The 40,701-nt window shown below is 55.2% G+C and carries 33 protein-coding genes and 2 pseudogenes; 20 read left to right on the forward strand and 15 right to left on the reverse strand.

All coding sequences use genetic code 11. From position 1 onward, the window contains the following. Positions 1–225: pseudogene (locus VKV29_RS04795) on the reverse strand (hypothetical protein); the annotation flags it as partial. 200 nt (positions 226–425) lie between these two features. Between VKV29_RS04795 and VKV29_RS04800 the strand changes: the two are divergent. From VKV29_RS04800 to VKV29_RS04825, 6 genes are all read left to right on the forward strand, one after another. Further along, positions 426–629, forward strand: coding sequence for a hypothetical protein (locus VKV29_RS04800; RefSeq protein WP_324200162.1), 204 nt, complete (start codon positions 426–428; stop codon positions 627–629). 85 nt (positions 630–714) lie between these two features. Beyond that, positions 715–2,463, forward strand: a complete 1,749-nt coding sequence (locus tag VKV29_RS04805) for a CTP synthase (RefSeq protein ID WP_324200163.1) — start codon at positions 715–717, stop codon at positions 2,461–2,463. A gap of 6 nt (positions 2,464–2,469) precedes the next feature. After that, positions 2,470–2,763 carry a hypothetical protein gene (locus VKV29_RS04810; protein WP_324200164.1) on the forward strand — a complete coding sequence of 98 codons (294 nt, stop codon included), beginning with the start codon at positions 2,470–2,472 and terminating at the stop codon, positions 2,761–2,763. 30 nt (positions 2,764–2,793) lie between these two features. After that, positions 2,794–5,325, forward strand: coding sequence for a M1 family aminopeptidase (locus tag VKV29_RS04815; RefSeq protein WP_324200165.1), 2,532 nt, complete (start codon positions 2,794–2,796; stop codon positions 5,323–5,325). A 109-nt stretch (positions 5,326–5,434) separates the two neighbouring features. After that, a complete protein-coding gene (locus VKV29_RS04820) occupies positions 5,435–5,839 on the forward strand; it encodes an NUDIX hydrolase (RefSeq protein ID WP_324200166.1) in 405 nt (134 codons plus the stop codon). 207 nt (positions 5,840–6,046) lie between these two features. Beyond that, positions 6,047–6,628: a TlpA disulfide reductase family protein gene (locus VKV29_RS04825; protein WP_324200167.1), complete on the forward strand. Its 582-nt coding sequence runs from the start codon at positions 6,047–6,049 to the stop codon at positions 6,626–6,628. A 56-nt stretch (positions 6,629–6,684) separates the two neighbouring features. On the opposite strand, the gene VKV29_RS04830 is transcribed toward VKV29_RS04825, so the two are convergent. Together VKV29_RS04830 and ftcD are read right to left on the reverse strand one after the other, a co-directional pair. Further along, entirely contained in the window at positions 6,685–7,284 is a 600-nt protein-coding gene (locus VKV29_RS04830; protein ID WP_324200168.1) for a carbohydrate binding domain-containing protein, read from the reverse strand. Positions 7,285–7,381: 97 nt separating this feature from the next. Next, complete coding sequence (gene ftcD / locus VKV29_RS04835) at positions 7,382–8,287, reverse strand: glutamate formimidoyltransferase (protein ID WP_324200169.1); 906 nt, start codon at positions 8,285–8,287, stop codon at positions 7,382–7,384. A 723-nt stretch (positions 8,288–9,010) separates the two neighbouring features. Between ftcD and VKV29_RS04840 the strand changes: the two genes are divergently transcribed. From VKV29_RS04840 to VKV29_RS04850, 3 genes are all read left to right on the forward strand, one after another. After that, the gene (locus VKV29_RS04840) at positions 9,011–10,405 is read left to right on the forward strand and encodes a deoxyribodipyrimidine photo-lyase (protein ID WP_324200170.1); all 1,395 of its coding nucleotides are present in this window, start codon (positions 9,011–9,013) and stop codon (positions 10,403–10,405) included. Positions 10,406–10,664: 259 nt separating this feature from the next. Then, on the forward strand, positions 10,665–11,573 hold the full coding sequence (locus VKV29_RS04845) for a prepilin-type N-terminal cleavage/methylation domain-containing protein (protein WP_324200171.1): 909 nt from the start codon (positions 10,665–10,667) through the stop codon (positions 11,571–11,573). Positions 11,574–11,575: 2 nt separating this feature from the next. After that, entirely contained in the window at positions 11,576–11,776 is a 201-nt protein-coding gene (locus VKV29_RS04850) for a hypothetical protein (protein WP_324200172.1), read from the forward strand. 58 nt (positions 11,777–11,834) lie between these two features. On the opposite strand, the gene VKV29_RS04855 is transcribed toward VKV29_RS04850, so the two are convergent. The 10 genes from VKV29_RS04855 to VKV29_RS04900 form a co-directional block, all read right to left on the reverse strand. Next, on the reverse strand, positions 11,835–15,146 hold the full coding sequence (locus VKV29_RS04855) for an efflux RND transporter permease subunit (RefSeq protein WP_324200173.1): 3,312 nt from the start codon (positions 15,144–15,146) through the stop codon (positions 11,835–11,837). Then, positions 15,143–15,445 (reverse strand): hypothetical protein, encoded by a 303-nt coding sequence (locus VKV29_RS04860; protein WP_324200174.1) that lies wholly within the window; start codon positions 15,443–15,445, stop codon positions 15,143–15,145. Before VKV29_RS04860 ends, VKV29_RS04855 begins: the two co-directional genes overlap by 4 nt. Before the next feature lie 9 nt (positions 15,446–15,454). Then, positions 15,455–17,110 carry an efflux RND transporter periplasmic adaptor subunit gene (locus VKV29_RS04865; RefSeq protein WP_324200175.1) on the reverse strand — a complete coding sequence of 552 codons (1,656 nt, stop codon included), beginning with the start codon at positions 17,108–17,110 and terminating at the stop codon, positions 15,455–15,457. Between the two features lie 108 nt (positions 17,111–17,218). After that, the gene (locus tag VKV29_RS04870) at positions 17,219–17,686 is read right to left on the reverse strand and encodes a hypothetical protein (RefSeq protein ID WP_324200176.1); all 468 of its coding nucleotides are present in this window, start codon (positions 17,684–17,686) and stop codon (positions 17,219–17,221) included. Positions 17,687–17,877: 191 nt separating this feature from the next. Then, positions 17,878–20,511: a HelD family protein gene (locus VKV29_RS04875; protein ID WP_324200177.1), complete on the reverse strand. Its 2,634-nt coding sequence runs from the start codon at positions 20,509–20,511 to the stop codon at positions 17,878–17,880. Positions 20,512–20,940: 429 nt separating this feature from the next. Then, positions 20,941–21,408: a YkgJ family cysteine cluster protein gene (locus VKV29_RS04880; RefSeq protein ID WP_324200178.1), complete on the reverse strand. Its 468-nt coding sequence runs from the start codon at positions 21,406–21,408 to the stop codon at positions 20,941–20,943. Continuing rightward, positions 21,399–24,101 (reverse strand): tetratricopeptide repeat protein, encoded by a 2,703-nt coding sequence (locus VKV29_RS04885; RefSeq protein WP_324200179.1) that lies wholly within the window; start codon positions 24,099–24,101, stop codon positions 21,399–21,401. Before VKV29_RS04885 ends, VKV29_RS04880 begins: the two co-directional genes overlap by 10 nt. Positions 24,102–24,104: 3 nt before the next feature. Further along, complete coding sequence (locus VKV29_RS04890; RefSeq protein WP_324200180.1) at positions 24,105–25,556, reverse strand: SpoVR family protein; 1,452 nt, start codon at positions 25,554–25,556, stop codon at positions 24,105–24,107. Between the two features lie 137 nt (positions 25,557–25,693). Further along, positions 25,694–27,469, reverse strand: coding sequence for a GAF domain-containing protein (locus VKV29_RS04895; RefSeq protein ID WP_324200181.1), 1,776 nt, complete (start codon positions 27,467–27,469; stop codon positions 25,694–25,696). Positions 27,470–27,523: 54 nt separating this feature from the next. Then, positions 27,524–28,105 (reverse strand): ANTAR domain-containing response regulator, encoded by a 582-nt coding sequence (locus VKV29_RS04900; RefSeq protein WP_324200182.1) that lies wholly within the window; start codon positions 28,103–28,105, stop codon positions 27,524–27,526. Positions 28,106–28,580: 475 nt separating this feature from the next. Here VKV29_RS04900 and VKV29_RS04905 point away from each other — a divergent pair, with 475 nt between their 5' ends. From VKV29_RS04905 to VKV29_RS04955, 11 genes are all read left to right on the forward strand, one after another. Continuing rightward, the gene (locus VKV29_RS04905) at positions 28,581–29,549 is read left to right on the forward strand and encodes a tyrosine-type recombinase/integrase (protein WP_324200183.1); all 969 of its coding nucleotides are present in this window, start codon (positions 28,581–28,583) and stop codon (positions 29,547–29,549) included. 219 nt (positions 29,550–29,768) lie between these two features. Then, complete coding sequence (locus VKV29_RS04910) at positions 29,769–30,002, forward strand: hypothetical protein (protein WP_324200184.1); 234 nt, start codon at positions 29,769–29,771, stop codon at positions 30,000–30,002. Beyond that, entirely contained in the window at positions 29,999–30,214 is a 216-nt protein-coding gene (locus VKV29_RS04915) for a helix-turn-helix transcriptional regulator (protein WP_324200185.1), read from the forward strand. The genes VKV29_RS04910 and VKV29_RS04915 overlap by 4 nt, the downstream gene beginning before the upstream one ends. Positions 30,215–30,310: 96 nt before the next feature. After that, positions 30,311–33,319, forward strand: coding sequence for a DUF3987 domain-containing protein (locus VKV29_RS04920; RefSeq protein WP_324200186.1), 3,009 nt, complete (start codon positions 30,311–30,313; stop codon positions 33,317–33,319). Next, positions 33,312–33,755 (forward strand): hypothetical protein, encoded by a 444-nt coding sequence (locus VKV29_RS04925; RefSeq protein ID WP_324200187.1) that lies wholly within the window; start codon positions 33,312–33,314, stop codon positions 33,753–33,755. The genes VKV29_RS04920 and VKV29_RS04925 overlap by 8 nt, the downstream gene beginning before the upstream one ends. After that, complete coding sequence (locus VKV29_RS04930) at positions 33,740–34,168, forward strand: hypothetical protein (protein WP_324200188.1); 429 nt, start codon at positions 33,740–33,742, stop codon at positions 34,166–34,168. Before VKV29_RS04925 ends, VKV29_RS04930 begins: the two co-directional genes overlap by 16 nt. 389 nt (positions 34,169–34,557) lie before the next feature. Beyond that, positions 34,558–34,710 (forward strand): hypothetical protein, encoded by a 153-nt coding sequence (locus VKV29_RS04935; RefSeq protein WP_324200189.1) that lies wholly within the window; start codon positions 34,558–34,560, stop codon positions 34,708–34,710. Between the two features lie 78 nt (positions 34,711–34,788). Beyond that, entirely contained in the window at positions 34,789–35,565 is a 777-nt protein-coding gene (locus tag VKV29_RS04940) for a hypothetical protein (protein WP_324200190.1), read from the forward strand. A gap of 1,174 nt (positions 35,566–36,739) precedes the next feature. Then, entirely contained in the window at positions 36,740–37,723 is a 984-nt protein-coding gene (locus tag VKV29_RS04945) for a hypothetical protein (RefSeq protein ID WP_324200191.1), read from the forward strand. A 53-nt stretch (positions 37,724–37,776) separates the two neighbouring features. After that, positions 37,777–38,589 carry a PhzF family phenazine biosynthesis protein gene (locus tag VKV29_RS04950; protein WP_324200192.1) on the forward strand — a complete coding sequence of 271 codons (813 nt, stop codon included), beginning with the start codon at positions 37,777–37,779 and terminating at the stop codon, positions 38,587–38,589. A gap of 2 nt (positions 38,590–38,591) precedes the next feature. Next, positions 38,592–39,386 (forward strand): sugar phosphate isomerase/epimerase family protein, encoded by a 795-nt coding sequence (locus VKV29_RS04955; protein WP_324200193.1) that lies wholly within the window; start codon positions 38,592–38,594, stop codon positions 39,384–39,386. A gap of 54 nt (positions 39,387–39,440) precedes the next feature. Here VKV29_RS04955 and VKV29_RS04960 read toward each other — a convergent pair whose 3' ends face one another. Both VKV29_RS04960 and VKV29_RS04965 read right to left on the reverse strand, forming a co-directional pair. After that, on the reverse strand, positions 39,441–40,283 hold the full coding sequence (locus VKV29_RS04960) for a DUF1559 domain-containing protein (RefSeq protein ID WP_324200194.1): 843 nt from the start codon (positions 40,281–40,283) through the stop codon (positions 39,441–39,443). Positions 40,284–40,298: 15 nt separating this feature from the next. Continuing rightward, positions 40,299–40,701, reverse strand: a pseudogene (locus VKV29_RS04965) (hypothetical protein); the annotation flags it as partial.

Below are 40,701 nucleotides of genomic sequence, written 5' to 3' on the forward strand. Positions count from 1 at the left end.
AGGCTCTACTTTCCCCTCAAGTAAAGCAGTATAGTCCAGCCCCAAAAAACGAGATAAGAGTAGCGCCCCCTGCTGAAAGCCGGCCGGAGTATTGGCGATCCGGCTGTTCCACCATGCGGGCAGCACCTTTCTATAAAGGTAAGACTTATCAAACCCATTCGCTGCTAGACGGCGGATCAGCTCTTGCCAAGTAACCCTTTTAGTCTCGACACTCGATTTAACCATCGGTTCGTCCTTCGCCCTCTTAGGCGTATCTAAAATAAGTATACAATATCCGCATCTACTCCTTACTACAACAGAAGTTACTTCTTTTGCTGTTTAGAGCCATCCCTCCTCTTGCAGTTTTTTCCATTTCGTGCGTATAATGATAACGGGCGCAACGGAGACCCCGTTGCGCCTTTGCTTATAAAAGTGAGGGCGCTACAATGCCACAATTTGAACAGCTCAAAAAAGGAATGACGCGCGTGCGCGTTCCCGCTAAAGACTCACTCAGAGCCTACCTGCTTCTCATGCAGCGCACCGGCGGCAAAATGCAGGTGCTGCCTAACGATGTTTATGTGCTTGATGAAAGCCAGATTCAGATATTGAAGGAGAACCAGATTCCCTACGAGGTCATAGCCGATAAATAGTATAAAGAACTCGGGAATAAAGGAGGCCTCTGCCTCTCAAAGAGGCCTCAAGAGCCGTCAAGGCTTGGAAGGAAAGGAGAGAGGGTTGAGCGCAGAGACGAAATATATTTTCGTTACCGGTGGAGTTGTGAGTGGCCTAGGTAAAGGCATCACCACTGCCAGCTTAGGGCGCCTCTTGCGCAATCGGGGATTCCGCATCACCTTTCAGAAGTTAGACCCCTACATCAATGTGGATGCCGACACCATGAACCCCTATCAGCATGGAGAGGCGTTTGTTACCGACGATGGGGCCGTTACCGATCTCGACCTCGGCCACTACGAGCGTTTCGTAGACATCTCCCTTACCCGTCGTGCCAGCGTTACCACGGGCAGCGTCTATAGCACGGTCATCGAGAAGGAGCGACGCGGTGACTACCTCGGCGCCACCGTACAGATGATCCCCCACATCACCAATGAGATCAAAGAGCGCATTCGAAGCGCCGCCAAGGGCGCGGCCGGCGAACCGGATGCCGACATCGTGATCGCCGAGGTGGGTGGCACGGTGGGCGATATCGAGGGGCTGCCCTTCCTCGAGGCCATTCGCCAGTTCCGCAAGGACGTAGGCCCCCAAAACGTTATGTACATTCATGTAACACTCATTCCGAGCGTAGGCCCCTGGGGTGAGGTAAAAACCAAACCCACCCAGCACAGCGTTATGAAGCTGCGTGAGATCGGTTTGCAGCCGGATGTGCTTATTTGTCGTACCCGCCTGCCCCTCTCTCAGGAGATGAAAAACAAAATCTCCCTTTTCTGCGATGTGGAGCCTGCCGCCGTGGTGGATGCGATAGATGTTGACACCATTTATGAGGTTCCGCTTCTTTTTGAAGAGGCCGGGCTGGCCGATCTCGTCGTGAAGCGCCTTGGCCTGCCCGAAACCACCCCCGATCTTGCCGAATGGCGCGAAATAGTCTCTCGCATTAAACAGCCGCGCTACGAGGTGAACGTGGCCGTGGTAGGCAAATATGTGGAGAACGGCGACGCCTACATCTCCATTGCAGAAGCGTTGAAGCACGCCGGCATCGCCAACGATGCTCGGGTAAATATCCATTGGATTGATAGCGAAAAGTTGGAACGCCAGTCAATAGAGCAGGTTATGGAGGGCATAGATGCCGTGCTTGTCGCCCCTGGATTCGGTGCACGAGGCGTAGAGGGCAAGGTGATGGCCGCCCACTACGCACGTACCAAACCGCTGCCCTTTCTCGGCGTGTGCTACGGCATGCAGATGGCGGTTGTGGAGTTCGCCCGCAATATGTGTGGCCTTGCCGAAGCCCATAGCGAAGAGGTAAACCCCCGAACCCCGCATCCGGTAATCCACATCTTGCCCGATCAGAAGAACGTGCCGAATATGGGAAACTCCATGCGCCTTGGCAGTCATCGGTGCCTGTTGGTGTCCGGCTCTATGGCCGAGCGGCTTTACGGCGAATCGGTTATCTATGAGCGCCATCGCCACCGCTACGAACTGAATAACGACTACCGTGAACTGCTAACGAAACATGGCATGATCTGCTCTGGCCTCTCACCGGACTATCGCCTTGTGGAGATGGTGGAGATTCCCTCGCATCCCTACTTTATCGCCACTCAGTTTCATCCCGAATTTCAATCAAGGCCTAACCGCGCTCACCCGCTCTTTCGAGGGCTTATCGCTGCCGCCCTCGAACACAACGGCTTCCGAGCTTTTCGTGAAGCCTCAACCAAAGCAATGGAGCGTCCAATGACAAGCCGCGCAGAACTGACCCTAGACAACGAGGAGAATAACGTCGGCCTCGTAGAGAACGCACAAACGCTGGAACTTTAAAAGAGAATGGCACCTAAGAAACCGGTAACTCCTACCGTCGTCGCTGCCCGACGGAGAACCTTGTATGTTATGTGCTTTGTGAGCATCCTCTTCGGGGCTCTCTCCTTACTAGCTGGAGGTTACCTGCTTTCACTCGCCGTGCCATCTCATCCGCGCTCAAAAGAAGACCTTTTCACCCTTGTCATCGGACTAGGAATGCTCCTGTTTGGCCTATGGCGCCTGGGGCTAGCGCTTTACTACTTGCGCATTCTACGGAAAACACGCCCCTTGCCTCCCTCTTCTTCTCAACAACAAACGTGACGAACCATCGCTTGCAAGGAGAATTTACTCGTGTTGCCACCTCGCATGAAAGCCTTCCTATGCCTTCTGTCTGGTCTGCTGCTCATTGGGCTGTTACGGGTTACCGCCTACGCCCAATTTCAACGTTTCGGCGGTAACCCTTTCGAGCCTCCTGCCGCCATCCTCCACTACGCCCGCAATCGCGATTACCATGTGGAACATCTCCAACTCGTATTCGTTGTCCATCCCGATACTCACTCAGCCGAAGGCACCGTCACCCACACTCTAGCCCCTTTGCGAAGTGGGTTATCTACCATTGTGCTCGATGCCGGAGCCAATCTCCAGATTAAAGATTGCACCCTAGATGGAGCTTCCGTTACGTTTGAACATAACGGCGATAAATTGATCCTTCATGCTCCCTCCCCTCTGCAGCGAGGGAAGTACGTAAAGGTAAGCGTGCACTACATCATGCCCGGCGGCACGGTAGGAGGCGGTGCAAACGGAGTGGGTGGGTTCAAATGGATCGATCCGACTCCCTCCGACCCGAATCGCGCACCGGAGTTTTGGACCCAAGGGGAAACCGACACCAACCGGAACTGGGTGCCCTGTTATGACTATCCCAACGACAAGTGCACCAGCGAAACCATAGTTACCGTGCCGGATACGTGGACGGTTATCGGTAACGGCCAGGAAGGCCCTGTCACCGAAGATAGGGCGCACCATACCAAAACCTTTCACTGGATCATGAACCAGCCTCACTCCACTTACCTGCTGTCGCTTGTGGGAGGTGAATTGGATGTTTATCGCACGCATTGGGAAAACGTTCCTCTGCTCTACGTCACTCCAAAAGGTCAAGGCGAACTCGCCCCCTACAGCTTCTCCGACACACCCGACATGCTCTCTTTCTACAGCCAACTGCTGGACTTCAAATACCCTTGGCCGAAGTACGCCGAGGATGCTGTCTACGACTTCCCCGGCGGCATGGAGAATGTGAGCGCCACTACTCTGGGCAACATCGCCCTCACCGACCCCCGTGCAGGCCTGGCGCGTACCGATAGCCTCACCGCACATGAGCTGGCTCATCAGTGGTTTGGAGACACGGTAACCTGTAAGGACTGGGGCAATATCTGGTTAAACGAGGGGTTTGCCACCTTTATGCAGATGCTCTATACGCGCCATCGCTTTGGAGAAGAGGAGTGGCAAGCCGACAAGGAGGGTGCACTACAAAGCTACCTAAGAGAGGCCCATCGCTATCTGCGCCCACTCTCCACCAAGCTCTACTCTAACCCAGACGTGCTTTTCGACTCCACCACCTACTCCAAGGGCGCCCTCGTGCTGGAGATGTTGCGCGACCAGCTCGGCCAAGACAACCTCTTCCGCGGCCTGCACCACTACCTCGAAGTCTATAAGTTTCGACCGGTAGACAGCCACGACCTTATGGAGGCCATTACCGACGAGACCGGCATCAATGTAGAGCCTTTCTTCGACCAATGGGTCTACAAACCGGGGCACCCCGTCCTCCAGATGAGCTGGCGCTACGACCCGCAAAGCGCTACCGTGCAGATAACGGTAAAGCAACTACAAGACACCTCGCACGGCGTGCCCATCTTCCATATGCCCATCACTTTTGGGCTTATCTACCCCAATCGGGCCTCTAGCGACCGCCTGCAGAGGGTAACAGAAAACTGCGATCAGGCCGAACAAGAGTTCTCCATTCCCGAAACGTCGGCGCCGGCAGCCGTGCTACTCGATCCCGATCATGAGCTGATCAAGCAGATGGAGACGCCGAAATGGTCGGAGGCTGAAGCCAGGGCCATCCTCCTCTGTGCTCCTGACTATGTTGATCGTTTAGAGGCAGCTCGGCAGATCGTGGCACAGCCCGGCGGGCTTACGGCAGAAAGGGAGCAACTGTTTATCCAAGCCCTGAAATCGGAGCCGGCCTGGCGCGTTGCGAGCTTTTTGCTGCAGCAGTTGGGCAACCTCAAAGACCCTGCTTTGCGCTCCCTCTTCCTTCAACAAACCGAAAGCAAGCAGCCCGAGCGCGTGGCAGCCGCTCTTGAAGCGCTGGCTCAACTGCCTGCCGACGCCGCCACGTTAACCCTTATCCATCGCGACGCCATCAGCGATACGGCCCCCTATCCTGTCGTTGAAGGCGCCCTAAATGCGCTCGCGAAGCTGGCGCCCTCTCAAAACCTCGATGTCTTCCGTCATCAGATCGAGGCCAAAACGCCCCGCGACCAACTGGCCTACATGTCGGTCAATGCGCTCGCCGAGGCCCATGTGGATGCAGCAGGCCCCCTGCTTTTGGAAGCCGCAAGCCCTGCTCACTTCTACTTCACACGGCTTGCGGCCATCCGCGCCCTCGGCCATCTCGACCGCGGCGATTCGACCGTCAGCAAAGGGCTGGCCAACTTGCTTTCGGATTCTAACCCCCAGATTCAGCGCAGCGTTATCGAGGCCTTGCAAGAGCGCGGCGACAAAAGCGTTGCCCCCATCCTGCAGGCCTTTGAAACCCAAACGTCCGATCCACAGCTGAAACAGGCTGCAGAGGACGCCATAGCCAATCTAAAACGAGGGGATTAAGCCTATCACCTTCAAAGCGCCTTCTGGGTTTCCTACCGTCTCCTGGCAGGGAACCCAGGTTACCTTTATCCCGCAAACGCAGCCACCTCCTCCGCTGCCCATCCATGCCGTGCTCGCCTTTGTTTTTGCAAACGGGCAGGCCCTCCTTGCCCGTATTCGGGGCAGAGGTTGGTGCGTGCCCAGCGGCCATGTAGAACCCGGTGAAACACCAGAAAAGGCCATTCGACGTGAAATCCGTGAGGAGATCGGAGCCAACGTAGGCGATCTGCATTTACTAGGCCACTATCTGCTATCACCACCGGACGCTTCGCCCTACCTTGCAGCGGTCTACTACACCTCGCTTCTCTCTCAAGAGGCTATTCCAGAGGGCAGCGAATCGCAGGAGGCACGCCTGTTTCCGTTAGAGGCGTTTCCTACAAACTACTATTTTTGGGATGCGCTTCTGGAAGCCGTCTGCCGGTACGCCTTTGAACAGGCAACCGCTCAAGACTCTTCCACACCATCGAGCGCCTAAGGGCAACAGCCACCCACACTCCATTAGAACAAGGACACCGAAAATCGTAAAGCACTGGCTAGGGCTAGCTCAAGGCGCCTTAGGGGAAAATAACCTGCTTCGGCACGCGTTCCGCTGGAGCCGCTGTTGCAACTTCTTGTAGAGGAACACATGGCTTAGAAGCAGGAGTATTATAGGAGGGATGGGAACGGTACGTTGAGGAGCATCATGTTACGTCGAAACCTTACCATAGCGCTTTTAGTTGTCTTGATAATTACTCTTTTCTTCTACCTGATGGGCATGCATACGCCCTTAGCCATGGGGCCGAGCGACGGGCCGGCGCCCATCGCCAAACGTTTCGCCCTCACGAACGCCAAACTGCCGCTGCTGCCCCCGAATAAGCCGATACATCTTGCCGACCTGAAGGGGAAGGTGGTGATTCTAGATTTTTGGGCAACCTGGTGCGGCCCCTGTCGAGCAACCATGCCGGAACTGCAGAAGCTCTATACAAAATATGCGAACAAGGGCGTTGAGGTGGTCGGCATCTCGGAAGATACCTATCTCGGGCGTTCGCATCCAGAGCTTGTGCAGGCCGTACAGGGCGTTGCCAAACAGTTCGGGGTTACCTATCCCCTCGCCCTAGCCGTAGACAACCCACAACTTGAAGACCTGTTTCCCCACACCGCCATTCCGGCACTTTTCGTGCTCGACAAGCAGGGCAGAGCGGCCTATATGGAAAACGGCTTTGACCCGATAAATAAACTCCAAGGCGTGGATCAGGCGGTGAGCAAGCTGCTTCAAGAGAGATAGGCGTCTCCACGACGCCTATCTTGGCTAGCTGGTAGACCGGAGCTATGTGCCCGTTGTTAGCATCCGTTGCTTGTAGCTGCCCTCTTCGTTCGTGCTTTCGCCCTGCGCAGCCCCCATACACCTCCCAGAACCAGCAAACTCCCGAAGCCGGTGAGGCTACCGACCTCCGGCGTGGCCGAAGAGGTACCTAGGCGCACATCGTCCAGGTAGATATATCCACTGTTGTCTTGAAAGGCAAACTGCAGCACGGGGTTTGCGTGGATGGGGGTAACCAGATACTGATAGATTTGATAGCCGGGGCCTAGATTCGTAAAAGAATCAACTGTATTTCCATCGAAGCTCACTTGCAGGCTATTGGGAACGCTTTCGTCGGTTGATAACCAAAAGCTCAGATAGTAGGGTTGGTTGGGCGTTACGTTCAACGTTTGAGAGAGATAGCCGATTCCGCTGTTCGTTCCAAGGCCGGCGGCGTAGTTACCGGTATGAGGGTTGGAGTTATTAACAGTCACTGCGGTGGTATCTCCCGACAAAGTCCAATCGGTGAAATCCCCTGTCTCAAACCCGCCGTTCTGCACAAGGTTCTGGGCATGCACGGTTTGCAGGCTTATAAAGCCTAGCGCCACAGCAAGAATACCTATTCTCAGGTACTTGTTCATCTACTCTTTTCCTTCTCATGGTATGGATTTTATGCTACATCGCCAAACAGCCGGTTCCATTTTAGCAAAGGGTGCCACTAAAAGGCAACGGTAAAAACTACGGGATTTGTGCTCCCAACCACCACTCTAACAGCTTTTCCGGCCGATAGGCACGCCACAAAATGTCCTCAGGTTTCGCCCCACCCAAAGCGCTCATAGGCATGAGGCCTATAATCTCGCTTTCAAGAGGTGCGGCCCCCCACGCTAGTGCTGTCTGTCTTACCCATTCAAGCACTCCAGGCAGTGGCGTTTTTTCCGGTCGAGTGAGGTTCATGGAAAGCTGGGCAAGGCCACGGCTCGGCAAATACAACCCCATAGCTCGCACACCCTCTAGTGCAGCGATCTGCTCGCGCTGACGTCGAATTTGCCGCGCCAACTCGTGCGCAATGGTCACGTTGGCCGTATTCAGCAGAATGTTGTAGGCAATGAGCGGCCCTCGTGCTCCCACAATGGCCACACCCGCCGTAGGATGGGCACGATGAGGGCCGACATCGGGGTCTAGCTCGCCCTGAGCAAATCGCTCCCAGCCCCCACGTCGCAACTTAGGCAGCTCGGTCTCGCGCCCCGGGCGAGCCGCCCATTCATAAAAAAACACGGGGAGACTAAAACTATGGGCCAACCGTTCCCCCAGCCGATGCGCCAAGGCCACGGCCTCTTCCTTGGTCGCGTTGCGCAGGGGCACTACCGGCAACACGTCCAAGGCGCCGGTACGCGGATGCAGGCCATGGTGTTGGCGCATATCTATCCGCTCTATAGCCACCTCGGCGGCAGCTATAGCACCCGCCTCGATCTGTTTGGCATCCCCTAGCAATGTCACCACGCTACGATTGTGATCGGGGTCAAGGCTCCAATCGGCCACAACGGCACCGGCATTTTGCGCGGCCTCCGCAATGGCCTCCACCACCTCTTTACGTCGCCCCTCGCTGAAATTGGGCACGCATTGAAACACAGAGCCAGTAAGCATCGCCTTCCTAACTGCCTAACCAGAACCTCAGACCTTAACAGAATACCCGCAATTTCAATTGAAGATCCTCTACTATAGGGGGATAGAGTTGATAGAACCTGGCTTTCTTCAAGGCTGACCCGCCGTTTCCTTTGAATGACCTTCCCTTTGGAAACTAAGCACAACCGCCCCCTTTCTCCCTAGCAGGGGTAAAGGACGGGATAGGGGGCGAGCAAGACAAGCTTGCTTTGCAAAACTGCCTCTAGAACCGCGAGATTGACAGTCGCAACAGCCCCACCCCTACCCCTCAAAGCTGGTGGGAATGGAAACTCAAGATTTCTCGCCTTCGGCTCGAAATGACAGGTGCCTTCGGCTCGCAATGACAGTTGTTCATCGCGTCTTTGGCTCGAAATGACAGGCGTCTATCTCACCGGCTCTTTAAGGCCGACGGTGCTGCGCACTGCGCCTTTTCCCTCAAGGGTACCGCCTACAGCCCCACCTCCAATTTGGGAGAGGGGCACCTCGCAGTGGACTCCTCAACGGCCTGTTTTATTCTCTTAATCGTCCATCTCGCTGGCCGCTGCATTGCTGTCCGCGAGGACGAAAGGATGGGATAGAAGGCGAGCAAGGGAGGCTTGTTTTAGGAATTGGCTCTAGAGCTGCAAACTTAACACTTTCCTGTCCAACGAAGAGATACCCAGCCTTAAAGCGTATTACTGATAAATGATGTGATGGGGTTTTTCGATGCGTACCACTCCGCCTCGTACAGGATTAGTCTGGTTTCGTACCGGTCTTCGCCTTCACGATAACACCTGTCTGTTTGCAGCCCTCCAGGAAAACGAGCAGGTCTATGCGCTCTACATACTCGACGATACTTACCTGCGCGGGCCCGACATCGGTGCTGCCCGCGTGGCCTTTCTCTTCGATGCCCTCCACAAACTGCAGGCCGACATCGAATCATACGGCGGGCAGCTGATCGTGCGCCGCGTAAAAGAGGCACCGCAAATAGAGGTCATCGCCGTGGCGAAAGAGGTAGGGGCGCGTGCCATCTATCTGAATCGAGACTATCTGCCTTATCCGTTACAACGCGACCGACACGCAAAAGCTTTGGCCGAGGCCGAGGGCATCGCCTTCAAAACCTACCCCGACATTCTTCTCGTCGAGCCAGATCGTGTGAAGACGGAAACCGGCCAGCCCTATCAGGTGTTCACGCCCTTTAAGCGTCGGTGGGAAAACCTCGTGAACGTGCCGGAGCGCTACCCGGTCGAGCCGCTTTTAGGCCGTCTGCGCGTGACCCATCGTGCCCACAGCGCGCCGATTCCCACGTTGGCAGAGTATGGCCTTACCCTTCGCCAGCAGATTGAGCCGGCCGGAGAGCGACGTGCCCTGCAGCGCCTCGAAGCGTTTGCCCGTAATGGGTTGCCTTACTATCATCAAAGACGTGATTTCGCTGCCGATCCCGACTCCACCTCGCGTCTCTCGATGCATATCAAGTGGGGAACCATCTCCATTCGTGAGTGCTATCGCACAGCCCGAAAGGTGGGCGGACCGGGGGCACAGAAGTGGATAGATGAGCTGGCCTGGCGCGAGTTTTATCATGCGGTGCTCTACTACTTCCCTCATGCCCTCACAGGCCCCATGCACCCGGAATACGATAGGTTGCCCTGGAGCGAAAACGAAGCGCATTTTGAGGCCTGGAAAGCGGGGATGACCGGCTACCCCTTTGTGGATGCCGGCATGCGCCAGCTGAACCAAACCGGCTGGATGCACAACCGGTTACGGCAGGTGGTGGCATCCTATCTTTGCAAAGACCTGCTCATCCACTGGCAAAAAGGCGAGCGTTACTTTATGCAGATGCTTGTGGATGGCGATTGGCCGGCCAACAATGGCGGATGGCAATGGGTTGCCGGCACAGGCACCGATCCTAGGCGCGCCACTCGCATCTTCAATCCGGTGCTGCAGCAGGAGCGCTACGACCCACAGATGGACTATATTCGACAATGGGTTCCGGAGTTCGGCAGCGCTCGCTATCCCACAAAACCCATCGTTCCTCATGAAGAGGGGCGCCAAAGGTTTCTCAACGCTTTTAAGGCGATGACGGGTAAGGTGCAGGACGACGATATGGGCAAGCTTTTTTGAAAGAACGCAACCCGCCTAAAAACGTTACATACCAGAACAGAAAACAGACGAACTTCTACTCAAAAAGAACACTTTTCGGAAAGTGTGCTATACTATAAGTAGGGAGGTTTAGTAAGCCTAAACCCTAAGGTTTTCGTATTGCCTAAGCAGGTTTTAAAATGCACATTGGGTAAAAGGTTGCGGAGCTAAGACACCGTTTCCTGGTGCAGAAAAGCCTATTCCTAAAAAACAATCTCGTACAGGAGGCCAAGAACCTAGAATGCAACAACATAAAAACTCTCATCATCGAGCGTTTACGCTCATCGAGCTTCTTGTAGTCATCGCCATAATTGCGATTTTGGCGGCAATTCTCTTTCCTGTTTTCGCACAGGCGCGGGCGCAGGCTAGGAAGGTTACATGCCTGTCCAACGCCAAAGAGCTTGGTCTTGCTATATCCATGTATGTGCAAGACTACGATGAAACGTTTCCACTTATCTTCACGCCGGTCTACACATCCGATCCCTCTACCTTCGCTTGGAGTGGGTCGGCCACTACGGTAAGCACGGCGGCCTGGCAAAATCTGGTGCAACCCTATATCAAAAACTGGGGCATAATGATATGCCCAGAGGATTTTCTCAACCATGCCGACCCAGTGAATTATGTTGACCCCTTCCTGAACTATGGTATTCCCCCGCTATCGCAAATAGATGGCAATCCCAATTGGGGCGATACTTACTACGGCGACACAACCGATTTCAATGTCCATGTGGCATGGCAGGGGCTAGCAGGAGCTTTTCCAGACAACGGTTGGTCCCCCTCAAGTATTACACCCACACCCAGCTCAAAGCTCGCTGCGATATCCTCCGCGGCAGATATGACCCTCGTCAGCGACGCCTCGGCTGCGGATTGGTGGGGAGCGACCTTCGGGCCTGGCCCATGGGATTCAGACTTCTTCCACTACTGTGTTACCTGGTTCCCCGCCTATCAAACCCAGCGCTTTGGCCCAATTGGAAGACATCTTCAAAGAAACAAAACGTCTTGTGGTTACATACGGGTGAGTGGCGGCCAGATCGTTGTCACTTTCGTTGACGGCCATTCCAAAAGCCTGCCTATCATGAACTATTTTACGAAGGTGAAAACCAGCTCAGGACAGCTCGTTTATAAGTATCTCTGGCCAACAGGAATGTAACTATGACCTCCATTAACGGCAAACGAAAAGGCATCGTTGCAGCAAGCCTTCTTCTCGTTATTCTAGCGGGATGTAATGGGCAGTCAAAGCCCTCTCCAGACAACCCAAACGCCAAAATGAACGCCATGCGAACGCGCCCAAGCGTAAATGGAGGGCCTTCAACAACCTCCTCACAAGGTTCTGCCGTTAATCCCTCCAAGTAGCGCCAAAGATGTGCCCTATCGAGCATCGGAGACTTGCTTGCAGTCCCCGATGCTCTTTTCATCGCTCCTCTGTATGCCACTCCCAATCTCGCCCGAAATAGATGCGATACGTCCAATGCATGAGATCATCCACGAAAGTGTGCATCAGAGGAATGACAAATAGGCTTAGGAACGTCCCCGCAAGCAGCCCGCCAACGATCGTGGTTCCCAAAGGCTGATAGGCATCCAGGCCGGTTTTTGGCGCCAGCGCCACCGGCAACATTACGGCCAGCTCAATAAGCGCCGTCATGAGAATAGGTCGCAGACGCTCCACCCCTCCGTCAATCACGGCCTGCTCGCGTGGAACCCCCCGATCCCTGTGACGCATTATGCTGTCTATCATCAAAACCGCCGTGGTGATGTCCATCCCACTCAGGACGATAATCCCCAAAATGGAGACCGTGGAGAACGCCTGGTGCGCCAGCCATAAGGCCACAAACACCCCGCTCAGCTCAAGCGGTATTGAGGCGACCATCTGCAAGGGTTGTAGAAAGCCACGAAACTGCGCCACAAGCACGAAGTACATTAGGACTAGTGACACTAGCAGCCCATACAGAAGGCGACGGAAGCTATCCATCATCTGAGTCATGTCGCCTCTTACCTCGATGCCGTAACCGGGGGGGAAGTTCAACTTCTCCATCGCACGCATCATCACCTCCATGGTGAGGTCCATCGAGGGTGGTCCTCCTTTACGATAGAACCCCGTAATGCCGATGACCCTCCGCAAATTGTCGTGCTCTATGGCTGTAGGCGCCGAGCGATAGAGAATCTGGGCCACGCTTTCGAGCGACACCTGCTTACCATCGGGTGTCGAGAGGTAAACTTCTGCCAGATCGCGCGGGGTCGCCCGATCTTGCGAGTCGTAACGAACAAAAATAGTGTCTTGACGTAGGTTATCGGGCAGGTAGTAGAAGCTGTTGGTAAGCCCACCATGAAGGGCATAATAGGCCTGCTCCGCTACGTTTTGGGGCGAGAGGCCTAACGCTGCCGCTTTGGCCGGGTCTACCCTCACCTCATAGTCGGGTACCCCCATCGTCCAGGTGAGAGCGGGCTGCGCAAGGCCGGGTGTTTTTTGCGCGATGGCGAGGGCCTGCTCACCCAGTTGATACAGCACGTGCAGGTTCGGCCCATAGAGGTTGATGTGAATGGGAGCGTCCGCCGTGGCCATAACGTCCGACCCCATCTCCTTTATCTGAAGCCGTCGAATACCGGGAATGGTGTTCATCGCCTCCTTCTGAACGGCATCTATAATCTGCCAAATGGTGCGTTTCCGTGCATCCTTATCGCTAAAGGTGAGCATGAGGGCGGCGCCATCGGCCTGCGGCATCTGATAACCGGTGAAATAGGGGTTCCAACTCTCGAACATACTTTCGGTTCCGATCTCAATAGAGGCCTTTTGCAGCTCCGGATACTTCAGAAGTATCTGCTCTAAGCGATGAACCGCCTGTTCTGTGGCTTGAAAGGAGGTTCCCGGCTGCATCTCTAAAAAGCCTACGGCCTGGCCGGTATCGGCCAAAGGCATCATCTCTGAACCGATGAAGTTGTAGAAGGTAAAACCCACAATGACCACAAGCCCCACACGCACGAACGCCCAAAACCGATTTGCATGTTGGCGCCTTAAGGCCCTTGCATAGGTGCCTTCCAGTCGGCCAAGCCATCGTTGGCAGAAGAGCAAAAGCGAGCGCAGAAGCAGTGGAGTTCTATCGGTCGCCTCCCCAACAGGGGAACGGAGCATCTTCGCGCAGAGCACGGCGGTAAGTGTGAACGAAACCATCATGGAGGCAAGCAGGGCAAAGATAAGTGGCCAGACCAGCTCCACAAACATCAGTTGCGTAATGCCTCCACAAAACAACAGGGGCAGCAAGGCGATGAGAATCATGAGGGTAGAGGCCAGAACGGCCAGACGAACCTCCGCAATGCCCTCGATAGTGGCCTCACGTGGGGAAAGCCCCTTCCGCAGATAGCGCTCCACAGAGTGAATGTCAATGATGGTATCGTCCACAAGCCGACCGATGGCGATAAGCAGCCCGATGAGCGTGCCGCTGTTGAAGGTCATGTGCATGGGAATAAGCATCAGCACCGCAATGGCCAGGGAGGTGGGAATGGTGATAAGCGCGATGAGGGTGCCACGCCATTCGCCCAAAAAGATCACAATAACGATCGCCGTCAGCACCACGGCCACGGCCAGCTCCTCCCACACGTTATGGAACAGAATGCCAACGAAATGGGCGTTATCGTAGGCCGTACGGAACTGCACTCCGGGATATTCGTGCTCTAACTGTGTGAGCACTTTCCGCACCTGCGGCACCACGGTGTAGGAACTGGCGGCCGGGTTCTGAATGACCGAAACCTCGATGGCGGGCATTACCCGCCCCGACTTGCCCGGCGCGTGGTCGAGATACTCATAGGCCGAACGTCGCTCCCAGTAGGTGTCTACTACACGGGCTACGTCGCGAACGTAGACGGTGCGCGGCGGGCTTTGGCTATCCGACTTGGCGGCGGCCATGCCCATAATCGGGTAGTTTAATACATCTTGCGCGTTCCTTGCCAACGAATTGACCCGAACAATGCTCTCCTGATCTCCCTGCGTAAGCACCCCACCAGGTTGGCTCTGGTTGTAGCGGTCTATCGCATCGCGCACATCGAGGATGGAGAGGCCATAGGCAGCAAGCTTATTGCGGTTCACGATGACCTGTAGCTGACGCCGGTAGCCGCCGAAGACCACCACAGAATCGACGTCGGGCACCTGCTTTATCCGTGCGATCACCACGTTGTCGGCAAACTGGCGCAGCTTTTGCGGTGTCCAACCCCTATTCGGATCGCCGGTAAGGGCGAGAGAGAGGATCGGCAGGTTCAGAGGGTCTACCGGTATCACGAAGGAGGGTTTAAGGTTAGCGGTGGTTGGCGGCAAAAAGGCGTTGGCCACGTTTAATAGCTCCTGCACCTTCGTGCGCGCCTTCTGGATGTCCACCCCGTAGTTGAACTCCAAAATAACGATGGAGAAGCCATCCTGTGAGACGCTTCGGATGTAGTGCAGGTCGCCTATCTGCACCATCTGCTCCTCAATCGGTTTGCTAACGTAGGTCTCCATCTCCTGGGCAGAGAGACCCGGCATCATGGTGACGATTCCAAGCATGGGGCTGGGCACATAGGGTGCAAAGCGCCGTGGGATGACAAAAGCTACAGCAAAAACAGCGCACAGCACCACCGCCACATAGAAGGCGATCACCACGGCGGCATGGTCTATCGCCCAAGCGTGGATGAGATGCAGTGGGTTGCGCCGTGGTACGCTTGAGGCGCCAGAAGGTCGTATAGATGGATCGGTGCTCAAGGCCGACCTCCTCCCCTCGACGGCATCGCCATTCCCGGCATTGCCTGAGAAGGTGTGCCAACCGGTGTATTCAGAGCGCGATCCACTTGGGCTGCCGTCGGCAAAGCGACCGGACCTTCAGGCCCCCACGACACCGGCACCACCGGATCGCCCTCATGAAGCGACCGATATCCCTCGTAGATCACCTGTTCGCCGCTCTGAATTCCGCTTAGAATTTGGGTATACCGTTCGCCGGTATCGCCCAGCGTTACCGAAACGAGATGAGCTTTCCACTGTCCTCCAATGGCCTCACGGACCAATGGCCAGCCTCATATAGGGCATCTCCCCGGATGATCAAGCTGGACTTGGGGATGCATGGTGCAGGTATAGACGATGCGCTGAGGGCGCCCTCGCCGCATAACCCATACGGACGGAGTGGCCTTCGTCGCAAGAACGGGGCTGGTGGGTTGAGGCTGGTAGACGATGGCCGAGGAGGGCACGATGAGGGCACGAGCGCTTTTAGCATAGACCACCTGAAGCGTGAGATAGTCACCAGGGTGCAGACGACCGTTCGGGTTGGCAACTAAAGCCTCTACAATGACGGTATGGGCGACCGGATCGGCGCTTGGAAAGATGGCCGATACGCGAGAGCGGTAGACGAGCGGATGGGGCCCGCCGGTATGGACGAGCACGGGGTCGCCGATATGCAGCTGTGTGGCATCCTCCTGAGCCACTTGGGCCTGTACTCGAATAGGGTCTATCTGATCCACCATCAGGATGGTCTGCCCGGGCTGCACGAGCGTGCCGGGGCTAACTAAGCGTTGCGTAACCACACCATCGCAATCGGCCCGAATGGTTGTGTAGCCCAAGACCACCTGTGCCGTTTGAAGTTGGGCCTTCGCTTGAGCTAAGGCGGCCTCTTGACGAACGACCGCCTGTCTGGCGGCATCACGCGCCGATTTTGCGGAGGATACGCCCTGTTGCGCCTGCTGCACCTGAGCTTGGGCAGCCTGCAGGGCGGCCTGTTTTTGGGCGATCATTGTTTCGTCTTGCTGCAGCCCGATCTGCACCTGAGACTGCTGCGCCTTGGCCGAGCGAATGGCGGCTTCGGCGCTTTGCAAGCGGCTTGTAGCGGAGGCGACCTCGGCGGTTGCGTTCTGAAGCTGCACCGCATCCTGCTGAGCCTGCTGTTGGGAGAGAAACCCTTTGGCCAGCAGATCGTCATCGCGTTGCTTTTGTCGGGTCCAGTAGGTCAGGTTCGTTTTGGCGGCGGTAAGACGTTCTTGAGCTTCACCGCGCTGCGCGAGAGCGCTATCGAGGTTTGCCTCTGCGATTTTGGCCTCTTCGTGGTGTGCCATGAGGGCTTGTTGGGCTATCGTCAGATCGGCCTGAGCCTCTTTTTCCTGTGCTTGCGCTTGTTTCACCTGGGTTTGAGCCTGTTGGTAAGCCGACTCGGCCTGCCGATACTGCGCTTGGGCCTCCAACACGGCGTGCTCTGCCTCCGCCAAAGCCGCCTCTTCGGTGGCCACTTTGGTGCGTAACTCGGCAGTATCGAGCCGTGCCAAAACCTGTCCTTTATGAACCGGCATATTGGGGTAAAACGGCATCCATTCTAGAACACCGGTCACACGAGGGTTGATCGCCTCTTCCTGATAGGACACGGCATTAGCGGCGTAGCGCACGGAGGCGTTGAAGGGTGCATAGTGCGCCGTAAAGACGGCCACCGGTGCCGCTCCCTCCGGTGCGTGCATTGCCGACATATCCATGGCTTGCGCCTCTATAACGCTCATATGCCCGGGCGGTGTATGTTTCGTCACGACCCATCGGGCGAGCAGAAGCGCACCCAACAGCAGGAGTATGCCCAGCAATCCGGCAGCCAGTTGGCGTAGCGTTATGTGAGGGCGCAGACCGATTCGGCGCATTCGGTAGGCTGTATAGGCTGTAAATAGGATAGCCCCGATAAGCAGCCACAAAGATAGCTTCATTTCCCTTTCCTCTTTCTAGCGCAGAAGATAGTATTTGCTGCCCTTTCAACCCTATGAGGCGATGAAAAGACTCAACGGGTCTTCGGGGGCAGAACCGTAGGCAGTAGGCTAGAAAGAGGTGGGAGGGGCGCGATTAGGAGGGGGACGAAGGAAACGCCACAGAGAGAAGAAGGAGGTTTGAGGAAACGCGAGGTAGTTGAGGGGTGTGGGCGCAGGCGAGAAGCGACAGACAGGAACGAGGTTTGCAACCTGAAGCGGCGCGGAGCGAAGGAGCATTGCCGCATGCGAACGTTTTTGCAGAACCTGCACACAGCGCTGTGCCCCCAGGGCCGGCGTCGGCCTTGCGGAGGGATTCGACGGGTTCGTGAGCACACGGCCACAACGGGGGCAGCGTGCCACAAGGTGCCCACAGCAGCAGGGCGACTCTGTTAAGGACGACGCCTTTCGCACGCAGTGGGGAGCGCAGGGGGTTCCATCGCTGCATTGCCAAGAGGCAACCGCCGGCAGGGCCGGTGTTAAAGCGAACACCAGGCTTAAAAACAGACACAGCTTTTTGAAAAGGGCGTTAGCCCGCATGGGTTCCCTCTGAACGCGAAAGCCGCATACCCGACTTTGTCATATTATACACGCCGCCTCGCCAAAATCGTTCCTTCTACATGCTATGGGTTGTATACCGTCGAGGTCTCTGCACCCATCATTACACTACATGCCCTCTCGGTCATGTCTTGGAGACACTCTCTAGGAACAGGAGTTGATGAACGCTAATTTCACGAATAGATGCACTGCTCATAGAGACCAGACTCTGGCGAAGGCAGAAGTGGGCTCGCTTCGTCCTCATAGCAGAGATACAGATCGTGTAAAGCTCGCGTACAGGCAACATACAACGCATTCCGATCCGATTCGCGCGAATAGCGGGATGCACTTGCGTTTGGGATAATAACGGCATCGAACTCAAGACCTTTTGCATAGATCAACGGTGCCACCAACAGCCCGGTACCCAAAGAGGTTGTTTCCACGCTCAGCAGACTAATCTGACGCCCATAGACCTCTCTATCACTGCTGAGTCGTTGATACCACTCCCACCCCTCTTCAACCGTCTTACACACAATAGCGACCGACGGATACTCTTCTGGAGGGAGTTGGCTCATAAGATGTTTAATCGCTCGTACCGTGTGACCTCTACCAACCTGTACAAGTTTCGGTTTCCTATTCGTTGCGCGGATACTTTGTATGGGAGGGCAACCAGGAAGGATATACCGGGCGAACTCGGTGATCTCTTTTGTCGAGCGATAGCTCCACTCCAAGTTAAAATGGGTTATTCCACCCGGGAATATCTGGTCTAGCCATTGAAAATCGCCACAGCCATCCTCACCATAAAGGGCCTGATACCTATCTCCTACAATGGTATAACGGCATTGCTTCGGCAAACAGCGGCGAAAATACTCATAATGCGATCGAGAGTAGTCTTGAGCTTCGTCAACAATGACGTGTTGAATATTGTTTCCAAAACTAGGAAACTCGTAATAGAGTCCGTGTAACCACAAAAGCAGCAGAGCATCTTCATACGAAATCTGCCCTTGCTCTAACGAGCGGAGGGTCGTTTCAGCTTCTTGAACAAGCTCCTCGATTCGTTGGCACTCTTGTCCATTTCCGCTATTTTGAAGATAGTCGTACAAACCCGTCCACGTTTCTTTTAGTTGTAACCATAAATCGCGATATAGCTTAAAAATACTTTTATGAAGATATTTATGCATTCTCCCTTTTAATCGTTCAAATTCGTCTGATGATATGGAGATATTTCTTGAATCCGCATATGGTTCATTACTATACATATTTATACGCGTGCGGAATTCACTTAACACAGCATTGATGCGTTGAGCGATCGGCTTATTACCCTGGAGTCGAAAGTCTCTTTGCATCTCCTCAAGGGTATACAACTCTTTCCTTTGTGTCATTTGTGTTGCGCGCGGCAAGGAAACTTTCGGGCGGCGAATGGTCAAAGAGGTTAAGACAAGCCTTCGTGGGAATTTATTATCCCTCTCAATAGAGATAGAGGTGAGAGCGACTCTTCTCTTATCTCCAATACTAAGCTGCAATATTCGATTGCGGGTAGATGAACGGTTCGACCGAGTGCGCCTTCTTGTATTCACTATCAAAGAGAGCAACACTTCTCGCCGATTATCCGGATCGGCAGATACACCTCTTGTTGTTTGAATTTGCTCTCTTAATTGGTTTATGTTTACAGTAAAGGTCTCCGGTATGTCTATAGCAATGCTGCTAAATTCATTCTGTATCTCAATTGCATACCTTTCTACAAACCTTTCTATGCTTTCAACCATCATATAGGACTGTTTGAGACGCGGGGATGCGTCCCTCGTATTTGGAGAATCCTCATTGCCAACCAACATTTTCTCATAATATTCCTCCTTCGATTCGATGGATGTAAGATTAAATCTTTCCTTTCTTGCCAGATCGCGTATTGTCTTTTCCACGAATCGATCAAAAATAAGCTGACCTATAGGTCTTTCATACAGTTCTGGCAATACATTGGAAATATAACTTGAAAAGATCGCATTCGGAGATATAACCAGCATGTTTCCGACGCGTCCTGCACCTCTTTCTGAACGTAGATGGTAAAGCAGATAAGCTGCGCGATGCAAGGCCACCACCGTCTTGCCGCTGCCGGCAGGGCCGTTGACCACGATCACATCGCCGTCGCTACGGATAATCGTATCTTGCTCGGCCTGAATACTACGTACAATCTCGCGCATTCTACCGCTTGTTCGGTGTTCCTGCAGTATGCGCAAAAGGAAAGTATCCATCGTGTCGCTTGCTTGAATCTGCACATCTATAGTATCATGCCTCTCAGCAACCTCTCTGTCGGTATAAACTTCTTCAGAAAAGGGAGTTCCATAAATCTTCGTTAAAGTACCGTCATGGAATTGATAGGAGCGACGGAGAAGAATGTTCCCTGACACATGGCGCCCATTTGGTAAAGAATAAAAGGCCGGCCCCTCTCCTCGAGATTGGTAGTATAGTCTGCAAATGCGCGCACGCCAATCGTAAACTAATAGATTAGGCAGTTCACCCAAACTCGTAAGGCCAACATAGATCGTCTGCTCGGTAGCGCTAGGATCGTTATCGGGAAGAAAGTCAACCCGGCCGTGATAAGGTTCTTCCTGCATTCTGCGGAGTGCTGCCCGCCGTTCCTGATAACTCTCCATCCTCCAAGCCCGCGTGACTCGTTCGTTATAATCGAGTCGGCCTGCCATTCGATAGTCCCGATTAAGCTCATGAATCCTCGCCTGTTGGCTGCCTAGCTCCTCTCGGAGCGCTTCTTGAACCTCCTCCAAGTAATGCTCCTCAAAGGCGCGAGAAGCCCGATCAATATTTCGTCTCATGGTTTCCTCTATCTCCTCTGCCACTTCAAGTGTTTGTCTGCAAATAAGACAGCTTGAAAGCAGACCCTCTACGACGAGAAATACCCATTTGGAAGGATAAAGCGGAAAATTGTCAATACACTTTACTGCAATAGCCTGTTTTGCCACACTACATAATTATAACCGAATCACTTCAAGCAAGTCTAGCAACGAGAGAAGGATAGAAAGAGGATAGAGCGCTGCCGTAGAGTTAAGACTCACGGCGGCTTCGGCGAAGATGGCCTTCGCACGGCGGAAGGATGCATCCAGAGCCTATCGCATTAAGCGCTGAGATCAGGTGACGATGGAAGATTTACAAATATAGCTACGTATTAACGTCAAGATGTTTCTGTGAGCGCTGCCACGCAACGAAAAGCAAAGTTTCGAAATTCAACGTTGCCCCTATTTAATTTAACGCATTCCATCCAATAACGGGGCGAGTTGCTCCCACTCCTCAAAAGAGCGGCGCTCGGTTTGTGCGTAGGCCTCCAAAATCTCAAGGGCGGCCGAGCGCGGCATCGGATGCTCTACTTTGTGAATGGGACATGGCAGCCACTCCACATGCCCCATAAGCCGACATACCAGCGGGCGCACCGGATAGATGGTACAGAAGCGGGTCTCCCTATCCAAAAAACGACAGAGGGTCACCTCAATGCCGTCGCCAAGTGCCTGTTGTTTCGACTGCCTGAGCTTCTGTTCAAACACCTCTCGCTCTGACGCACTCATCCGCGCTACATAGTCACGCATGGCCTCCCACTCCTCACGTGAGGCACGTGTGCCCGCCGCACAGCGGAGGCTGCATTGGGTGCAGCCGTTGCACACATCAAGCCGAATGAGGCCATCCAAACGTGCGGCTAACGACCGGTTGTCTACCGACATGCTGTCTCGTTCTCCTCTAAAGCGTAGGCAATGGCCTCTTCCAGACGCATCGCCTCCCCATCGCGATAGTGGTGTGTACAAAGAGCCTCTCCCAAGGCCTCCTCGGTCTGCCTCAGATGCGCCTCATAGTCGCGCTTTTCGGAGGGGGTAAGGGGCGAGCCATGAGAAAATGTCTTTTTCGCCGCCGCAAAGAGACGCGCCGCTCTCTCGTACCGTAAACAGGCAGCCTCTAACTCGGCAAAAGCCAGCAGAGACCATCCAAATCCATGCTTGTCGCCGATTTGGCGTCGCAAGAGTAGGCTCTCTCGGGCATAGGCGCGTGCCTTGACTAGGTCGCCTTGTTTACGGGCATAGATTCCCAGGTTGTTGATGGCCGAGGCAAGCGCATGCTGATTTGCTAAACGCTCCCATGCCCTTCTAACCTCCAAAGTGATCGCCTCGGCCTTGACATAGTTGCCCTCCTCCTGGGCCACGATGGCCAGATAGCCCAAGTACCCCGCTTTCAACTCCTGATCGTCCAATTGGCGGCTTATCTCATAGGCTTCCTCAAGCAGCCCCCGCGCCTTTTCAATTTGATCAAGATAGACTAGTGCCGCGCCGTAGTTAGCCAAAGCGGTTGCGGTATAGGAAGCATGTTGAAGCGCGCGAGCTTCCGCGACAGCTTTTTCAAAGTAGGTCGGCATCTCGAAAGAGTTGCCCGCAGCCCAGCACTGTGCTCCCGCGCTGAGATAGGCGCGGTAGCGCTCACCGGAAGGCGGTGCCTCCTTCGCACGGTCTAGCGCCGCTTTTAGGTACGTTAAACTCTCACTTAGGTATCCACGCACGAGCCAGAAACGTTGTAAAGCGTTGACCAATCGCAACTCATCTGCCACATTCTTCTGCTGAACGCACCACGCTAGCGCAGCGCGAAAGTTGGCGTGTTCGGCCTCAAACAGCAGCAGAGTTTCCGCCGTGCGTTCATCGTAAAGCCCATCTTGCTTCGACAGCGCAAAATGCAGAAACCACTCCCTATGCCGGTCGCGTAGACGCGCCATTTCAGGTAAGGCAACAAACTTCTCCCAAGCGTATTCGCGGATGGTCTCCAACATGCGGAAGCGCGTGGCAGGCTCTGAGGAGCTGCATATCAACAACGATTTGGCCACCAAAGAGTTCAAAAGCTCCTGAACTTGGTGATCGTTATCCACGATGTGTGCGATGGCCTCAAACGTCGCCCCGCCCTCAAAAACGGCTAACCGACAAAAAAGCAACTTCTCCCGCTTGTCGAGCAGTTCATAGCTCCAGTCAATGAGGGCGCGAAGCGTCTGCTGGCGCGGTAAAGCCACACGGCTGCCACGGATGAGGAGATGTAAACGCTGTTGAATACGCTCGGCAAGGTGAGCTACTGAGAGGATGTTGAGGCGCGCCGTGGCCAGCTCAAGCGCGAGAGGGATGCCATCCACCTGTTGACAAATAGAGACGACATGCGCAGCGTTTGAGGGCTGCAGCCGAAAGCTGGGCTGAACGCGGGTGGCCAATTCCACAAAGAGACGCACCGCATCGTACCGCAGCAGTTGCTCTAGAGCTACGTCCGCATCCTCCGGCAGAGAGAGCGGAGCGAGCGGGTAAACATGCTCTTCGGCAATGCCCAGAGGCTGACGGCTGGTGACTAAAAAAACGACTTGAGGGCATTGGGCGAGTATCCATGAGACTTCTTCAAGGCCGACCTGCCCCTCAGTCCTATTTTCCTCCGCGTTGGCAGCGAGGAGGTGCTCGTAGTTATCTAAAATCACCATCAGGCGTAAGGGGCGAAGGTAGTCTCGCAACGCATCTTGAAGTCTTCGGCCCGCCTCCTCTTGGATGCCGAACACGCGTGCGATGGCATTGAGCACAAGATCGGGCGTTTTGAGCGCTGCCAGCTCCACAAGCCACACGCCGTCCGTAAAATCGTCTAGCAAACCTGCCCCTACCTGCAAGGAGAGGCGCGTTTTGCCTACACCGCCCGGCCCTATCAACGTAAGCAAGCGACATGAGGGCTGAGGAAGGGGTCGAAGCCGTTGCTGCAGCTCCTCCAGTTCACGCTCGCGCCCTATGAAGGGGGTGATCTGGGCGGGCAGGTTCGTCTTTCGCGCTCCCAACGAGGCCAAAGGAGGAAACTCCGCCGGCAAGCTCGGATGGCAAAGTTGGAACAACTGTTCCGGCTGGCCTAGGTCCTTCAGGCGGTGCAGCCCCAAATCCTGCAAGCTCGCTCCGGCAGGCAAGTGAAACCCCTGCAAACGCTCTTGCATCGCGCGGGTAAGGAGAATCTGTTCGCCGAAAGCCAGCGACACAAGTAGCACTCCACGCTGAAGGCACGCGCCGATAAACAGCTTATTTCGACAGTACACCTCGCCCCAATGCAAAGCCATGCGCACACGAAGCGGCAAAAATGAGGTGGTATCGCTCGATTCCGTAAAGCGTTTCGCGTTTTCTACAAAGGCGATTTGGGCTTCTAACGCGGCATTTACGGCCTGAAGCGGAAGTTCAAAAGCGGCTCGAAACGAATCGCCCTCACGCGATAACACACGCCCTTGATGACGCTCGATAACCTCGCTTAAAACCGCGTCGTGCCAGGCAAGGCTAGGCTCCATCGCATTGGGGTGCTGCTCCCAAAGCGCGCTGCTTTTCTCTATATCGGTGAAGAGAAAAGCCAAATAGCAATAACCTTCACTCTGCATGCCCTAAGCCGGCTCTTCGATAATTTCCTTCCCATCCCAACTGATCATCTCCTCCCCCTCCGGCCCGGTCTGAATATGTACCGGGCGCTTCCAAATCTGGTAAATGTAGCGGAGCGTTCGGCGCGCGTAGTCTTTATCGAGCGGTTTGCCGTCATAGTGGTGTTTCAGAAGCAGTTCGCCACGCCGCTGGTAGTCTCCATCCTCCACGGTGATCACGGGAATGCCAAAATTGGTCATACTGTCCAACAGAGTATCGCGAACCTTGCGCCAGTCCGTTTCCTGAACCACCCACACGAGTTCCCCGTTGATCTCCTCCTGTTTATAGGTGTAGAGGTCTAGGCGTTTGACAAGCCCCTCGGTGAGATATTTCCGCAGGAAAGAGGTGTCGCATTCGAGCTGGCGCACCTCGAATATCTTCTTGAGGCCTTCGCCTTGGGGGCGTGGCAGGGATTCGTCTCGCCAATCCGTCTCCGGATAGTCGGGGTCTGGCTCGCCGTTCCAGCGTCGCTCGATGTCCTTAAAAATAGTATAGCCCACGTAGTACGGATTCAGCGACATGCGCGAACCGGGAGACAGCACCGCGGAGTGCATGCGGCGAAACTCAAAATGCTCTTCTGGGGTGAGATCGATCTCGGAAAGGATTCGTTCATGCCAGTAAGAAGCCCATCCCTCGTTCATGATCTTGGTGCGCATTTGGGGAACAAAGTAGAGCATCTCTTCACGGATCATGCTCAAAATATCGCGCTGCCACCGCTCAAGTTCCGGCGCATAGTCGCGAAGGAAGCCGAGCAAATCGTAATCGGGTTCGGGAGGAATACGCCGGGAAGGGGCAGGCGCGGGCTGAAGTGATCGCTCTTCACCGATAACCCACAGATCGTCGAACTCGGTGGCATGCCGCGCAGGGTGCCGTCGCTCCTGTTCATACTCATCTAGACTTTTGCGACGGAAAGGCGCCGTTGCATGGATGTCGAAGTGATACTCAATGGAGAGCACCGCATCCAGAAACTCCTCCACCACCAGCGGGCCGTACTCCTCTTCATAGCGACGTATGCGGTTTGAGTGCAAGCGCACCTTCTCGATCATCTTGCGATCGGTCTGTTCAAAGTAGACGTTGTTCTTAAAAAAGTCGTTGTGGCCGAGCACGTGGGCTACAACAAACTTATGGGCAAGCATGGAGTTGCTCTCTAATAAAAAGGCCTGGCAAGGATCGGTGTTGAAGACGATCTCGTAGATTTTGGCCATGCCATACTCGTACATGGTTTTTTGAATATGGTAGTCGCGGCCAAAAGTCCAGTGCGAAAAACGAGCCGGCAGCCCATAGCTTCCAAGCTCATAGATAACGTGATCGGGCACTACCTCAAAATGCACCGGATAGAAATCTAGCCCAAGCTCCGCCGCTTTCTGGGTAATGATATCTATCCACTTTTCCAGTTCGGCACGCTCTGCACGGTCCATAGACGTTTCCCTCTCTCCTGACAAGGGCAATGCTGTTGAGTGGCATATGTCCTTACCTATCCCTACGCAAAAAAGGACATTATCATTTTCGGAAGTTCGATAGCCCCACTTTGCATCTTTTCTGTTGCGCAACCCAACTAGCGAGGCACGCGCACGGTGGCAATAATCCCTTGCCCATCGGGGGCGTTCTCAAGACTGAAGGTGCCGTTGAGGTCGCCCCTTACCAATGTCTCTACAATGGAAAGACCAAGGCTGTCCTCTGCCCGAATGCTGAAGCCCGGCGGCAGCGGCTCGCCATCGTTCGTAACACGCAGCAGCAGGCAGTCGGGCTGTTCCTGCAGCAAAATCTCGATGCGCCCCTCGTGGATGTTCTTGAAGCCGTGCTCCACCGCATTTTGAACAAGCTCATTAAGCACAAGGGCCATGGAGGTGGCCTTGTTCAAAGGCAGCAGAAAATCGTCGCCTTCTACCTGAGAGTGGATGATCTTGCCCGGCGGCACCACACTCTGTTTGGTGGCATTTAGGATGGACTCGGCCACCTTTTTGATGCTCACCGTATCGAGATCGCGAGAGAGCAGTTCATGCACACTGGAGATGGCGAGGATGCGAGAGAGCGTGTCGTTGAGAGCGTCCTCCACGGTGGTGTATTTGGAGTAGCGCATTTCCAGGCGAACGAGGCTGGCGATCTGTTGCAGGTTGTTTTTCACGCGATGGTGCATCTCTTGGATGACGGCGGAGCGCACAAGCAGCTTGGCATGTTCCACCGCGAGGGCTGCCTGTGTGGCCAGCGCCTGAAGAATGGCCAACTCCTCTTTGGTAAAGACGTGCTCTTTGGCCGTATAGCAGTTGAGGACGCCGATAACGTTGCCCTGCAGCATCATCGGCACGCTGGCCAAGGAGACAACACCCGCCTTTTGCGCGATCTCCGGCGAGGCATAGTCGGGGCTTTGTTGTACATTCAGCACGGTAAGAATGCGTTTTTCGGCCACGGCCTTCCCGGCAATGCTCTCGCCCACCTTCAGGTTTGGTTTGCCGATATACTCCTGGTTCTCCGCCTGCGTCGCCTTGATCACCAGTTCGTTACGAGCGGTATCTAGGAGCATCACCGTGCAGATTTTGTAGCCCATGGTGCGGGCTACCATATTCACGAAGAGATGAAGTAGCTCTTCGAGGTAGACGTTAGAGGTTATTGCCTGGCTGACTTCGGAAAGCGAATGCAGTTGAACGGCATGGCGTTCCAGTTGCCGAAATCGGCGCGACCTCTCGATAGCCCCGGCCACCTGGTTTGCGATGCCCGAAAGGAGGCGCACCTGGTTGCGTGTGTACTCTCGTGGGCGGCGCGTGCGCACGTTGATAACGCCCAATATCTCGCCACGAGTGACAAGAGGCACCGAAAGCATAGATTGAAACTCGCCTTCGTGCATTTCGGGGAAAAGCTTAAAGCGATGGTCTTTGTAGGCATCTTTACTCACGAGCACGGGTTTGCGCTCACGGGCGACCCAACCGGTGATGCCTTCGCCCATTTTGAGGCGTATCTTCCCCACTAAATCGCGCAGGCTTTCGTCGGCCGCCCGCAACACCAACTCCTGCCGATCTGGATCGAACAGGTAGACCTGGCACGAATCGGTTCCGGTGATGCGGGTGGCGATATCGGCCGTGACCTTAAGCATCTCCTCAAGGTCGAAAGCGGAACCGGTTGCCTCCCCTACCCGTCGCAGGGCGTCGGCCTCCTCTTTTTTCTCTTCTAGCTCCGCACGCAACTGTTCGATAAGCAGGTGCGCTTCGCGCAGTTGACGGTCCCGGCGGTCTAACTCCTCCTGCAAGAGGGTTACATCCGGGTCGTCGCTGCGTCGCAGCGCGGCAAACAGCCGGCGCGAGCGGGGCGTACGCAGCCGATAGGCTCTTTCGCGCATCAGGGCCCTCCCTATTTTTTCGATACGCAGCGATGGTGGCAGAGGTTCATCGCGCTAAATGTTGTGGGCAATGATAATGGCCTCGGCGATCTCGCGCATGGACTTGCGCGTGTTCATGCTCTGCACCTGGATGCGTCGAAAGGCCTCCTGCTCCTTCAAACCATACTGATCCATGAGAATGCCTTTGGCGCGATCTACCACCTTGCGCGTCTCCAGCTTCTCCTCCAAGCTTGCCGCCTGCTCCTCGATCTTCTGGTAGGCCTCCCAGCGGGCCACGGCCACCTCGATCTGCGGCATGAGATCGGCCTGTTTAAACGGTTTGACCAGGTAGGAGTAGACCCCGGCATCTTTCGCACGATTTACAAGGTCAATTTGGCTGTAGGCCGTTAGCAGAAGCACCGGCGCTATCTTCTCCTCCGTAATTATCCGCGCAGCATCTATGCCGTCCATTTCTGGCATCTTGATGTCGAGAATCACCACATCCGGCTTGAGGTTGCGGACGAGTTCCAGGGCGCGCACACCGTCGCCCGCCTCACCTACCACCTCATAGCCGCTATCTTCCAGCATTTTTTTGAGATCGAGCCGAATGATGGGCTCATCGTCGGCTATCACAATACGTAGTTTGCTTTCGCTCATAGGTCGCTCCTTCTAAAAGGATAATGAGGCCTTCAGGCCTAAACTAGGTTGAGAGTGGGTGCAGAAACAGTAGATGCCCAACGCCCTCCGCCCATAAAGGCGCTCCTTTGCCTATTCTGTAGACTATAGGGGGTGGTGGACACAAAGGGAAGGGAGGGGCGTAGGCGGGTAAATGGATTTGCGTTTCTAGATGCCTCGGCGCTGAGGAATCTATACTGTCGGCAACGGCACGAACCATCAAAAATCAAAGGAGGCGGTCTATGCGATCAGAGCGCTCCTCAAACCGAAAAACATCGGCCTCACGTTATATTATACCTCAATCTTTCTTATCCTAGTGGATGCAGGGAAAAGAGGTAGAGACCATTGCCGCAAGAGACTTGACGTTTTTGATGGAGGAGTGTATCTAGCTTGACCAGAATTCTATCATTATGATATAATCTCATTGTGCCGGCCTTCCTCCCCGTTAGGAGGAAAAATGAATTCAAACAGGAAAAATACTTTGGCCTCTTTGGCCAAGAAACTGGACCTCTCGCTCAAAGAGGCCCTCTCCATCGAGCTGCTGGAAGCCAATATAGAGAGCTTCCTGTACGCCAAGGAGATAAGCGGTGTGAGTGCCCACACCCTCACCGGCTATAGGCAGAGCTTCAAAGCCTTCCTGCAGTTCGCGAAAGAGAAGGGCGTAGACCGCATGAGCGCGGATACGCTGAAGGCCTTCTTCGCGCACCAACAGCGTCTCGGTCTAAAACCCGGTACCGTGAGCACGCGCTACACCGCCTTCCGTAGCTTCATGAGCTACCTGCTTAATGAAGGGGAGCTGGACGTAGACATCCTCCAGAGCATTCCTCGACCCATCGTGAGGCAAGATGAGATAGCCCCCTTCACCGAAGAGGAAGTCCTGAGACTGCTTGACGCGGCCAAGGAAACTCGCAACCCTGAGCGCAACGTGGCCCTGCTGTGCCTCCTGCTGGATACCGGAATGCGCATTCGGGAAGCCCTAAGCCTGAACGTAGAGGACGTGGACATTCGTTCCAAAGAGGTGTTCATACGGCACGGGAAGGGCAACAAAGGGCGCGTAGTGCCCATTTCTCCACGCTGCTTTAGGGCGCTGGTGAGCTACATCAAGACGCGCGAGCGCGTGAGCGATAGCGACCCGCTCTTCGTGAGCGAGCGGGGGGCGCGCATGGCGGTTATCACCGCGGAGAAACTGTTCGACGTGCTAGGCGCTAAAGCGAAGATTACAGGCAAGCGCGTATCCCCCCACACGATGCGCCACACCTTCGCGATCCTGTTTCTTAGGAACGGGGGACGGCAGCTGCCCTTGATGAAGATACTAGGACACACAAGCCTGGCCATGACGAACCGGTATGTCCAGTTGGCCGGGGCCGATATGGCGCGCGAGCATGAAGTCGCAAGCCCCCTCGCCAACTTGGGCAAGAAGAAGTAAGGCCTTAGGTGTTAAGCCCTCCAGTTCCCTGCTGGAGGGCTTTTTTGTTGACGTTCTAACCCCCCCTACACGACCTGACGCCTGTGTCTCCTTTTGCCCCCGGGAACCCCCTTTCGGTGTGATTGATAGAGATTTTTTTATTTGAACCAGGACCTGTTTGTTTAAAACTGACGTATTTTGGTTTTGAACGACACCTTCAAAAAGGAGAAAAAAAAGCAAATGTGGATTAGCCTGCGCGAATACGCGCGAGAGATTGGTATCTCATACCCCACCCTCTACGCCCGGTGGCGAAAGAACAAGCTCGGCCTCCCGACACGGCGGGTGGGGGAGAAAATAGAAGTTGAGCTGGATTTTAAAAATCTGCTGAAGTTGCTATGCGAGCAAGCTCTCAACACCAAAAACGAAGCGGAACTGGCTGAGTTGGCTCAACTCCTCATGCGAGAAAAAAAATGACAACGACCCGGCGATTTAAACAAGCGCGCGAAGCAGCAGGCCTCACTCGCGAAGAGGTGGCAAAGCGGTGCAGAATTACAAAAAATTATCTTTGTTTGATAGAAAACGGGCATGCAATCCCGGGCGGGCTTTTGCTGCAAAAACTAGCAGCGATCTACAACACCAATGAGCTTACCCTCTTACTAAGTGAAAAAGAAAATGAAGAGCGCTAACCCATGAGGAAGGTCGGCACAACCTTTTCGCGCTCTTCATGCACAGAGGGGAGGGAGCTCCCTCCCCTCAATTTCAAAAAAGAAAGGAGAAACTTCATGCACCCCGTCAAACTGGGCGCAGATAGGATGTATTTTGACACAACCCGCCTGCAGAATGCAAAACCAACCCGCAATGGGTACATTTGCAGCTGCCCCTGCTCTTGGGCGCACACAAATGGCGACGCGAACCCCTCTTTGTCTTTAACCCTAGAAGGGGGGCAGCTACTCGTTAAGTGCTTTCGCAACTGCAACTTCGGGGACATCGTGCGCGAATTTAAGCGCACGGGCGTACTGTTGCCGATAGAAAGCAACATCAAGCATTCGCGTCTTGATGTCGCGGAGAAAGCCCCTCAGGCCCGGCGCGATGATGAAGAAAAATCTATCACCACGGAAGAGCTAGCGCGATATGACGCAAATCGCATGCGCGCGCACGCGCGCGTGTACTGGCAAGCTAAACTCAATTCATTGCCATGCACCTTCGGTGCTAAGAACCCCAAGGGGTGCTGGAAACAATATCAGCGTGAACGCTATTCGGCCTCAAAGCTCAGGGATGAAATCAAAAAGCCCTGCAACTTGGCTTTGGTCTGCGGGGAGCATTGGAACCTAATCGCGATTGATATAGACAACCCCGGGCTGTTTTTTGAGCGCGTTTTGCGTCCAACCGGCCTTTCATTGAAGAGTTTTTTGCGCCAGTGCGCGCGAGCGGGGGCCCACATAGAGCGCAGCGGGAAGGGCTTTCACCTCTTTTTCGCGTACTCGCAGCTGCATTCCACCCTTCTCGACAGGAAGGCCACCCTCGCCCTGGGCGGCTTTGAGATACTCAGCAAAGAGAGTGAAACTTGCGTTGTAGCGCCTTCCTACCACGCAGACAAGAAAAAATTTTATCGCACTATCACACCGATTGAGCGCTTGAAAGAGAGAAAGCCTATACCCCAAGAGGTGGTAGAGATGCTCACCAATGCGCTTGAGCGCGCCGCGGCAACGCGAGACAGCGAAGAGTGGCATTACCCTGTCCCCTTCGCGCTGGAAGAAGCACTGCCTTCTTGCCCGGTTGATGTTCTCCCTCCGCTCGTTCATGAGCTTGCCGAAGAGATAGCGCGAGCTGTCCAGGTGCCGTTAGAGATGCCCGTCGGCTTTGCGCTCTCAACGCTCGCATCCTCTACCATGGGCGGGTGGCAAGTAGAAGTGAAGCGTGACTTCATCGTTGAATGTAATTTGTATTCCCTCGTCATAGCACGCTCAGGCGAGCGAAAAAGCGAAGCGTTTAGAAAAATCACAGAGCCTCTGCGCGAGTGGGAAAGAGTTTATCAAAAAAAAGAAGCCGCAGAAGTCGCAGCCGCAAATGATGCTTATGACCTTTACGAGCAGAAACGGAATGCACTCAAAGGGGCGATTGTCAAGTCTCAAGACCCAAGGCAAGAGCAAGAGCTGATGCAGAAGCTGAGAGAGCTGCACCAAGCGCCACCAGTGAAGAGGTACCCGTTTAAGCTTATAGTATCTAACGCAACTTCCGAGGCGCTGGAGAGGCACCTCGCCGAGCAGAACGGGCTTGCAGCTATATTAAGTGATGAGCCTGACGTGCTCGGCGTTATAGCGGCGGGCAAATACAATGCCCAGAATACTATCGTCACGAACACACTTGGCGTTCTGCTAAATGGCTACGATGGTGGTACCGTCGAGACCATCCGCATTGGCCGGGGGGATGTTTTCATTGAGCGTGCGCTTCTCTCCATTGGCCTGGCGGTGCAGCCTGTGGTTTTGCGCGCCCTGATGGACAACAAAAACCTAACGCTTCGGGGCCTGCCTGCGCGGTTCGCCTTCTTCTGGTGCTCTTCGATGGCCGGCGCGAGGGAGCTGCTGCGTGAAGAGGTAAACGAACAAATTCTCGCGCGCTGGAGAGAATTGCTGTTTGAGCTCCTGAACAAACGCATCCAGAACTTCAGGTCAGGAAAGCCCCAGCGTCTGACGTTCGAGCCTGGCGCCTTCCGTCGCCTTGTAACGTTTCACGATGACGAGAGCGAGCCGCTTTTTCGCGAAGGAGGGGACTTTCAGCGCGCGCCAGAATGGGGCAACCGTTGGGTTGCGTTGGTTGTGCGTTTAGCTGCTCTCTTTCATCTCGCCGAGCGGGAAGAGAGCAACACGATATCTCTCTCTACACTCGAACGCGCGATAGCGTTGGGTTATTATCTGAAATCCCATGCCCTCTTCGCGTTGGCCCAGTCGGGCGTGGACGAGGTTTATGACAACGCAGCGAAAGTTGCGTCGCGTGTAACTTCTGAGCGCCTCGCGGAGTTTACCCTCCGCGACGTTGAGCGCTGGTGTCACTGCACCGCCGAAGAAGGTGAAGCGGTATTAAACTTTCTTAAGCAAAAAGGCTGGATAAAGACCGAGCAGCGCATACCTCCTGGTGGTGGAACGCCATCAACGCTATGCGTCGTGAACCCTGCAGTGCACAACGCAGAAACACTGAAAACGTGTGACAACCGTGACAACCGTGAGAATTTGGGGCACTTAGACAAGCGGTTGTCACGGTTGTCACAAGATTCTTCTGATTTTGAACCCCAACTTGCAGAAGTAGACAACCAAGAAGAAACGACAGAAGTAAAAACAGCTGACAGCGCGACTGCAGGAGAAATAGTTAAGCAGTATGAAACAAACAGCGCGACTGCAGAGGCGGACCCGCAGGATGACGATGACCCTCCACCCTCCCCCCCCTCGGTGTTGACGCCAGAAGAAGCTGCAAAGCTAGACCATTTGGCCTGCGTGCTCAAAAAAACCATCGTGGAGAGAGGAGAGCTGCGCATAACCCCAAATACACCTGGGTACGCACAAGTCGCGTATTATCTCCAAGAGTTCAGAAAGCGCATCTCGCCTGAGTACACCATCGCAGAAGAAAAAGACTGCTTGGTAGCACGGCCTACGCTAAGCGCAACCGACATTGACCTTCTGAGAAACAGCAAAGTGCTCTGGGATGACCCTCACTTCTTAGCAAAGCAGTTGGGAGTGCCGGTTGCGGCAGTGCAAACTGCCATCGCTGCGCTGAAGGGAGGTGGGCAAAGTGCATGAGGCTATAACCGCCTACTGTATCTTGCGTGAAGCCGGTGGGCAAATGCGACTTTCTACCCTCTTTGCAAGGCTGAGAGAGAAGACCGGTTGCGATTACGACACCGCCCTTCGTGCGATTGAGGTGCTGTTCGAGGAAGGCGAGGTGGCAATGAACGATACCGGTATGCCCATAGTCTACGAAAAGCGCAAGCTTCCACTAAGCGCGCAGGAACTAGAAGGGCTTGCTGCCCTGTTGGCCAGCGCGTTTGATTTCTACCTAGCTGACTGCGACAGCACCCTGCTGAAGCCGCATCAGTTGGAGGAATTCCTCGTGCCCCTACACGACGTGCATAGGCACTTCCCTGCCCTGCGCACGCTGGTAGCCCGACACGGCTACACCTTCACCCCGGTGCCCGAAGGCTTCCTGGTGGAGAAGAAGTTATGCAAAAGCAGCTGAAACTGACACCGCCGACAGTGAGTGAGCGAGAACTGCAACGCTACGTCGTGCAAGCGCTCCAGCAGCGAGGCTACCTTGTCTTGCAGATCGGCACTTTTCGTGTGAAGAACCGGTGCGCGTTCTGTGGCAAGACGAACACCCCCAGAGCGACGGGCAACACCCCCGGCGCGCCAGACCTGTTCGTTACGCGCACGGACTGGCCTGCGAACACCTGGTTCGCAATTGAGCTGAAAGCGCCCGGTGGTGGGCGGGTGAGCAGCGAACAGCGCCACCTCGCAGAACAGCAACGCATTCTTATCAGCGATAGCCTGCTTGAAATCTTGGAGGCATTAGAGAAGTACCACCAAGCCCTTGTGACGCGATTAGCCAGGGGCGTTGAGAGCTTAGGGCTTGCTGGAGGAGGAACCTCCTGACGCGAAGGAAGGGCACCGTGGCGCGCACGGATGAGGGCGTGGCGGGGCTAGTGCTCTTCCCCCTCCGTGCCCTTCCCCCACCGCACACGAGGGGCTCAGCGCAAGCGCACACGCCCCCCCCGTCGGTGTCGCGCGACGGAGAGCGGTTACTTTTTTTGCCGTAAAAAGGGGGGGGCAAAGAAATCTCTTGTGGGGAGAACGGATAGGGGGAGCGGGAAAAAGGAGGAAAACCCCATTCCGTGTGCGCCTTCGCGAGTACCCCCATCCCTCCTCCCTTGCCCCTCTTTGATCTCTATTGCGCGCAAAAACGCAGGCCGGGGGGATTTGGAAATCAACCCCCTCTGGGCGGAGTAGAATAAAGAGAACCTGTTCGCGCGAAAGGAGAAAAGATGAAAAACACCAACAAGCCCCTACCCGGGGTAGGGAAACTCCCGGTTATCACCGTACCGGCCCCCAAGCCGCCTAAGCTCCCCAAGCCGCCCGCTCCCACTGGGCTAGGGAAGCGACTGGCAAGCAACTACTTCAAAAACATCGCGAAGTAATCTCTCCCCAAGCCTCCCCAAAGAAGAGGGAACCCCCAAAGAAGAGGGTTCCCTCTCTTCTTTGGGGAGGCTTGACCGATGACCGCTAACGTGATCATGGTAAACAACGAACGCTTCGATGTGACCTGGAAGCGCGAGGTAGGCTACCTCGTGAAGAACCTGGAGAACGGGCACGAATACGTTGTAGACAAGGAGAGGTGCAACTGCCCTGCTTTCGTGCACGGAAAACAGCGGCCCTGCAAGCACCTTCGCGCTGTCCACCTCTACTTTGAGACGCAAGTCTCAAGAGACTTCCCCTCCGGTACCTCTCCGTCCCCGCAGAACCCACCGAAAGAAGCCCTTCCCACCGGCGGTGTGAAGCGCGAATTCTTCGTAGAGCGTCAAGGGAAGCAGTTTGTCTCGTATGCAGGACTGCTTGACCTCGCCCACCGAACGGGTTTGCAAAGCATAACGACGGAGCTGGTGCAGGTGCCTTCTGACGCGAACGGGTACGAAGCTATTGTGAAAGCTGTCGTCACGATGAGCGACGGGAGGAGCTTCACCGGTTACGGCGACGCTTCGCCCTCCAATGTGAACGGGGTGGTGAAGCATTGTCTCCTCCGCATGGCGGAGACACGGGCAAAAGCACGCGCTTTGCGCGACGCCGTCAACATCGGTGTGGCTTCGCTGGAGGAAGTGGAAAGCGAGGAGGGGGTGCCCGCACCCGTTGCCAGGAAAGAGGAGGCCCCGGCGACGGAAGCGCAAATCCAGGCAATCCAGACCCTTGCGCGTCGTGCGAACGCGAACGTGAAGGTGGAGGGCTTGACGAGGGAGGAGGCTTCTCACCTCATTCGCGAATTGCAGAAAGCCTCGTAACCCCTTTACGCAGAGGGGGGGGGAGAGGAAGTTCTCTTCCCCTCCTTTTTTGTTGTGTCCTAGCCCCTCCTTGCTCGCCGACCCCCTCTTACACCCCCTACGAAATATACGAATTAAACGAATTAAGTCCCCCCCCAAACCCCTGCAACCGGACTTAATTCGTATAATTCGTTTAATTCGTACCCCCCTTATACTCCCCCTCGCGATAATGCCGCTGTAAGAGCACCGAACCCATCGCCACTTTTGTTGTGTCCCCGAAGGGGGGAACCCCCCTACACCCATTATCTTCTCCCCCATTATCCTCTTCCCTCCCCCAACGCAAGTGCTCCACCGTAGACCTCTACCCCTTTAGGAGTGGTGCAGGTTCTATGCTGGTAACCCCGCGATTTGGGGTACAGATAGGCCAGAATCGATCAACAAAATCAACAAAATTAGCCCCGAAGGCCCCTCACCCCCGAATTTTGTTGATTTTGTTGAAGCCGATCAGCATGTTTCAACTCCATTTTCTTGCGCGCAGGCGGAAGAAAAAGCCTAGCCCTATGGCGGTGCGACAGGCTAGGCTAAAGGCACACCCGTGATTGTACCCCCCCCTTCACGGTGGGGAGAGAGCGCTCAAGACCCCTCGCGATGGGAGGCGTCTAGGAAGTCCTTCTGACGCGATTGCGAGGGTTTCTGGCGAGGTGGTGCTAGTGCAAACGCATTCTCTCCACCGTGCACTTCCACCACTGCCCTATCGCGATGGAGCGCTCCCGTCCACCACCGCACACTGTGGAGGCAGGAAGGTACCCCCACTGCGCTGCTGCTCTTCTGCGGGCTTGCTGGCGCGATTGTGGGGACTGCTAACGCTCGCGCACGGGGGAGGGCTTAGACACCCACCACAAACACCCCACTGCCACGCTGGAAAAGGGCGTAGGGGGAACGAAATTTGCCAGGGTATGGGGTAATATACTATAAATACTTTTGGGCGTTTTGGAGGGCTTAAGAAGGCGCTTTGAGAAGAGTTCAAGGTCAAACTTGACGCATAGGATGGAGCATTCTATAATTAGAACAGAAAAAGCTATCGAGCGTCACGTTTCTGAAAACCACCGAGCCTACCCGCCAGCTCAGAGACAACAGCATCAATCGCTCAGGCGCGCGAAAGCGATGAGCAAGAAATCTCTTGTTGGAGCTTTCCTTGTCTAAGGCATCCGACACAACCCAATTCCCTTCCGACGACGGCGCCCTTCCAACCGAACGGGCGGCATTGTCGCCTCAAGAGGAAGAACCGCCGCAACCTCTCTCTCCCCAAAAGGGAATGCGGCTCGCTCTGTTAAGTGGCCTAGGGCTTATCGGCCTCTATCTGCTCGCCGCCTACCTCCCCGCAACGGAGTTCTATATTCTGCTTTCAACCCTACTGGCTCTGCCGTTGACTCTCTTGTTCGCTATCGGCCTTGTCAGTGCCTTGGCCTCGCCGAAAGCCCTTCTCATCAACACCGTGCTCTCTTTCGCGCTCTTCCTCCCGTTACCCCTGCTCGGTGTCCTTAATACCCTCATTCCTCTTCCCAAATGGGTTTTTTGGGCTGTTGTTCCGAACCTTCTGCTTGCCCGTTTCGTGCCAGGGGCCGGCACGCTACTGCTTATCTGGTGCGCCTGCTGCGCGGGCCACTGGCTTTCGCGCCTCGTGCGCGAGCGCAAGATGCTGCTGCCCATCTCCGTTGCGCTCGCTCTCGTGGATGTTTTCACCGTGTTTGGCGGTGGCGTCGTAACCCAAGCCACCCACGCCCCGAAAGGGCACGCCGTTCTCCAAAAAACGGCCATGGCCACGCTCACGGCAAAACTTCCCACCTCGGCCCGAGGGGCTGCCCCCATGCAACTCGCCGTTGGGTTTGCCGACTTCCTTTTTGTGGCGTTCTTTTTCGCCTGTTTCCAGCGGCTTGGCATGAGCCTTCGCGCCTATCGGGCCACCATCATCGCCTTGCTCGTGGTGCTTACGGGCTATTTGGCCTTCGTTTTTCTGTTTTCAACCGATCTGCCTGCACTGGTCCCCATCGCGGTGGTTGTCATCGCCGTCAACTGGCGTGCCTTTCGCTATAGCCGAAGCGAGCGTTTCGCCTTGCTCTATGCCGGCTTGGCCCTCGTTGTGTTTTTAGGCCTCGCCATCTACTTTCTACACAAATAGAGAACACAAGGACGATTCAACAGCACGGCCTTCAGCCGCACATGGAGGAGAGAATGTCAAAAGAGATAACGTTTGTGAACCTCTTTTCCGATCGCCCTTTCAAGGGGGATCGGGTCGCAGTGTGTCCTTTAGAAAAGTCGCCCTTAACTTCCTGGATGCAAACGGTGGCGACCGAACTAAATAGTCCTATAACGGCATTTTGCTATCAACCGGCCGGTGCAACGAACAGGCATCTTCGCTGTTTTACGCCTCAGACCCTCATGCCCTTCTGCACGCACGGGGCTTTGGCCGCTGCCCACCTGTTCGCGGATGCTCGGCAGAAATCGGTGTTCCACACAGAGAATGAGGAGCTGGAGGTGCAGGTCGAAAACGGCTGGTTAGCGATGGAACTGCCGGCCCGAAAAACCGAACCGGCTCCCGCCCCGCCTGCATTGCATGTGGGTCTTGGTGTGGTGCCGATCTTTGTGGGCAAGAACAACCGAGATTACCTGGTTGCTCTATCTTCGGAAGAGGTGTTGCGCGCCTTGCAGCCGGATTTTAGTCTCTTGCGCGACCTCGATGCCGAGCGCATTGTGATTACGGCGCGTGCGGAAACCACCGGATACGACTACGTTTGCCGGGCTTTTGCGCCCCACTGCAGCGAGACGGAGGAGTGCGTCTCGGCGGATGCGCATGCCCTCTTGGCCCCGTTTTGGGCACAGAGGCGAAACACAAAAAGTTTGGTGGCCCTCCACGCCTCCAAAAGGGAGGGCACCGTTCGCGTGCAGATGCTGCGTGATCGTATTAGGCTCTCTCTATACGCGGTTATCACCATGCAGGTACGGCTATGTGAGCAAGGATTAGAGGAGTTAGAAGGAGAACAATAGTCATGCGATTTGGTGTATGTGCAGGGGTGGATGTCGCTCCGGTTTTGGCGGAGGCGGGCTACGACTATATCGAGCTTTCCGTTGCTGCCGATCTTGCGCCGGAAACGGACGATAGCACATGGTCAGCCCACCGGCATCGGATCGAGCAGATGCCTCTGCCGGTTGAGGCGTTCAACTCGTTTGTACGTTCGGGCAAAATTGTGGGGCCGGAGGCGGATTTCGAGCGGTTGCGCCGCTATGTGAACACCGCGCTCGAACGAGCCGCCCGACTAGGGGCGGAGATCATCGTCTTTGGGAGCGGGGGCGCGCGCCATATCCCCAATGGGTTCGACCGCGCGGTCGCACGACAGCAGATATTGGACTTCCTCCATCTCTGTGCCGACGCTTCGGAGCGTACCGGCGTAAAGGTGGCCATCGAGCCTCTCAACAAGCGGGAGTGCAACGTCCTTAACCTCGTTTCCGAGGGTGCAGCGTATGCGCGGGAGGTCGCTCGGCCGGGGGTGGGTGTTCTTGCCGACACGTTTCACATGGAGTGCGAGTCGGAACCGCTCGATGCCATTCTCGCGGCTGCCGACATTCTGTTGCACGTACATACCGCCGACACGCACCGGTATGCGCCGGGGACGGGTTCCTACGATTATGAGGCTCTATTCCGCACTCTTTACCAATGCGGCTACAACAGGCGTCTCTCCATCGAGTGCGACTTTCAAGGAAAGCTGGCGACTTTGGCCGCCCCAGCCCTATCTCGCCTCAAAGCCGCCTATGCGGCGGCCTATAAGGGGAACGCTCAGACCTAAGGAACTCTCCTTACAACCCAACGGTGCTGTGCTTAAGGGCGCCCTTCCTCTCAATCAACGGTACTCTGGCGGAATCTGGCTCACGTCCTTGCAAGAGTCTTCGGGGTCAGGATAGACGTCCGTCCACAGATGTTGCATGCAGGTGGCGGCGAGTTTTAGGCGCTTGGCGTGCCCGTCGGCAAAGAGAAAGTTGATCGCCCCGTTGTGCGACTGAAAGGCCCCCAGGCCGCCACGACCATCGGGGGCTGTCAAGGTGAGAAACCAGTTCCCAAGATCGGGATAGTTATAGCGCGATTCGATCACCCAGAGGAGCTGCGCCGGAGCGCTTATCTCGGCGAGGTATCGGGGGCGCACACGCGGCTCGCCGTACCAACAAGGCGGAACAGCCTCGTGAAAGAAAGCCCCATTGTAGGCATACGAGGCAGGGAGCCACTGCGAACGAGGGTAGGCCCAGTTCGATTCGCCACCCATAGTGCCGTTGAAACCGCCTTGGTACCAGGCGTAGGTGTTCGAGGGACAGTCAAAAATCTGCAGATTTTTGATGTAAGGAGCGATCTCCCGTTTCCAGTTGATCGAACTGCCCTCAAGCTGATCGGACGGGTTCCAAAGTGGGGACGGCGCCATACACCCGCTTGTGGGATGGGTGGCGTCTGGAAGGCGGCTCATCGGGTAGGTCTCGTCATAATCCTGTAGATAGAGCAGAAGCGCGGTGCCGATCTGCTTTTCGTTGGAAAGACAGCTTAGGCCCCGAGCGGCCTCGCGCGCCCGGGAAAATACCGGAAAGAGCAACGCTGCCAATAGCCCGATAATTGCCAGAACCACCAGCAGCTCGATAAGCGTAAAACCTTTCAACCGCCTAAAGTAAGGCAGCTCACTATATGCAGTATGTTGGTTCATTGTCGGTTCTCCTCGTTACCATTGGCCGACCATCCAACGTGAGAAGGCACGGTCAAGATCACGCGCGTTATGGATGGCAACACCGGTATATGTTGCTAGCTTTTGCAGCCCGGCTTTATGGTCGGCACCTTGCTGCAGCACCAATCCATCCTGGCAGATGGCGATGAGACCGTAGTGGGGGTCGCTTAAGGCGCCTTCGGCAAAAAGCGGGTAAACATCGTTGGGCATAGGCCAGTCGTTACGAGCGTAGCCGAGCACGATGTATTGAACTGGCGCTCCCGTGAAAAGGGTTTTGTATTCGCTCGGCACCGGCGGCCATCGGTAGTAGCTGGTTTGCGTCTGCTGTTCCAGTGCTTGGGGCGTGCCGCCCCAGCTTAAGTGAGTAAAGGGATTAGGGAAGGTATAGAGATAGGGTCTA

Origin of the sequence: Chthonomonas sp. (assembly GCF_035294165.1) — a bacterium.
Taxonomy (GTDB): domain Bacteria; phylum Armatimonadota; class Chthonomonadetes; order Chthonomonadales; family Chthonomonadaceae; genus Chthonomonas.

What these genes read in the sequence shown, in the direction of transcription:
- VKV29_RS04850 (WP_324200172.1), top strand. Translation starts at nt 11,576, where the DNA reads ATGACCTCCATTAACGGCAAACGAAAAGGCATCGTTGCAGCAAGCCTT.
- VKV29_RS04840 (WP_324200170.1), top strand. Translation starts at nt 9,011, where the DNA reads ATGCGTACCACTCCGCCTCGTACAGGATTAGTCTGGTTTCGTACCGGT.
- VKV29_RS04890 (WP_324200180.1), bottom strand. Translation starts at nt 25,556, where the DNA reads ATGGACCGTGCAGAGCGTGCCGAACTGGAAAAGTGGATAGATATCATT.
- VKV29_RS04885 (WP_324200179.1), bottom strand. Translation starts at nt 24,101, where the DNA reads ATGCAGAGTGAAGGTTATTGCTATTTGGCTTTTCTCTTCACCGATATA.
- VKV29_RS04955 (WP_324200193.1), top strand. Translation starts at nt 38,592, where the DNA reads ATGCGATTTGGTGTATGTGCAGGGGTGGATGTCGCTCCGGTTTTGGCG.
- VKV29_RS04800 (WP_324200162.1), top strand. Translation starts at nt 426, where the DNA reads ATGCCACAATTTGAACAGCTCAAAAAAGGAATGACGCGCGTGCGCGTT.
- VKV29_RS04810 (WP_324200164.1), top strand. Translation starts at nt 2,470, where the DNA reads ATGGCACCTAAGAAACCGGTAACTCCTACCGTCGTCGCTGCCCGACGG.
- VKV29_RS04905 (WP_324200183.1), top strand. Translation starts at nt 28,581, where the DNA reads ATGAATTCAAACAGGAAAAATACTTTGGCCTCTTTGGCCAAGAAACTG.
- VKV29_RS04950 (WP_324200192.1), top strand. Translation starts at nt 37,777, where the DNA reads ATGTCAAAAGAGATAACGTTTGTGAACCTCTTTTCCGATCGCCCTTTC.
- VKV29_RS04880 (WP_324200178.1), bottom strand. Translation starts at nt 21,408, where the DNA reads ATGTCGGTAGACAACCGGTCGTTAGCCGCACGTTTGGATGGCCTCATT.
- VKV29_RS04940 (WP_324200190.1), top strand. Translation starts at nt 34,789, where the DNA reads ATGACCGCTAACGTGATCATGGTAAACAACGAACGCTTCGATGTGACC.
- ftcD (WP_324200169.1), bottom strand. Translation starts at nt 8,287, where the DNA reads ATGCTTACTGGCTCTGTGTTTCAATGCGTGCCCAATTTCAGCGAGGGG.
- VKV29_RS04875 (WP_324200177.1), bottom strand. Translation starts at nt 20,511, where the DNA reads ATGAGACGAAATATTGATCGGGCTTCTCGCGCCTTTGAGGAGCATTAC.
- VKV29_RS04915 (WP_324200185.1), top strand. Translation starts at nt 29,999, where the DNA reads ATGACAACGACCCGGCGATTTAAACAAGCGCGCGAAGCAGCAGGCCTC.
- VKV29_RS04900 (WP_324200182.1), bottom strand. Translation starts at nt 28,105, where the DNA reads ATGAGCGAAAGCAAACTACGTATTGTGATAGCCGACGATGAGCCCATC.
- VKV29_RS04870 (WP_324200176.1), bottom strand. Translation starts at nt 17,686, where the DNA reads ATGCGGGCTAACGCCCTTTTCAAAAAGCTGTGTCTGTTTTTAAGCCTG.
- VKV29_RS04830 (WP_324200168.1), bottom strand. Translation starts at nt 7,284, where the DNA reads ATGAACAAGTACCTGAGAATAGGTATTCTTGCTGTGGCGCTAGGCTTT.
- VKV29_RS04845 (WP_324200171.1), top strand. Translation starts at nt 10,665, where the DNA reads ATGCAACAACATAAAAACTCTCATCATCGAGCGTTTACGCTCATCGAG.
- VKV29_RS04930 (WP_324200188.1), top strand. Translation starts at nt 33,740, where the DNA reads ATGCAAAAGCAGCTGAAACTGACACCGCCGACAGTGAGTGAGCGAGAA.
- VKV29_RS04895 (WP_324200181.1), bottom strand. Translation starts at nt 27,469, where the DNA reads ATGCGCGAAAGAGCCTATCGGCTGCGTACGCCCCGCTCGCGCCGGCTG.
- VKV29_RS04960 (WP_324200194.1), bottom strand. Translation starts at nt 40,283, where the DNA reads ATGAACCAACATACTGCATATAGTGAGCTGCCTTACTTTAGGCGGTTG.
- VKV29_RS04865 (WP_324200175.1), bottom strand. Translation starts at nt 17,110, where the DNA reads ATGAAGCTATCTTTGTGGCTGCTTATCGGGGCTATCCTATTTACAGCC.
- VKV29_RS04910 (WP_324200184.1), top strand. Translation starts at nt 29,769, where the DNA reads ATGTGGATTAGCCTGCGCGAATACGCGCGAGAGATTGGTATCTCATAC.
- VKV29_RS04825 (WP_324200167.1), top strand. Translation starts at nt 6,047, where the DNA reads ATGTTACGTCGAAACCTTACCATAGCGCTTTTAGTTGTCTTGATAATT.
- VKV29_RS04935 (WP_324200189.1), top strand. Translation starts at nt 34,558, where the DNA reads ATGAAAAACACCAACAAGCCCCTACCCGGGGTAGGGAAACTCCCGGTT.
- VKV29_RS04920 (WP_324200186.1), top strand. Translation starts at nt 30,311, where the DNA reads ATGCACCCCGTCAAACTGGGCGCAGATAGGATGTATTTTGACACAACC.